This is a genomic window from Halopseudomonas sp. (assembly GCF_036961105.1).
Classification (GTDB): Bacteria; Pseudomonadota; Gammaproteobacteria; order Pseudomonadales; family Pseudomonadaceae; genus Halopseudomonas.
In genome coordinates, this window is the sequence record NZ_JBALWW010000005.1 from 1 (window position 1) to 57671 (window position 57671).

Below are 57671 nucleotides of genomic sequence, written 5' to 3' on the forward strand. Positions count from 1 at the left end.
GGGTGACGTCGTAGGCCATTCGGTGCATGGCGCTTGCGTAGGCCTGAGCGCTGGCCAGCGCGGCCTGCCGCACCACTTCTGCATCTGGGCCTGGGTACACGGTGAGCACGGCGGTGATGACGTATTCATTCACCGAGGCAGACAGCACGCTGACCTGGTCCGTCATGGGCCGTACGCTTTCGGCGTTGACCGAAGCGGTCACTACTTCGAGCAACTGCTCGGAGGCGGTGCCGTTGCCTTCTTGCGATAGCACAAACACTGACACCAGCCCGGGCGCTGGGCTGCTGGCATTGGCATCGCGCACAAGGCCGCTGGCACCGAGCGCGGCGAATATGTAGCTGCCCTGGCTACCGGCGGTGGTGAAGGCCTCAAAGCTGAGCTGTACGCGGCGGCGCAATGCTTCATTTGACTCATACACGGCAGGCACCGGCGGCACGGCCTGCGGGTTGCCGGGTGTGATGAGCAGCCGCTGCACGTTGAAGTTGGCGGCGAGCTGATCGAGGTCTGCGTCTTGCGCGTAAGCCAGCATGACCGCGCGGGCCGCTTCGTTGACGCGCTGGCGCAGCAGGAGTTCGTCGTATGCGGAAACCTGCAAGATCTTGTAGGCGGGGTCTGATTCGACCAGTGCATCGAACTGCGGATCCAGCTCGATGAGCTGCGCCAGCTTGCGCGCAAAAATGGTTTCGAAGTCGAGCGGTTCGACCACCTGGGGCGGTGGTAGTTGGCTTAGGTCTACGGCGGTGAAGCTGCTCATGTGGCGGCACCGAGTTGTAGGGGGACTTGCAGGCTGACCGCTTCACCCGATTCGATACGATCACCCTCCAGCGTGAGCACGCTCTGCCCTGCCCCCGTGCGCTGGATGCTGACGCGCGACAGGCGCAGCCGCGGCTCCCATTGCATGAGGGCGGTGGTGATGGCGCTGAACAGGCGCACCTCTGTGCCGGCGTTTTGGGGTTGGTCGATCAGCTCGGGCAGCAAGCTGCCGTACTCGCGGCGCATGACGCGGCTACCGATCGGCGTGGTGAGGATGTCTGCAATTGACTGACGCAGATGCTCGACGCCGTTGATGGCTTTGCCGGTGGTGCTCATGCCGTTCATTGGGGCTCACCCGTTGGGCCAGGGGCTGAGCTGCCGCCGTTGATGGGGTGTTGGTGGTGAACCTGACTGATGCCGGCGGCGATGACGTCTTCGGTGACAGTGACCAGGCCGGTGATATTCACAGGGCCGGTGATGTTGACCCCGCCGGGGGCGATGATGTGGATTTGGCCTTCTTCGGTCATGACTACCGTCATGTCACCCGCGCCCTGGTCATAGCCGAACCAGGTGCCATCGGCAAAGTGGCTGCTGTGCAGGTTTGGGTCTGCATTGGGGCTGGGGAATGCATCCGAGTTGAGGCCGACGAGTACAAAGCCGGCGCCCAGCTCGCCGCTGGGGCTGAACACCACGGCTTGCTCATTGTTGGTTGGGTGGTCTGAGTCGCGGCGGGAGCCGGCGCGGCGCACGAAGTACGGCAGCCAATCGGTGAGCAGCTGGCCGGATTTGACGCGGCAACGGACGTTGGCCGCATCCACGGCATAGACGGTACCGGGGCGGATCAGGTTATCGAGGCGGCGGCGTAGTTCGGCGATTGGGTCCATGCGGTGATGGTGTCGCGCCTGCGCGAGGAAGTTGAGCGGCTGACCTTGTACCGGGCGCGCTTACAGGGGCGGGGTGAGGTGCGCAAGCACACTGTCGCGGATGAGGTCGAGGTCTGCAGCGGAGAAGCCGAGCACTTCACGCCGTGCATACCTGACTTGCGGTGCATCTTTGCCGGGGCGATCACGCAGGCCGTACTGGTGCACGCGGGCCAGGCGGGCGGCGCGGCCGGTGAAGGCCAGGCCAATGCTGTTGGCATCGCTCTGGATCTTGAGGTGCTTGGCGGTTTTGAGTTTGGTGAACATTTTACGTTTGACGCGCCCCTGCTTGCCGCGCAGATTGCGGGTTCTGCGGGGGGCGTAGGCGGTGCCGTCTGGGTTGCGCTGGGCGGCGATGCGCTGCTGTTGGCTGCGGCGCAGATCCCGGGCGACGCTTTTGGTGAGTTTGCGCCGCTCTGCGGGCTTGAGCTTGGCGAGCAGGCCACCGGCCCAATCTTCCAGGGCGGTGAGGTCGTCGGTCATGGGGCGGGGTTGTCCCACTCGGCGAGCACTTCACCGTCTTTGCCGATCAGCTGCCAGCTGGTGGCTTCATAGGGCTCTTCAAGCGGCGGCTCTGGCGGGTGCGTGATGAGCAGCTGACCATCGCCCTGGGGCTTGACGATCACCCGCTCGGTGAGCGGCAGCGTGATGGACAGATCCACTTTGGAGTTGTCTAGCAGGTCGGCTTCGAACTGGACCGAATCTTTGGCTCTGTCGAGGTTGGCCATCAATTCGTTCTGGTTGACGAGCAGCCACGCGAACAGGGGCACGGCGATGGAATCCGGGTGGCCGGCAAAGTCGGTGAAAATCAGATTCAGCGTGTAGGCGTATTCGAAGCTGAGCCCGGGGGCTGCTGTGCTGCGCAGGGTGCCGTTGTCGATGAACACCAGGAGACGATCGGGATTCTTGCGCAGCTCCGGTATGGCTTGCTCGAGGTGGCGGCGTAGTGAGTCGGGTTTGTTCATCTTTGAGCTTCCGGGCTTGTTGGCAGTGGTAGACCATGTCGACCTGGGCGGCGCAGCTGGCCCAGTCGGCCTCGGTTACGTCGCTATCGTTCAGCAGCTGGCCGTTGTTCTGGGGCCCCGTGGCGCTCAGCGTGCACTGCGTTACTTCGGGACAGCCAATCGTAATAGGCTGCGGCTCCGGTGATGGCGGGGCGCTGCCGCAGCCGCTGAGCAGCAGCAGGCAGAGGCTGGCGAGCCCAGACGCGTAACTCTTCGTTCTCATGTTCCAGTTCCTTTATGGTGCGTTCACGTTGGCGCAGCTGCACTTGCAGCGCTGCCTGCTGTTGCCGCAGGCCGGCCTGTGCGGTGCGCTCCTGCTCTAGTGCGATGTTGAGCTGTGCGATGGTGCCGTCACGCCGGGCGATGATTTGCTGGGCGCTCTCTGCCTGCGCCAGGGCTTCTGCCCGGTCGGTTTGGGCTGACTCGATGCGCTGCTGCTGCAGCCAGATGAGGCCGGCAATACTGGCAATGAGGGCGAGGCCCAGGGCGATCTGGCGTAGGGTGCTCATTTGCGGTACCAGCCGGCGGCTTCCATCTGCGCTTGGCTGATGGTTTCGATGGGGCCGATGGCGACGGTTACGCCCAGTGGTGCTGGATCCAGCTCGCCCAGCACTTTGAGAAACGCCTGTACTGCCGCTGGGTCGACGCCGGCCGGCACAACCAGCACGTCACCGTCTTGAATCTGCAGCTTGCGCACGTCTCCCAGCTTCAGTTGGTTCATGCTGCCACCCCTTGGATCAGTTCCCGGTGCCGGGCGTATGCGCGGGCGAGCTTGACGTCATACAGGTTGCGGGCATAGGCCGGGCCGTTGTAGCCCTTGGCAAACGCTGCCCATTTGCGGGCTTTGAGGGCCTTGTGCAGGGCTGGGTCGGCTTCGATGAAGCGCACGAAGGCTTCCAGATGCTCGGCTTCGCTCTGCTGCATTGCGTCGGCCATGGCTTGCGCGCTGGCGTAGCCCAGGCGGGGGGCGTGATAGCCCATGATCTGGAAGGCACCCCAGCTGCAGGCGCCGGTGGCGGCCTCGGCATCGATCATGCGGGCGCGAGCCAGGCGGGGGTATTCGCTGACGCCGCCGGCGTAGCCACCCGGTGCGGTGCTGATCAGATTGGGGTGCAGGGCGGCGAGCTCGGCGACGTCTTGCGCGTCGTGACTGGCGCTCAGTAGGTCGTGCATGACGTGCCGCTCGTACAGAATCGCCGGCTTGCCGGGGGCAAAGAAGCCCTCTCCCCTGCTCTCTACCTCATTCACGGCTTTGATTGATGCCAGCCCTACGCCGAGCCGATCCGCCGCGGCAATCAGGTCTGCCTCTTTGAGCTGGCTGCTGCAATCTTTCCCGCCCAGGGCGGCGAGCGTCTTGGCGCCGGCGATGCCGTCGACCACAAGGCCTTTGCTGCGCTGCAGGGCGATGATGGCTGACTCTGTTGCAGGGCCAAAGTCGCCATCGAGTTTTACACGGTAGCCGGCGCGGGTGAGTGCGGCTTGCAGATCGCGCACGGCGTGGCCTTTGCTGCCAAGCTGTAGCAGTTGACTCATTCTGAGAACCTCATCATGGCGGCGACGTTGCCGCGGGAGCGGTAGACCAACACGCATACCAGGACGGCGATCATGGCTTGCCAGGGGCTGACCGGATGCTGATAGAGCAGCTGATCGAGGCCGGCACAGAGCAGCGCGCCGATCATGAGGCTAGCGAGCAGTGACATGCCGCGCCGCACGCGGTAGCCGCAGCGGTTGAATGACAGCAGCCGAGCCGCTGCGAGCAGGTAGGCGATGGTGACGACGATGGGGAGCAATGCGGTGAACAGGTGCATATCAGCCTCCGTTGCCGCGCTTGAAGAGCGTGGCGATTTCCAGTTTGCCCACCCACTCCATGAGCTTGAGCCCTAGCGGGACGATGACGATGGCGCCGATAAAGGCGCCGGGGCCGGTTTCGTTGATGGGCGTTTGCGCAACTACCTCGGTGCTCATGAGGTAACCGACCATGGCAGAGAAGATGAGCCCGCCCAGGCGCTGCCAGGCTTTGAGGTCTTTTTGCGCGTATGCCACGAGAGCAGCGCCGAGCACGGCGCCCATGAGCGCGTTGGCATCGACCCATGGCAACAAGGTGGCCAAGCCAATGCTGGTGCCGGCGGTAATGGCTACGGCGGTGCTGCTGGTTGGTTCCGGCATGCTGACCTCCTGTCAGTCCCAAAGATTTACTGCGGTTTGTTGCTCTGCCTGCTGGGTGATGGCAGGCAAATGCACGGTTTGGCCCATCGGCAGGATGGGGCCCAGATCGGCCAGCCCGGGGTTGGCCTCGAGCACGGCTTCAGTTACGCCGGCGGTGCGGCCGTAGTACCGCCAGCAAATGGCGTCTACGGTGTCGCCCTGGTTGGCGTGGATGGTTTCCATCAGATGAGTGCCACGCTGGTGCGGCGGGTGCCGAGCAGATCGCGCACGGCCCAGCGAGCATCGCGGCGCAGTTCGTCAATGTTGGGGGTGAGGGCTTCTGCGTTCTTGTTGCCTTCTGCGCTGGTGTCGAAGCTGCGATAGCGTTCGACCAGCTCGGCGCCGGCGGTGCAGATGACGGCGCGCTTGTAGAGGTGCACGAGGCGGCTTTCTTCGTTGATTTGGCTGCTGGGCATATCTCCCAGCGATGGATGCAGCATCACGACAGCGAGCGCTTTGAATCCGGCAAGATCTTGATTAACGCTGAGCATGGCATTGACCAGGGCAGCTTCGAGCCGGGCATCGGTGATGCTGCCATCCAGTCGCAGGGTTTCGCGGGCCAGGTTTGCGTCAATATCGGGAAACCAGCCGTCGTTGGTGAGCTCGAATGTGTCTGACGTGCCGATGGCTACAAATGCACTCATGGTGTTTTCCCAGGTCGCCGGTGGGCGGGTGTCTTGAGTGGGGAAAGGAGGTAACCCTGCTCAAGACCCCCGCGCCGGCGGGCGTCGGGGGACGCTCAGTTAGCGGGTTTCTCGTCGGGTTGAGGCTGGGCGGTATCGGCCCCCGGGGCGGGTGCTTCGGCGGCAGCGAGTGACGCTGCTGCGGCATCTTCCGCGGGGATTTCGATTGTGCCAGGCTCGGTACCGACTACCTCACCGGCTCCGGCAGCGGCGGCTGTGTCTGCCGTCTCTTCCAGAGTGGTGCTGGTACCCGGTTTGACGAGATCCGCATGTTTCTTCAGTAGGCGGTCGACCTTCTCGAGGTCTTTCTTGCCGCCGCATTTGTCGTGCAACTCAATAGCGCGCGTGAGGTGGGCTTTGGCCTTGGCCAGCCCGGTGACCGCCTGCTCGGTTGGGTTGTCTTCATCCAGCTCGCGGGCCAAGCCTCTGGCGATGGCGAGGTGGATCTTGGCGCGCGCCTGGTCGTGCATGTCGTAACTGCGGGTGATGCGCTCTGCGGTCTGGAGCACGTCGAGGCTGAACGGCTTGTCGGCTTTGATGGCGTTGAGGGCCGAGGTGGCGATCTCTTCGGCAACCATGGTTGCGGGTGGGCGCTCGAAGCGATCGGGCAGCTTCAGATCGTGCTCGAGCACGTAATCGGCCATGGCCAGTGCCAAGGGAAAGTCTTCTGCATCGATCGCCCAGAGCATGACGGTGGTGAAGACTTCATCCTGCACACCCGCCGCGCTATCGAGCACGCCGGCGATGTAGTCGTGGTACGTGGTGACGAGCTGCTTTTTCAGTTCGGCCTTGCCCTGCATGGAGCTGATGTTCTTCAGCCGCAGTCGGTCTTGGTGCAGCTGGGCGAGGTGCTGCTCGTAAACCGTGGCGTTGGCCATGTGGCCTTGCGCTTCAGCGGCGGCGGTCGCGGCTTGCTTACTGGCGACCCGGGCCATGTGGCGCGCTGCTGGGGTCAATTTACGGGCCATTGTGTTTATCTCCTTGGGATAAAAAGTGCTGCCGGGGTGAGCCGGCAGCAAAGGACCGGGCTGGGTAGCCTGGCCGATGGCTTACGGTGCTTCAAACGGTGCGATGTTCTCGATCAGGGCGCCGCAGCCGTAGTCTTCAACGACGTAGGCTTCGTTGACCGATTCGTAGTTCTCGATGCGGTCGCGCTTGGAGTTGTCCACCACGTTGCGGCGGCGGGTTTCTTCCTGCCAGTAGATGGACAGGTTGTCCAGGCGAGTGACCAGCACAGCGTTGGCCGGGAAGGAAGGCACCCGCACGGCCGGCAAGCCACCGATGCGCTTCTGGCTGATGATGATGTCGCGGGCCAGTTGCTCGGTGGGCGCCTGTTCGGAGTCCACAAGCGGGAAGTACTTGTCGTGCATGAGGCTGCGGCCGCAGATGGCGACGAGCTCGGTGTCTTCCTGGAACCAGGGTTCGATCAGGTTGTTGACGGCGTCGTAGATGATGGCGTCTAGGTTGGCGTAGTCGCCGCCGGCGCCGTATGTGACTGCATCGCTATCGACGACCACTTCACTGAGTACGCGCTGCGGTGCGTGCAGGCGGTACTTCTGCAGCCAGCCTATGTTCACGTCTTGCAGCATGGGGTTGGCGGCCTTGTCGGAGGTGGCCGCCCGGGCGATACCGTTGAAGCCGATCATGATGCGGTCGAGCGCTTGGCGCTGGATGATGGCGTTACGCACCCGTGCTTGAAAATCCTGGAACTTGCGCCAGGCGTCGAGCTTGGCGTAGCGCAGGTGGGTATCGAAGTTGGTCTGGGTGCAGAAATAGCCGTGGGCGTCGAGCACGGTGGGATCGGTGGTTTGGCGATCCTGTACGGTGGTGTCGGTGGTACCGGCGATGGGGCCGCCTACGCCCAGGCCGACCTTTTCACCCGACTGCTGGCTGACGCCCACCATGTTGATGCTCTGCAGGAAAGCGCTGGATTCCTGAATGCGGTTCTCCAGCGTTTGCTGCACGGTCGGGTCGACGTTGAACGCTTGGGTGGCCGATTCAACATTGTTGATCTGGGCCAGTTTGCTCAAGTAGGCGTTGAAAAGGCGCCGTGTATCGTTACGCATGTTTGTTACTCCGTGGCTAGTAGGGCCTTACCTGGTTTAAATCAGCAGTCGGTCTCGACCATTCCATCGCCACCGGTGGCGGGCGGGCGCTTGCGGAACTGGTTGCTGGGGGTTTTGTCCAGCTTCTCGAGCAGCTCGGCGAAGTCGGTGGACAGCTTTTCATGCGCTGTCTTGAGCTCTTTGAAGGCGGCGAGCTGCTCGCGGGTGGACGCGTGCTCTTGCTGCAACTGGGCGAACTTGTCGGCCTGCTCGGCACCGTGGGTGGCCAGGGCGGTTACGGCGTCACGGATGTCGGAAAATTGGTTGTCATCCTTGACGTCTTTGTCCTTGCTCTTGTTGAGCAGATCGGCGACCTGGGTGAACAGCTTTTTGATGCTGCCCTGCGATTCGTCGACCTCCTCGAATTCGATATCTACCTCGACGGCCTCTGAAAACAGGTTGTCGGGGTTCTCTTTCCGCGATTTGAAAGGGCTGGCGTCCGGATTTTTGGCGGAAAACTCCAGCACATCAGTGCCGAGGCTTGCAGGGGAATCAGTCACGCCCAGGCCCATCAGATACGCTTTGCCGGAATCTGCGAACTTCTCGCGCACCTCAATGCTGCTGTAGATCTTCTGTTTGGCCTTGTTCATGGCGATGAGATCGGCGGTGGGCTCGATCTGCGCGAACAGGGCGAGCTTTTTCTTGCCGTCGATTTCGACCTCTTCCGCTTTCAGCGCCAGTACGTCGCCGTATGCCTTGAAGGGGCCATCAGCAAACATGCCGCGCATGTGTTCCATCCAGATCCGCGCGCCGTAGGTGGTGCGGTTGTAGGTGCTGGCCATCTCCTGGATCCAGGAGCGCTCAATCTTGCGGCCGTCGGTGGTCATCCCTTCCACTGCTACGCGGAAAAACTTTGACTTGAATTTCATGCTGGTCCCTCGGATCTGGTTGCGGCTGCTGAATCGCTTGTGATGGAGGCATGGTCGGCAGTGGGCGCGTGAGCGGCAATCAGGGGCTCTTGTAGGGGTGAACGCTACAAGGTGAGGGGCGAGTTATAGGGTGTGGCGGGCTGCAACATTGCGGGCATGAACGCAGCCCTGAAAGTTACCGACATGGACAGCCGCCGCCTGGGGAAATTTCTCTATTGGCAGGGTTGGCGCGTCACTGAAATTGCTGAATACATTGGCGAAAAAGAGCCCACGGTGCACAGCTGGAAAAAGCGTGACGAGTGGGACCGCGCCGATACCGTGGAACGGGTTGGCGGGGCTCTTGAGGCCAGACTTGTACAGCTGATTTTGAAAGATGGCAAGACGGGTGGCGACTTCAAAGAGATCGATTTGCTGCACCGCCAGCTTGAGCGCCAGGCCCGGATTCAGCGGTACAGCGACGGCGGTACCGAGACCGACCTGAACCCAAAATTGGCCAACCGCAACACCGCTGAACGCAAGCAGCGCAAGGCGCGCAACGAATACAGCGAAGAGCAGGCCGAGCAGCTGCTCGAGGCGTTCCGTGATTCGCTGTTTGGCTATCAGCAGGACTGGTACCGCGCCGGTGGCCAGCGCACTCGGGCGATTCTGAAAAGCCGGCAGATCGGCGCGACCTTCTACTTTGCCCGGGAGGCGCTGATTGATGCGATCGAGACCGGCCGCAATCAGATTTTCTTGTCGGCATCGAAGAGCCAGGCGCATTTGTTCAAGCAGTACATTGTGACTTTTGCGCGCGAGGCGGCAGGGCTAGAGCTGAGCGGTGACCCGATCGTGCTGCCCAACGGGGCGCATATCTACTTCCTCGGTACCAATGCCCGCACCGCCCAGGGCTACCACGGTAACTTCTACTTCGATGAGTTCTTCTGGACGCACCGCTTCCAGGAGCTGAACAAGGTGGCCAGCGGCATGGCCATGCAGAAACAATACCGTAAAACCTACTTCAGCACGCCGAGCTCGATGGCGCACGAGGCCTATACGTTCTGGACTGGCGAGCGCTTTAACAAGCGGCGCGCGCGAAAGGATCGCATCCAGTTGGACGTGAGCCACCAGGCGCTGCAGCAGGGCCGGCTGTGCGAGGACAAGATCTGGCGCCAGATTGTGACGATTCTGGATGCCGAGGCCCGCGGCTGCGATCTGTTCGACATCGATGAGCTGCGCGATGAGTACAGCGCTGACGCCTTTGAAAACCTGCTGATGTGCCAGTTTGTGGACGACGGGGCGAGCATCTTCCCGCTTGCGATGCTGCAGCCGTGCATGGTCGACAGCTGGGAAGCCTGGGCGGATGACTACCGGCCGCATGCGGCAAGGCCACTCGGTGACAAGCAGGTGTGGGTGGGCTATGACCCTGCAGAAACAGGCGACAGCGCCGGCCTGATAGTTGTGGCTCCGCCGGCGGTGCCGGGCGGCAAATTCCGTATCTTGGAGCGCCATCAGTTCCGCGGGATGGACTTCGACGCGCAGGCCGAGGCGATCCGCGGCGTTACCAAGCGCTATTGGGTGACGTACATCGGCATTGATATGACTGGCATGGGCAGCGGCGTTGCTCAGCTGGTTAAGCAATTCTTCCCAGGTGTAACCACCTTCAGCTACTCGCCGGAAGTTAAAACCAAGCTGGTGCTGAAAGCCTATGACGTGATCAACAAAGGCCGGCTGGAGTTTGATGCCGGCTGGACCGATATCGCCCAGGCGTTGATGGCAATTCGCAAGACCATCACCCAGAGCGGGCGGCAATTCACCTACACCGCCGGCCGCAATGACGAAACCGGCCACGCTGATCTTGCCTGGGCGCTATTCCACGCAATACACAACGAACCCCTGGAAGGGCAAACCGGCCGTAATACCGGCCGCATTGTCCTGCCTGATTAACGGAGATCCACAATGAGCAAACGCAGTCACCGCAGCCGCCAGCACTCGAACACGCCACCCGCCACTACTGCGCCGGCGGCTCAACCGGATCAGGCGCAGGGCGCCCAGGGGGTTTCCTTCTCATTCGGGGATCCGGTACCGGTACTCGAAGGCCGCGACATCCTCGATCACACTGAGTGCTGGCTGAACGGCAAGTGGTATGAGCCACCCATCAGCATGAACGGGCTGGCCAAGGCGTTCAGGGCTGGGCCGCATCACAGCTCGGCGCTGTTCTTCAAGCGCAACATGCTGGCCAGCACTTTCATTCCGAATCGCCTGCTGAGCCGGGAGGCGTTCGGCCGATGGGCGCTAGATGAGCTGATCTTTGGCAATGGCTACCTGGAGCGCAAAAACTCGATGCTGCGCAACGCGATCGGATTAACGCCGCCGTTGGCCAAGTACATGCGCAGGGGAGAGGATCCCGACCAGTTCTTCATGCTGCATGGCTGGAAGCAAGAGCACGAGTTTGAGCCGGGAACGATATTTCAGCTGCAGGAGCCAGACATCAACCAGGAGATCTACGGTGTGCCGGAGTACTTGAGCAGCTTGCAGAGCGCCTGGCTGAATGAGTCGGCGACCCTCTTCCGCCGCAAGTACTACAACAACGGCAGCCACGCGGGGTTCATCATGTACATGACCGACCCCGGGCAGAACGAAGACGACATCGAAGCCCTGCAGGAGGCGATGAAGAACGCCAAGGGCCCGGGCAACTTCCGCAACCTGTTCGTTTACGCACCCAACGGTAAAAAAGACGGCCTGCAACTGATACCAGTAGGTGAGGTTGCCGCCAAGGATGAGTTCTTCAACATCAAGAACGTGTCGCGCGATGACATCCTTGCCAGCCACCGGATCCCGCCGCAGCTGATCGGTGTTGTGCCCAGCAACGCCGGCGGCTTTGGCAGCATGACACAGGCTGCACAGGTGTATGCCGAGAACGAGCTTAAGCCGCTGCAGCGACGATTCGAGCAGTTGAACGACTGGATGGGGGAAGAGGTGGTGCGGTTTGAGAAATATGAGCTGGCAGTCGCTGGAAGCTAAGCAAAAACGCACCACCCGAGGCCGCCATTACGCGGCCTTTTTTATGCATCCGAGCATGAAAAAAGAAGCCGCTACCAACCTGAAAAGCCCCATCACAACATACCATTTTCCATGTTCAAGGGCCAGCCAGAATCAGCGGAAACCCTTATGATTCGTGGCCTCCAGACGAACGGGGCGACCTATCATCGAGCGCAGCTATCCGATCTTCTATCAGCTGCAGAACCAACCCCAGGGACAGATCGCAAGCGTCTTGATTTTCCTCCGCGGGCAGCATTACGCCGCTCTCGCGGATGTGGTTCGCGATCAACCGAAGCTCGCTGATAGCATCGCCGCCTACCTCTGACGCTTCCGCTTCGGCCATCAGCCGATCCAGCACAATAGTGCTATGGGCCCCAGGCATCAGGTGATGCGCGAAATAATAATTTGCCAGTCTGAGACCAGACAAGTCTGCCCGCATGGCTTTGGGTTTGGTGTCCATTATCCCGCTCCGCTTAGTTGCTACCACCAGTATGACTGCCCGCGCCCGATATCGCTCAATCGCCCGCGTGCACCAGGCGGCCCGGCCAGTCGACCCCACCCACCCCCTAGCCGCACCCGGCGCGCGCCGTCATCCCCCCTCCCCTCCTGCGGTCTAAATGCGTGGGTTTTGTTGCACTCAGGCGACCTGCTGCGGCCCAGTCAGGCCGCGCGGTGCACGCAGGCAGGGGACGACTTCATTTCATGCGTAATCATGCGCAGACGGCGTTATAGAGCCTTCGGTCGATCAGAAGCGTGCCTAGAAACTGGAGGGCTATCGGAAAGAGGTAATGTGGTAATGCGGCAGCGAAAAGGAAACGCAACCTATTGTTTTAATTGAAATTAACGCATTACCAAACAACGGTAATTCAAGGTAATTTAAAAGGTAATATGAACGTAACCTATTGATTTTAAAGGCCATCAATGGACCGCGGCATTACCAGTCATAAAGGTAAGGAAATTACCATTTATAACCGTAATATTACCTTTCTTGAAATATACATAACCTTATGTATCTTATAAGAAAAATGGAGTAGTTGGCTTTGATATTACCTTTATTACCGCTTTCCGATGGCCGGGAATAAAATCGCCGCTCTGTGTGGCGCGAGCGAGCTCCGAAATATCCCGTGCACTATCTAGCACGCACAAAAAAAGCCGCATTCGCGGCTTCTCTCGTACTCACAGGGATCTATTTCAGGCGGATGGATAACGAACAAAGCGGGCCCCCGCAACCAGGTTCAAAACCGTTGAATGATTAACCTCATTCAGCGGTTTTTTTTCGCCTGCGATTTGCCGCCATGCCTGCAGTCTAGCAGGCAGCTCAACTACCGGTTGAGCTTCTCTCGGTCTGCGCCTTCAGCCGTAGTTCGCGCTAATTTATACTCCGACTCACTGAGCCCAGACTGAGCCTGGTAAGCTGCGCCCTGACCTGTCAGTGCGCGGCTGGCTTGCAGCCTGCTTGCGCACTCTCGTCAACTGCAGGCGCGCGAACCCACGCCACCTGCCGACCCGTTATGCTGTGATACAGCCTGACGCTGTTTTGGAGTTTTCATGAACACTGGTACCGCCCCGGTAATAGCAGAAGTTCGCGGCCATATTGGCCATCTGACCCTCAACCGTCCTGCCGGACTCAATGCGCTGACGTTGGAGATGGTGCGTTTGCTACGCAGTCAGCTGGAGCAGTGGGCAACGAACACGGCAATTCAGGCAGTCGTTTTGCGCGGCGCCGGTGAACGCGCCTTTTGCGCCGGAGGCGACATTCGCGGCATCTACGACAAGCACCTGGCAGGTGAGCCGGGCATTGAGGAATTTTTCAGCGAGGAGTACGCGCTGGATGGCTATATTCACGCCTACCCCAAACCCGTGCTGGCATTGATGGACGGCTTTGTACTGGGCGGTGGCATGGGCCTTGCCCAGGGCGCCAGCATCCGTCTGGTTACCGAGCGCGCACGCCTCGGCATGCCGGAAACCGGCATCGGCTACTTTCCCGACGTGGGCGGCAGTTATTTTCTGCCCCGCCTGCCTGGTGAGATTGGCATTTATCTGGGCATTACCGGCAATCACATCGACGCCGCCGATGCCTTGCACAGCGGCCTGGCCGATCTTTGCCTGCACAGCAATCAGTTAGGCCGGCTGGATCAGCTACTGGATACCTTTGACGCCAGCAGCAACCTGCAGGCGCATCTTGCCGAACTGGGCCCCTGCACCCTGCCCTCTTCGCGGTTGGCACAACTGCAACCGGCAATCGACTTGCATTTTTCCCAGCCTGATATCGCCAGCATCCGGCATTCTCTGACCACAGAAACCCGCTCTGCCTATGCCGACTGGGCCACTACCACCGTCAAGGTCATCGACAACCGCTCGCCCATTGCCATGGCGGTCACCCTCGAGCTGTTGCGCCGCGGTCGCCATCTGTCTCTGGAACAGTGCTTCGCCATGGAGCTGCACCTGGACCGGCAGTGGTTCGAGGGCGGCGACATTGTCGAGGGCGTACGGGCGCTGCTGGTCGACAAGGATAAGCAGCCAAGATGGAATCCGGCACACATCGACCAGGTGGATGCCGGCCGGGTCGCGGCTTTCTTTGCTGATCTTTAAGCAGAGAAGGTTGCGGCCGGTTGCACAAAGACCGGCGGGTGGTTTCCACTGGCTGGTCGGTGGCTTCTCAGTGAAAGTCTCGGCTACGCACCTTCATGCCCGTCAACAGTTCGCCGAGATCCTCTAGCCGCCGGGCAATCACATGGCGCACGCCTTCGCGTGCTTCAAACTGCCCGTGCACCATCAACAACTCGGAACCGACCAGCACCTTGCGCTGGCGGTCCGCGAGATCCCGCCAGACCACCACATTGATCATGCCGAACTCATCTTCCAGCGTGACGAAGGTGACGCCACTGGCAGTGCCGGGGCGCTGCCGCCCGACCACCAACCCCGCTACCCGAACCGGACGGTCCGGCTCGTGCTGCAACAGATCGCGCGAGCTGCGGCAGCGCCGGCTGCTCAGCTCGGCCCGTAACAAGCGCAGCGGATGCGGGCCCAGGGTTGTACCCAGCGTGGCGTAATCGGCCTGCATGTCTTCGGCAACGCTGGGCGTTGGAATCGACGCGGCGGCTTCCTGCGGCGCCCGCTGCCCGCCAAACAGAGCCAATTGCGGCTCGACGCCAGCCACCGCCCAGCGGGCGCGAAAACGACCGCCTGCCAGACCGCGCAAGGCTCCGGAATCGGCCAATTGGGCGCGCGCCCGATTACCCAATGCCGCACGCTGCACCAGATCAGCCACATCAAGGAAGGCCTGTTGCTTGCGGGCGGCGACCAGCCGCAGGGCATCTTCTTCACAAAAGCCCTTTATCTGTCGCAAGCCCAGACGAATCGCCGGTTGCTCGGTCTGCGCCGGCTCCAGGGTGCAATCCCAATCACTGTGCTGTACATCCACCGGACGCGTCTCGATATTGTGCCGCCGCGCATCCTGCAGCAGCTGATCGGGACTGTAAAAGCCCATCGGCCAACTATTGACCAACGCGCAGGTAAAGGCCGCTGGCTCATGGCACTTCAGCCAGCAACTGGCGTAGGTCAGCAGAGCAAAGCTGGCGGCATGCGACTCAGGGAAACCGTAACTGCCAAAACCTTTGATCTGCTCGAAAATGCGCGCGGCAAACTCGGCGCTGTAACCACGCTCCAGCATGCCTTCGGCCAGGCGCTGGCGGTGTGGCTCCAGCCCACCGGTACGCTTCCAGGCCGCCATGGAGCGACGCAACTGGTCAGCCTCGCCAGGGCTGTAACCGGCAGCCACAATGGCCAGCTCCATCACCTGCTCCTGAAACAGCGGCACGCCCAGAGTGCGGGCGAACACCTTCTTGAGCTCTTCGGAAGGATAAACCACCGGCTCTTCTCCATTACGCCGGCGCAGGTAGGGATGCACCATGTCGCCCTGAATCGGGCCGGGGCGCACTATCGCCACTTCGATAACCAGATCATAAAAGGTGCGCGGACGCAGACGGGGTAACATGGCCATCTGCGCGCGCGACTCGATCTGGAACACGCCTATGGTGTCGGCGCGGCTGATCATCTCGTAGGTGGGGCGGTCTTCGGCAGGAATACTGGCCAGCGTCAGGTCCAGATTGCGGTAATGCCGCAGCAGATCAAAACAGCGGCGCAGGGCGCTGAGCATACCCAGGGCCAATATATCGACCTTGAGCAGCCCCACGGCGTCCAGGTCATCCTTGTCCCATTGCACCACGGTGCGCTCGGCCATGCTGGCGTTCTCTACCGGCACCAGAGTATGCAGCGGCGCCTCGGAAATAACGAAACCACCCGGATGCTGCGACAAGTGCCGCGGGAAACCCACCAACTCGCCGGCCAGCGTCAGCACTCTGTGCAGCAGCGGATTGTTGGCATCAAAGCCCGCTTCAGCCAGGCGCGCGGCATCGGGTATCTTGCTGGTCCAGCGTCCGCAGCAGCGCGCCAGCTGGTCTATCTGATCCCCCGGCAGCCCCAGCACCCGCGCCACATCGCGCACGGCGCCAGCGGCGTGGTAGGTATTGGCCACGGCCGTCAGCGCGGCACGCTCGCGCCCGTAACGGCGGAACACATACTGGATGACTTCTTCACGGCGCTCGTGTTCGAAATCCACATCGATGTCCGGCGGCTCGTCGCGTTCGCGGGAAATGAAACGCTCAAACAGCAGATTGCTGTGTACCGGATTGATCTCGGTAATCCCCAGCGCGTAACACACCGCCGAGTTGGCCGCCGAGCCGCGGCCCTGGCAGAGAATCTTCTGGCGGCGGGCGTAATCGACTATATCGTGCACGGTGAGAAAGTAGCTGTCATAGCCCTTCTCGGCGATCAGCTGCAGCTCCTTGTCGATCTGCGCTGCCACCTTATCGGTAACCCCATCGGGCCAACGCCAATGCATGCCGCGCTGCGTCAGCTCGCGCAACCAACTGGCAGCGGTATGCCCATCAGGCACTACCTCGTGCGGGTACTGATAGCGCAACTGGCGAAGGTCAAAATGGCAACGATCGGCTATGCGCAGACTTTCCGCCAACAATGCTGGCGGATAGATTGCCTGTAGCACTGCCAGGCTGCGCAGATGCCGCTCGCCATTGGCGAACAGGCGATGGCCAGCTTCCATGACAGTACAGCGATGACGAATGGCGGTCATGCTGTCCTGCAACGCGCGGCGACCACGGGCATGCATGTGTACATCCCCGCTGGCGACACAGGGCAATCCCAGACGGGCGCCAAGCCCCTGCAACTGATCCAGCCGGCGCGCGTCATCCTGGCTACGGTGCAGTTCTACCGCCAGCCAGAGACGCTCGGCAAAGTGCTCGGCAAGCCAGCGGCCCTCGGCTTCATTCGGCTCATCAGCAGGCAACCAGAGCGCCAGAAGGCCTTGCACATCATGGGCAAAATCCTCCGCCAGCAGGCGGTACTCGCCTTTATCTGCACGCCGACGCGCCAGGGTCAGCAGACGGCATAGATTCTGATAACCGCCCAGGTTCTGCACCAGCAACACCAGCCTGGGGCCGTTCTCTATCTGCACTTCGCTGCCTACGATCAGCTTGAGCTCGCTTGCCTGCGCGGCCTGCCAGGCGCGCACAATGCCGGCAAGACTTCCCTCATCGGTAATCGCCAGGGCGCGATAGCCGTGCAGCTTGGCGCGCTCGAACAACTCCTGCGCACTGGAGGCGCCGCGCTGGAAACTGAAGTTGGAGAGGCAATGCAGCTCGGCATACTCAACTGTCATGCGAACCACCCGTGCACCCAGAGCGGGCCTGTCTGACCGGCGCCATGGAAGGCCCAGGCACGTCGCCCATCGCGGGTTTCGATCAGATAATAATCGCGGCGGGTATCACCACCATCCCACCAACCCGATTCTATCCGCTCGGGGCCGCAGAGAATGCGCGGAAACAGATCATCCAGCAGCTGAGGCTCGTGCAACAGCCAGCCCGGCCGCGACACCTGACTGGTGGCTGGCTGCCTGCCATGGTTCGGCACGCCACTCCAGGCGTGCTCCGGCCGATGGTCGGCACAGAGCGCTACGCCTTGCACTGCATCATCCCCCAGGCGCGCGCGCAGACGTTCGCGTAGCTGCTCCCAGGGCAGAGACTGCTGAGGCCGCTCGACAAACAGCTCGGCGGCGGCCGGAACAAAATGCGGCAACTCCTCAGCCCACAAAGCAAAGGCCTGCACCGGAGCGCGCAACTGCACCGCCTCCAGTCGACCGCGCGCCAGCTCGAACAGCATGCCTGCTTGACGTTCAGCGCTGAGCAGGCCCACCGGCACTTGAGTAGGTTCTCCCTCACGGTGCTCCAGCCACATGACAAAGCGCTGCACCCCGCAATCGCGCCCGGCCAGAAAGGCCGAGAGATCGGCCGTCAGCCGGCGCAGCGGAAACAGCAGCGAGGCAATGGACTCCACGTCAAAATTGAACTCTACCCGGCCAGCAAAATGATCCGGCGGCAGGTAGCAACCCAGCGCCAAGGGGTGCAGCCCCTGCAAGATATCCAGATGATCCAGCAGGCTGGGTGGGAATCGTCTGGCCAGACTGGCCCGCGGCAAAGCCAGGACCTGGCGCAGCTGTCGCAAGCCCATACGCGCCAGCGCAGCGGCCAGCTCAGGGGCAAAACCGCTGCGACTGACCGGCAGATCGGGCAGATACTGCGCCCATTGCGCCTCATCCAGCGCCAAACCGTCAGCCACGTTGACCAGCACGCGCGCCGCCAGGGCATTAGGCGCCAGCGCAATACGATGGCTAAAACCCAGCTCGTGCAGGTCCTCGCGCAAGCGAGCTTCAAACCGCGACCAGGGACCAAACAGCGCCATGCTCGACTCCACCTCCAGCAAGAGCGCACGCGGATAATCGAGGCTGACATGCGCGCTGAACTGATAGGCCCAACTGGCGAGAAAACGCTGCCAGTAATCAATCTGCTCGGCGTCATGTTCGGCACAGGCAAAATCGTCACTCAGCGCGCGAGCTGCGGTGAGGGTCTGCCCGGCGCGCAAGCCCAGCTCGCGCGCTGCCGGGCTGACCGCCTGCAGCACTCGCCGTTGCGGCGGCCCGCTCAACAGCACCAGCGGCTGCAGGGGATCCTCACGGGTGCGCAATTGCGCATCCAGTGCCAGCTGTGGGAACAGAATACAGGCCCAGCGCATACCTGGCTCAGTGCCCCAGCAGCAAGGGGGCGGCAGGCGGCAAGCCGCCACGGCATTTGAGTACGCGCAGCTGGGGTGGTTGCAGCTCCAGCAACAAGCGCAAGGCCGCCGGCGAGGCGTTGACCGCTTCGCGCTGCGATCGCAGGACGAAAGCCAGAGTGTCGCCCGCCTCTGCCGCTACCTGCAGGCGACGCAGCGCGCGGTCATCTGCTCGCTCCGGCCAGCACAGCACAGCCCCACAGCTGCCGGAGCGCAGACACTGCTCGGCGGCCCAGAGAGCATCACGACCGCTGGTTTGAATAATCGACAGACGCGCCAAGGTCACGCCGGCCTGTACCCAGGCTGGCGCAAAGGGGATGGCAGGCGGCGCCACCAATACCAGGCGTTCGCCCTGCTCAGACAAGCGGGCCAGGGTAGGCCAGAGCAGCTGCAACTCACCACTGCCCAGGGTCGGCAGCAGGATTTCATTGAGTGCTGCCGACTGCCAACCACCACTGGGCAGCCCAGCATCCAGTGCGGCATGACCCGTTGGTTGCGTTCTGGTTGGCGGCACCTCCTGTCGGCCACGCCAGACGCGCCGCTGCTGCAACAGACTATCGAGCGCAACAACCGAGCCCATCGCTCATCCTCCTGACAGGAAATCAAAATAAACTGTATATGCATACAGCATATTTTACTCCCTTGCGGGGGGTCAACCGCTAAACGGCAGGCGCGACGAATGGGCGCCCAGCGATGCGCCAAAGGCTACAGACAGTACAAGGAATTCAGATCAGACCGAACGCTGAGCCAGCCACTCAAGATCCTCGGGACGAGTGATCTTGATATTGTCCGCACGGCCTTCCACCAGCAGCGGTGCCTGGCCGGCCCACTCCATGGCGGAGGCTTCATCGGTGATATTGGCACCGGCGGCCAATGCATCGGACAAAGCCTGCTGCAATGCCCCCAGGCGGAACATCTGCGGTGTGTAGGCCTGCCAGAACAGCGTGCGATCCGGCGTAGCCGTCACGCGACCATCGCTACCCACCTGCTTGAGGGTGTCGCGCACCGGCACTGCCAGCAGCCCGCCCACCGGGTCCTTCGCCAGCCGTTGCAGCAGGCGCTGCAGATCCGACTCGGCCAGGTTGGGACGCGCGGCATCGTGCACCAGCACCCAGTCGCTATCCGCCGCGCCCAGTTCACGCAGCGTCGCCAACCCGCTGAGCACCGAATCGGCGCGTTCGCGGCCACCGGCAGCGCGGGTGATACGGCTATCGTTCGCACAGGACAACGCCGGCCACCAGCTGTCAGTGGGCGACAATGAAACCACCAGACCACGCAAGCCGGGCTGGTCGAGAAAACAATCGAGAGTGTGTTCAATCAGGGTGCGCTCACCCCAGAGAAGGTACTGCTTGGGACGGTCGGCCTGCATCCGCGAGCCTACGCCGGCCGCTGGCACCACCACCCAGAAAGGAAGCGTCACGGCACTATTCGCCGCTCAACTGAAACAGGGTTTCACCCTGCTTGACCATGCCCAGCTCATGCCGGGCACGCTCTTCAACCGTTTCTACTCCCTGCTTGAGTTCGATCACTTCAGCCGCCAGCACGCGATTGCGCTCCAGCAGCTCTTCGTTCTCGCTCTCCTGGCTGGCAATCTGCTGCTTGAGCTGTGCTACATGGGCCAGACTGCCCTCGCCTACCCACAGACGATATTGCAGACCCGCCAGCAACACCAGAACACTCAGCCACAGCCATTTCACGATATCGATACTCCTGCAGGGCAGGCAGAGCGCCTGCCAGGCGGTGAAAAACAGCTTTTCAACAGCCTGGCACAGCCATTCTGCCTACTATCAACCGCGGAATTCAGCGCGGCCCTTGTAAGGCGCCTGGCCAGCCAGTTGCTCTTCAATGCGCAGCAGCTGATTGTACTTGGAGACGCGGTCGGAACGGCACAGCGAGCCAGTCTTGATCTGACCGGCGGCAGTTCCTACTGCCAGATCGGCAATGGTGCTGTCTTCGGTCTCACCGGAGCGGTGCGAGATAACCGCAGTAAATCCGGCGGCCTTGGCCATCTGAATGGCTTCCAGGGTTTCGGTCAACGAACCGATCTGGTTGAACTTGATCAGGATGGAGTTACCGATCTGCTCGTCGATGCCGCGCTTGAGAATCTTGGTGTTGGTCACAAACAGATCGTCACCGACCAGCTGTACCTTGTCGCCGATCTTGTCGGTCAGGACTTTCCAGCCAGCCCAGTCGGACTCATCCATGCCGTCTTCAATGGAGATGATCGGATAGCGCTGCGACAGGCCTGCCAGATAATCGGCAAAACCGGCGGCGTCGAACACCTGACCTTCGCCGGCCAGATCGTACTTGCCGTCCTTGTAGAACTCGCTGGAGGCGCAATCCAATGCCAGGGTAACGTCATCGCCCAGGGTATAACCGGCGTTGGCAACCGCTTCGGCGATAGCGGCCAGAGCGTCTTCATTGGACGCCAGGTTGGGCGCAAAACCGCCTTCGTCACCGACTGCGGTGCTCAGACCACGCGCCTTGAGTACAGCCTTGAGGTGATGGAATATCTCCGCACCCATACGCAGGGCCTCGGCAAAGTTCTTGGCGCCAACCGGCTGCACCATGAACTCCTGAATATCAACATTGTTGTCGGCGTGCTCGCCACCGTTGATGATGTTCATCATCGGAACCGGCATGGAGTAGACGCCGGGGGTGCCGTTCAGATCAGCGATGTGCGCGTACAACGGCACGCCCTTGGCCTGCGCAGCGGCCTTGGCAGCCGCCAGCGAGACAGCGAGGATGGCGTTGGCGCCCAATGTGGCTTTGTTCTCGGTACCGTCCAGCTCGATCATGGCGCGATCCAGCTCAACCTGCGCCGTGGCATCACGGCCAACCAGCAATTCGCGGATGGGGCCATTGATATTGGCAACCGCCTTGAGCACGCCCTTGCCCAGGTAACGGCTCTTGTCGCCGTCACGCAGCTCCAGCGCTTCACGCGAACCGGTCGAGGCACCAGAAGGAGCGCAGGCACTCCCAACAATGCCGCCTTCCAGAATCACGTCCGCCTCAACGGTGGGGTTACCGCGCGAGTCGAGGACTTCGCGGCCTTTGATATCAATGATTTTTGCCATCTTTACTTGCTAGCTCCATGTAATGGGGTAATCGGATAAAGGCGCAGTTCAAGCGGTTTCCAGTTCCGGGAAGCCCTTGATCAGGTCATCAAGCTGTTTCAGCTGGGTCAGGAAAGGCTCCAGCTTGTCCAGACGCAAGGCACAGGGGCCATCGCATTTGGCATTGTCGGGGTCGGGGTGCGCTTCGAGAAACAGCCCGGCCAGGCCCTGGCTCATGCCGGCCTTGGCCAGATCGGTCACCTGGGCGCGACGGCCGCCGGCGGAATCACTGCGCCCACCGGGCTGCTGCAGGGCGTGGGTCACGTCAAAGAATACCGGGTATTCAAATTGCTTCATGATGCCGAAGCCCAGCATGTCGACCACCAGATTGTTGTAGCCGAAACTGGAGCCGCGCTCGCAGAGCACCAGATTGCTGTTACCCGCCTCTTCGCACTTGGTCAGGATGTGTTTCATTTCCTGGGGTGCCAGAAACTGGGCTTTCTTGATATTGATCACCGCGTTGGTCTTGGCCATAGCCACTACCAGATCGGTCTGGCGGGACAGGAAAGCGGGCAATTGAATGATGTCGCAAACTTCGGCTACCGGCGCTGCCTGATGCGGCTCGTGCACATCGGTAATCACCGGCACATTGAAGGTACGCTTGATCTCTTCGAAGATCTTCAGCCCCTCTTCCATGCCAGGGCCGCGATAGGAGTTGATCGAGGAACGGTTGGCCTTGTCGAAGCTAGCCTTGAACACGTAAGGGATGCCGAGCTTCTCCGTCACCTTCACGTACTCTTCGCAGATCTGCATGGCCAGATCGCGGGACTCCAGCACATTCATGCCGCCAAACAGCACGAAGGGTTTGTCGTTCGCCATCTCGATGTTGCCAACCCGCACGATTTTCTGTGCCATAGCCTTATCGCTTCCTCAGGATTTACTTGCGTGCTGCTTCAGTGCCGCACCGACGAAGCCACTGAACAGCGGGTGACCATAGCGCGGCGTGGAGGTAAATTCAGGGTGGAACTGGCAAGCCACGAACCAGGGATGGTCCGCCACCTCGACCACTTCGACCAGCGCGCCATCGACCGAGCGACCGGAAATGTTCAAGCCGCCGGCCTGAAGATCGGGCAACAGGTTGTTGTTGACCTCATAACGGTGACGGTGACGCTCGACGATCACATCCTTGCCGTAGCAGTCATGCGCCTTGGAACCCACCTCCAGAGCACATTCCTGGCCGCCCAGACGCATGGTGCCGCCCAGGTCGGAGGCTTCGGTGCGAGTCTGCATTTCGCCGGTAGCGGTCTGCCATTCGGTAATCAGACCCACGACCGGGTGCTTGGACGTCTTGTCGAACTCGGTGGAGTTGGCGTCATCCCAGCCCAGCACGTTGCGCGCATATTCGATCACGGCCACTTGCATGCCCAGGCAGATGCCCAGGTAAGGAATCTTGTTTTCACGGGCGTAACGTACGGCGGCAATCTTGCCTTCCACGCCGCGCGAGCCGAAGCCGCCGGGGACCAGGATGGCATCAACGTCTTCCAGCAGCGCGGTGCCCTGCTGCTCGATGTTCTCGGAGTCGATATAACGCAGGTTGACCTTGGTACGGCTCTGGATACCGGCATGGCTCAGCGCTTCGATCAGCGACTTGTAGGCATCCAGTAACTCCATGTACTTGCCGACCATGGCGATGGTGACTTCATGCTCGGGATTGAGCTTGGCATCAACCACGCGCTCCCACTCGGACAGATCGGCACCGCCGCATTCCAGGCCAAAGCGCTCGACCACGAAGTCATCCAGGCCCTGGGCGTGCAGAACGGACGGAATCTTGAAGATGGTATCCACGTCTTCCAGGCCGATGACAGCACGCTCTTCCACGTTGGTGAACAGCGCGATCTTGCGGCGCGATGACAGGTCGATCGGGTGGTCGGAGCGGCAGATCAGCACATCGGGCTGCAGGCCGATGGAGCGCAGCTCCTTTACCGAGTGCTGGGTAGGTTTGGTCTTGGTTTCGCCGGCAGTGGCAATGTAGGGCACCAGCGTCAGGTGCATCAGCATGGCGCGTTTGGCGCCCACTTCTACGCGCAATTGACGAATCGCCTCCAGAAACGGCTGCGACTCGATATCACCCACAGTACCGCCGATTTCAACCAGGGCTACGTCGGCATCGCCGGCACCCTTGATGATACGGCTCTTGATTTCATCGGTGATGTGCGGAATGACCTGAATGGTCGCGCCCAGATAATCACCGCGCCGCTCCTTGCGCAGTACATCCTCATAGACCCGGCCGGTAGTAAAGTTATTGGCTCGGCTCATGGTCGCGTTGACGAAACGCTCGTAATGGCCCAGGTCAAGATCGGTCTCGGCACCATCGTGGGTAACAAAGACTTCACCGTGCTGGAACGGACTCATGGTACCGGGATCCACGTTGATGTAAGGATCCAGCTTGAGCATGGTGATCTTGAGGCCACGAGCCTCCAGAATCGCCGCCAGGGAGGCCGAGGCGATACCCTTACCCAAAGAAGATACAACACCACCCGTGACGAAGATGTAGCGCGTCATGAAAAACCCATAGATTGAACTGTTAAGCGGCCAATGTGCCGCGGGGAATCGAAGGGAGTCCGCAGAAGCAGGAGGCGCTTCCAAAGTCTCGTCAAGATGGGAAGTCAGGATACCAGACAGCCCCGACTTGCTCAATCCGAAACAGGCTCCCAACTCACCGTAAAACCGCTTTGCCACGCATCCGTCGGAGCCGTATCAGCGTTCCAGCGGCCGCCCACCGAGACCAGCTCGTCGCCGCAGTATAGCAAGGGTACGCACGGACGCAGCCAGACGGGTATCTGCGCCTGTTGAAACAGCTCTTTCAGCGACTTGTTACCCAGCACCGGCAAGCGAATCTGCTCACCGCCTTGGCGATAGGCGATATGCCAGGGGCCGCCCGCAGCCGGCAAAGCGCCACAGCGCAGGCAACCATTGCCCGCTGCCAATACTTGCAAGTGAGGGGAGCTCAACGGCTCTGGCGTGCCGGCCTGCGGCCAAGCAGCAGGCACATACCACAATCGACCTGACGAACGGTAAAGTCGATAGCTACCCAGATCGAGCTGCGGCTGGCCATCGGCGGCGGCAGTCAGCTGGCTCAGCCAGGCATCCAGCCGCCGCGAGCCCGGCAGCTGTACGCCCTGCTCTGCCAGCCAGTAACGCAGCAAATTGCGTTGCCGCGCGAGAGACAGACTGCAGAACCTATCTACGTTCAGACTGGACCAGCACGCCAGCCAAGGCTCGGCAAGCGGCGTTGCCACTGCAGCCAGATCTTCGGCGGCACGCTCATCCAGCAGCTCATTGGCCTCGCTCGCATGCGCCGTCAGACGCAGCAGATTCTGCTCGGCCTGCGGCCAACCCCGGCGCAGCATGGGCAGCAGCTCATGGCGTAGTGCGGTGCGGGCAAAGCGCGCATCCTGATTGGCCGGGTCTTCAATCCAGCGCAGCCCCTGCGCCTGCGCCCATGGCTGCAGCGCCGCTCGCGGCCAACTCAACAGGGGACGGAACAATGCACCAGTAGCCAGCGAGCGCCGCTGCGGCATGCCCGCCAGGCCGCGCAGGCCGGTGCCGCGCAACATGCGAAACAGCAGGGTTTCCAGCTGATCATCGGCGTGATGGGCCAGCAGCAAGATGGCGCCAGGCGCTAGCGCAGCGGCAAAGGCCTGATAACGCGCCTGGCGCGCGGCGTCTTCGATACTGGGCCCAGGGGGTAGTTGCACCCGCACGACCTGCAGGAATACACCGCGGGCGGCACACTCATCCGCGCAGAACTGCGCCCAGGCGTCGGCCTCGGCGCTCAAGCCGTGATGCACATGAATGGCGGAAAAAGGAGGAATGCTCTGCTGCTCGCGTAGCTGCACCAGCGCCTCGAGCAACACCATGGAATCGAGCCCGCCCGACAAACCCAGTAGCCAGGCCGGTGCATCCATGCAGGAGCCGAGCTGCTGCTGCAGCCCCTGCAGGGTCAGCATCTTACTTGATACCGAAAGCCATCAGACGCTCGTAGCGGCTTTCCAGCAGGTCGTCATCCGACAGCGCCTGCAGCTTGTCGAGCTGCTTCAGCAATTGCGCCTTGATGCGGTCTGCGGTTTCCTGCACAGCGCGATGCGCGCCGCCCAATGGCTCGGCAATCAAGGTATCGACCAGCCCCAGTTCCTTCAGGCGAGCCGCAGTGATGCCCATGGCTTCGGCTGCATCGGAGGCACGTTCGGCGCTCTTCCACAGAATCGAAGCGCAGCCTTCAGGCGAGATCACCGCGTAGGTGGAATACTGCAACATCATCAGATGGTCACAGACACCAATGGCAAGCGCGCCACCCGAGCCGCCTTCGCCGATGACAGTGGCAATGATTGGTGTCTTCAGCCGCGCCATTACCTGCAGATTCCAGGCGATGGCTTCGCTCTGGCCGCGCTCCTCGGCATCAATACCGGGGTAGGCGCCGGGCGTGTCGATAAAGGTGACGATGGGCATCTTGAAGCGTTCGGCCATTTCCATCAGACGGCAGGCCTTGCGGTAGCCTTCGGGCTTGGGCATGCCGAAGTTGCGGCGTACCTTTTCCTTCACGTCACGGCCTTTCTGGTGGCCGATGACCATCACCGGGCGGCCATCCAGACGGGCAATACCACCCACAATGGCGGCATCATCGGAAAAGTGCCGATCGCCATGCAGCTCTTCAAAGTCGGTGAAGATCGCCTTGATGTAATCCAGCGTATAGGGCCGCTGCGGATGGCGTGCCATCTGCGCAATCTGCCAGCTGCTCAGGTTGCCGAAAATGCTCTCGGTCAGCGATCTGCTCTTATCCTGCAGCTTGGTGATTTCTTCGGTGATATTCAGCGAATTGTCACTACCGACCAGACGCAACTCTTCGATCTTGGCCTGCAGATCAGCGATTGGCTGTTCAAACTCCAGGTATTTCTGGCTGTTGCTCATAGGCATCCATCATCCGCTTTCGCCCGGCTCGGGCATCCAAATTTTGTTTTTTACCTTACGGGATTGGCGGGCGCCCGTCGAGCACCCCCATTCCTGTCATCTGTAGTGCAGGGAGACGCTGTCTTTGCCCAACTGGTCACGCAAACTCTGCACCAGATCGTCCGCAGGTTCCACCCGCCACTGCTCACCCAGGCGCAGCAGCGCCGAGGCATCCGGACGTTGCAGCTCGACGGTGACGGCACAGCCGCCACGATACTGCTGCAGCAGCCCGGCCATCTTGCACAAGGCATCGTCGCCGTGTCGTGCGGTGTCCAGGCGCACACGCACGCTGTCGAGCAGACTGGTGCGCGCGTCCTCCAGGCTCATAACCCGCTTGGCACGCAGGCGCAATCCGCCGGAAAAATCATCCTGCGCCACCTCGCCCTCGACCACCAGCAAAGCATCCTTCTGCAGCAATGCCTGCGCATTCTGATAAGCCTCGGCAAACAATGAGACCTCGATTCGCGCCGAACGATCATCCAGGGTGACAAAACCCACCTTGTCGCCGCGCTTGCTCTTCATCACCCGCAGATCGAATACCAGACCGGCAATGGTCTGGCTTTCACGCGACGGCTTGAGATCAAGAATGCGCTGACGGGCAAAACGACGGATTTCACGCTCGTACTCGTCAATCGGGTGACCGGTCAGATACAGGCCCAGCGTATCCTTCTCGCCGCGCAGGCGTTCCTTGAAGGTCCACTCCCGCGCCTTGCGATAGGGCTCGTAGACATCCCGCGCGGTGGAAGGGCCAAGCAACTCGCCAAAGAGATCATCGTGACCACTGTCGGCGCTCTTGGCAGTCTGCTCGGCCGAGGCCATGGCCTCTTCCATTGCCGCCATCAGCGCGGCGCGGTTGCGATCGACCTGTTTCAGGTAGACCACCTCATCGGCGTCATAAAAAGGCCCCAGCGTATCCAGCGCCCCGGAGCGAATCAGCGCTTCCATCACCCGCTTGTTGATGCGCTTGTGATCGACCTTGGCGCAGAAATCAAACAGATCGACGAAGGGCTCTCCCTGCGCACGGGTCTGCACTATGGTTTCTACCGGGCCTTCACCCACGCCCTTGATCGCGCCAAGACCGTAGACCACATCACCGGCCTCATCGACGGTGAACTTGTATTCCGACACGTTCACGTTCGGCGGCTGGATGCGCAGCTTCATGCTGCGGCACTCTTCGATCAGCGTCACTACCTTGTCGGTATTGTGCATATCCGCCGAGAGTACGGCCGCCATGAAGGGCGCCGGGTAATGCGCCTTCAGCCAGGCGGTCTGATAGGACACCAGGCCGTAGGCTGCGGAGTGCGACTTGTTGAAGCCGTAGCCGGCGAACTTTTCTACCAGGTCGAAGATGTTGCCGGCCAGGTCAGCATCAATGTTGTTGCTGGCGCAGCCGTCGATGAAACCGCCGCGCTGCTTGGCCATTTCCTCGGGCTTTTTCTTACCCATGGCGCGACGCAGCATGTCCGCCTCGCCCAGAGTGTAGCGCGCCATCACCTGGGCAATCTGCATTACCTGTTCCTGATACAGGATGATGCCGTAGGTAGGCTTGAGCACGGGCTCCAGCCCGGCGTACTGATAATTGGGGTGCGGGTAGGAGACCTCTTCGCGGCCGTGCTTGCGGTTGATGAAGTCGTCCACCATGCCCGACTGCAGCGGGCCGGGGCGGAACAACGCCACCAGTGCGATCATGTCTTCCAGGCAGTCCGGCTTGAGCTTTTTGATCAGCTCCTTCATGCCGCGTGATTCAAGCTGGAAAACCGCTGTAGTCTCGGCTTTTTGCAGCATGTGATAGGTGGGCGCGTCATCCAGCGGGATGAAGTCGATATTGACCGGCTCCAGTCCGTTCTTGGCCTGCTCGCGGTTGATGGTTTCCATCGCCCACTTGATGATGGTCAGGGTACGCAGACCCAGGAAGTCGAACTTCACCAGACCGGCGGCTTCAACATCGTCCTTGTCGAACTGGGTCACCAGACCGCCACCGGCCTCGTCGCAATAGAGCGGCGAAAAGTCGGTCAGCTTGGTGGGCGCAATCACCACGCCCCCCGCGTGCTTGCCAACGTTGCGGGTAATGCCCTCCAGCTTGAGCGCCATATCCCAGATTTCCTGGGCCTCTTCATCACCGCTCAGAAAATCGCGCAGGATCTCTTCCTGCTCATAGGCCTTGGCCAGCGTCATGCCCACTTCGAAGGGAATCATCTTCGACAGCTTATCGGCCAGACCGTAGGACTTGCCCTGCACCCGCGCCACATCGCGCACTACGGCCTTGGCGGCCATGGTGCCGAAGGTGATGATCTGCGATACCGCGTTACGGCCGTACATGTCGGCTACATACTCGATGACCCGGTCGCGACCTTCCATACAGAAGTCGACATCAAAGTCGGGCATGGATACCCGCTCCGGGTTGAGGAAGCGCTCGAACAGCAGGTCGTAGGCCAGGGGATCCAAGTCGGTAATCAACAGACAGTAAGCGACCAGCGAGCCCGCCCCGGAGCCACGCCCCGGCCCTACGGGTACGCCATTGCCCTTGGCCCACTTGATGAAATCCATCACGATCAGAAAGTAGCCGGGAAAGCCCATCTGATTAATGATATCCAGCTCGAAGTTCAGCCGGTCGACATAGACCTGGCGCTTGGCTTCATAGTCCGGCGTATCCGCCGGCAGGACCACCTTTAGGCGCTCTTCCAGTCCTTCGAACGAGACCTTTTTGAAGAACTCTTCGATGGTGAGACCATCAGGGATCGGAAAATCCGGGAGAAAGTGTTTACCCAGCTGCACATCAATGTTGCAGCGTTTGGCAATCTCGACCGTGTTCTCCAGCGCCTCGGGAATGTCGGCGAACAGCTCGGCCATTTCCTCTGGCGTTTTCAGGTACTGCTCTTCACTGTATTGCCGGGTGCGCCGCGGGTCACCCAACACCCGACCTTCGCCGATGCAGACGCGCGTCTCATGCGCCTCGAAATCCTCCCGGCGGATGAAGCGCACATCATTGGTAGCCACCACCGGGCAGCCCTTGCGGGCCCCGAGCGCGACGGCAGCGTGCAGATGCTCCTCGTCGTTGACGCGACTGGTGCGCTGCAACTCCAGATAGAAGCGATCAGGGAAAACGCCCATCCAGTAATCCAGCAGCTCGTCCGCCGCCTCCGGCGAGTTGGACAACAGCGCCAGACCTATCTCGCCCTCCTTCGCACCAGACAGGGCAATGACCCCTTCACTGGCTTCGGCGACCCATTCACGCCTGATGGTTACCAGGCCATTGCGCTGACCTTCGGTGTAGCCACGCGAAATCAACTCGGTCAGATTGCGGTAGCCTTCCTTGTTCATCGACAGCAGTGTCAGCCGGGTAAGCTGGCTGTCGTCCTCACCGCCCAGCACCCAGAGATCGACACCGGAAATCGGTTTGACCCCTGAGCCCATGGCCGCGCGGTAGAACTTCACCAGGCTGCACATGTTGTTCTGGTCGGTCACCGCCACGGCCGGCATGCCGGCGTCCACCACGGACTTGATCAGCGGTTTGACCTTGACCAGACCATCGACCAGGGAGTACTCGCTGTGGACACGCAGGTGAACGAAGGAAAAGCTCATATGAATCCTGTTTCAGAGGGCAAACGGCAAGACCGGTGATTGTAACTAGGGGGCAGGTTCGGGGCCAGTCGCGGTTGGCAGAAGTGCGACCTCTGGTCAGTCCACTACGACCCGCTCAGCAGACTCGCCCCCCACCACGCGCGCCAGCCAGGCTAAATGGCTAGAGCAGAACTGCGCGTACCGGAGCAAAGGAGCGGCGGTGAATCGGAGTGGCACCCAGCTCACCCAGCGCTTGCAGATGCACCGGCGTCGGATAGCCCTTGTGCTGGGCTATGCCGTAGCCGGGGTACTGCAGGTCCAGGCTGAGCATCTCGCGGTCACGCGCCACCTTCGCCAGAATGGACGCGGCGGCAATGGCGGGTACCCGGCCATCACCCTTGATCACTGGCTCGCTGCGCATGGGCAACACCGGGCAGCGGTTGCCGTCCACCAGCACCAGATCCGGCTGAATAGCCAGACCGGCAACGGCGCGCTGCATCGCCAGCATGGTCGCCTGCAAAATATTCAGCGCATCTATCTCTTCCACCTCGGCGCGCGCAATGCACCAGGCGACCGCCTGCTGCTGAATCAGCGGAAACAGTGCTTCACGCCGCGCCGCTGTCAACTTCTTGGAATCGTTCAAGCCGTCTATCGGTCGGCAGGGATCGAGAATAACCGCCGCAGTAACCACCGCGCCGCAAAGCGGACCCCGGCCCACCTCATCCACGCCGGCAATCAGCTCGCCATCAAAGCTGGCGGTCCAGTCCATGATCATCTGCGTCATGGCAAACGCCCCTTTTGCTGCAACAACTCAGCCACCGCTTGTGCCGCGGCCTGATCGGCGTCGCGGCGAAGCTCCAGATGCAGCTGCTCGAATACCGCCTGCGTCGCCTCCCGCTCCGGCGTCGGCAGCAGTCTTTCCAGCAGGGCCTCGCCCATCGCCTGAGGTGTTGCCGCGTCCTGCAGAAACTCCGGTGCGACCTCCCGGCCGGCCAGCAGATTAGGCAGCGACACATGGCCGACCTTGACCAGCCGCTTGAGAATTCTGAAGGTCAGCCCGGCCATCCGATAGGCCACCACCATGGGCCGCTTGAACAGCATGGCTTCCAGCGTAGCGGTGCCCGAAGCGATCAACACCGCATCACTGGCAGCCAGCACCTCGTGCGCCTGTCCATCGAACAAGGTCAAGGGCAGCTCTAAACCACTCTCGGCTAGAATGGCGTCCATCTGTTGACGCCGCTCGGGATTGGCGCAGGGCATGATGAACAGCAGCTTAGGTTCGCGCTGCAGACACCAGGCAGCAGTGTCGAGAAACAGGCGGCCGAGTTTACGCAGCTCGCCATTTCGGCTGCCGGGCAGCAAGGCCACTATGCGTTTATCCGGCGGCAGACCCAGCGCAGCCCGTGCGGCTTCCCGGTCGGGTTCCAGCGGAATCTGATCGGCCAGGGTGTGACCCACGCAACGCACGCTGACGCCGTGGCGCTGATAGACCTCTTCCTCGAAGGGGAAAAGCGTGAGCATCAGATCGGTGGATTGGCGAATGCCCAGTACGCGCTTCTCGCGCCAAGCCCAGACCGAGGGGCTGACATAGTGCACTGTGGCGATGCCGGCGTCGCGCAACTGCTGCTCGACATTGAGGGTGAAATCCGGCGCGTCAATGCCGATAAACACATCCGGTTGCTGACCTTTCAGATAACTGACCAGCTCACGACGCACGCGCAGCAGCTCACGCAAACGACCCAGGACTTCGACCAGGCCCATCACTGAGAGGCGCTCCATGGGCACCTGGCTCTGCATGCCCTCTGCCAGCATGCGCGGCCCACCAATGCCAATGAAGCGCGCCTGCGGAAAGCGTTGCTTGAGTGCCTTGATCAGACCCGCGCCCAGGGTATCGCCGGAAGCCTCACCGGCCACCAGCGCAATGCACAGAGGTTTGTCTGATTGCAACATCGAGGGACCCGTTCAGGTTATCGGGTGATGCCCCGAGTGGAGGCAAGGATGGAGTCGCGATAGAGCGCCACTTCCGCGAAGGTCGCAGCGGCGTCTTCCAACTCAACCAATGCATCCTTGAGCGTCAGACCCTGGCGATAGACCACCTTGTAGGCACGCCGCAATGCGGTTACCAGCTCGGCAGAGTATCCACGGCGGCGCATGCCTTCGAAGTTCATGCCATGGGCACTGGCCGGGTTGCCACCGACCATGACAAAAGCCGGAATATCCTTGAACACTGCGCTGTTGGCCGCGCTCATCGACCAGGCGCCAAGGTGGCAGAATTGGTGGACCGTGGTATAGCCACCCAGAATGGCGCCATCACCCACATGTACATGCCCGGCAATGGTCGCATTATTGGCCATGATGATGTTGTCGCCCACCACGCAGTCATGCGCCACATGCACATATGCCATCAACAGGTTGTTGCTGCCGATGCGCGTCACACCCTGATCCTGCACGGTACCGCGGTGCAGCGTACAACCCTCGCGAATGATGTTGTTGTCGCCGATTACCAGACGCGTTGGTTCACCATTGTACTTCTTGTCCTGGCACTCCTCACCGACCGAAGCAAACTGGAATATACGGTTGCCCTTGCCGATGCTGGTAGGCCCCTTGATCACCACATGGGAGCCCACCACCGTGCCGGCAGCTATCTCGACACCGGGACCAATGTAGCTCCAGGGTCCAACCTCAACGTCATCGGCCAGGCGCGCGGCCGGGTCAATAATCGCCTGAGGATGAATCCGACTCATATCTTGCGTTCCGCACAAATGATTTCTGCCGAGCAGGCTTCCTTGCCATCCACCACAGCACGGCAGGCAAATTTCCAGATGCCGCGCTTGTGGCTCAGGTAACGCGCCTCCAGTTGCAGCTGGTCACCGGGTACCACCGGCTGACGAAAGCGCAGCTTGTCGGAGCCGACGAAGTAGTAAAGCGTGCCGTCGGAAGGCTTCACACCCATCATTTTGAAACCAAGCAAACCAGCTGCCTGCGCCATGGCCTCAATGATCAATACACCCGGCATGATCGGATGTTGCGGGAAGTGGCCGTTGAAAAACGGCTCATTCACCGAGACGTTCTTGTAGGCGCGAATACTCTTGCCTTCGAGGTCCAGCTCCAATACCCGATCTACCAGCAGGAACGGGTAACGGTGGGGCAGGTATTCTTTTATTTCGTTGATATCCATGTATTCGCAGGCCTTGCTGAAAAAATATAGGCACCCCAAAGGTGCAGATCAGGATTTGGATGAGTCCTGCGGTCCCTGAGTCACCACCTCGAGCTGTTTCTCCAGCTGCTGAACCCGTCTGGCCAGGGTATCGAGTTGACGAATGCGCGCCGCACTCTTCTTCCATTCCGCCGCCGGCTGCATCGCTGTTCCCGAGGAATAGGCGCCGGGCTCGGTAATGGAGCGCGTCACCATGGTCATGCCGCTGACGAACACATTATCACAGACCTCAATATGCCCGACCATCCCCACGCCGCCGGCGATCATGCAGTGCTTGCCAATGCGGGTACTACCGGAAATCCCGACACAGGCCGCCATTGCCGTGTGGTCGCCAATCTGCACGTTATGCGCAATCTGGATCTGATTATCCAGCTTGACGCCATTACCAATCAGAGTATCGGCCAGCGCGCCGCGATCAATCGTGGTATTGGCACCAATTTCCACATCATCACCGACGCGAACACCGCCGATCTGGGCAATCTTCTGCCATTGCCCACCGGCATTGGCGAAACCGAAACCCTCGGAACCTATGACCGCACCAGACTGCACCACTACCCGCTCGCCGATGACCACATCGTGATACAGGGTCACCCGCGGTGCCAGCCAACCACCAGCGCCGATCTGTGAACGCGCGCCAACAAAGCACTGCGCGCCAATAGTCACATCGGCGCCGACGCGCGCGCCGGACTCGATTACTGCACCCGGCCCAATGCTGGCGGTCGGATCAATCTCTGCGTCCTCTGCCACCACTGCAGAGGCATGAACCCCGGCAACAGGGATGGGCTTGCGATCAAACTGGTGGGAAATCCGGGCGTAGCTCAGATAGGGATCTTTCACTACCAGCGCATTACCCGCGAAACCTTCGGCATCCGCCTCGGTAAGCAGCACCGCGCCAGCGCGGGTGTCGGCGAGAAATTTGCGGTATTGGCTATTGGCGAGAAAGGCCAGTTGCTGCGGCTCGGCGTCCTGCAACGTGGCCAGACCAGTGATCAACTGGTCGGGATTACCAACCAGACGCGCGCCGAGCTTTTCAGCCAGGCGCGCGAGTGTGAAGCTGAGATTGCCGGTCATGGCAATATGTCAGCGACTGCTGTTCAGGCGTTCAATAACCTGACGGGTAATGTCGAACTGCGGCTTGACCTCAACCACGCCACCACGATCGAGCACCAGGTCGTAGTTTCCGCTTTTGAGAATGCCTTCTACCGCCGCGTCCAGCTTGGGCTTGAGTGCCTCCAGCATCTCACGATCGGACAACGCCTTGGCTTCGTTCAGTTCCTTGGACTGCACCTGGAACTCCCGCGCCTTCTGGCGGAATTCAAGCTCCAGCTTCTCGCGTTCGCTCTGGTTCAGCTGAGTACCGTCACGCTGCAGGCGCTCCTGCAAACGCTTGGCTTCGGCTTCCAGGTTTTTCAGGCGCTGCAGCTGAGCACCAAACTTCTTTTCGGCATCAACGGAGTATTTCTTGGCTGCATCCGACTCAAGCAGCGCCATCTGATAGTCCAGAACTGCAATCTTCATTTCGGCAGCGGCCTCGAAACTGACCAGCGCCAGCAGCGACAATACTGTCACGCGAATAAACTTACCCACTCTAATACTCCCGATTGCACATCGTTGATTGTCTGGAATCAGAACGTCTGACCCAGAGTGAACTGGAACACCTGTGTATCATCTTCAGACTGGCTGTTCAAAGGCATGCCCAGGCTGAAGCCCAGCGGACCCAATGCTGTCAGCCAAGACAGGCCAACACCCACACTGTAACGCAGGTCAGCCAGCTCGACATCACCACAGCCGGGGTTGTCCTCGCCGTTGTTGAGCGTGGTATTGGAACAGTAGGTATCGTAAACGTTGCCCACATCCAGGAACAGTACCGTGCGCAGCGAGCGCTGATCTTTTACGAAGGGCGCGGGGAAAATTATCTCGGCGCCACCAGTCATCTTGATGTTACCGCCAAAAGGCAATTGATCCTGATCCGGGTCAGTGGTGGCCGGCGTGCTCTTGGGACCCAGGGTGCTGTCCTCATAGCCACGCACCGAACCTATGCCGCCAGCATAGTAATGCTCGTAGAAGGGCATTTGATCGGTTGAGCCAAACGCCTTGCCGAAGCCCAGATCGGTATGCAAACGCAGTGTCAGATCGTCGCTCAGGGCGAAGAAGCGCTGCGCGCGGTAGTCCAGCGTGTAGAAGCTCAGATCGCTACCCGGGATGGATATATCGAATCCCAGGTTCTGCGAATAACCTCGATCCGGAAACACACCGCGATTAAGCGTGGTCTGCGACCAGGAGCTGTTGAAGAAGAAGTTGGTAAAGCTGTCGCCCTCGTTATCAATGAAGTTGACAATCTCCTGCACGGTGTAGGTGCCGGTCTTGAGCTCATCGCGCTGCGCGCTCAGGCCAAAGGAAACGCGCGAATTGTCGCTGATCGGGTAGCCCAGATTGAAGCCGCCACCGAAGGAGTCGACCGCGTAGCTGGAAATATCAACGTTCAGTTCGTCATAGTCGGTCGTGCGATAAAAAGCATTGTAGCCCAGGCTGATGCCGTCCACGGTGAAGTAGGGATCCATGAACCCATAGGACAACGAGGTCTGGTAGTCGGAACGGTTGGCGCCGATGCTCACGCGATTACCGGTACCGAAGAAGTTGTTCTGGCTGATGGAGCCGCCAAGGATAATACCCGAGCTCTGCGAGAAACCCAGGCTGGCGGTAACCGAACCCGATGGCTGTTCTTCGACCGAATAATTGACGTCAACCATGTCTTCAGCGCCCGGCACAGGTACAGTCTCGACGTTGACTTCCTTGAAATAACCGAGGCGTTCGAGCCGGGTTTTGGATTCGTCGATCAGATAGGTGGACGCCCAGCCGGCTTCCATCTGACGCATTTCGCGGCGCAGCACCTGATCATCGGTCTTGGTGTTGCCGCGGAAGTTGATGCGATTGACGTAGGCGCGCTTGCCTGGATCCACGTAGAAGGTCACCGATACGGTTTTGTCATCTTCGTGAATTTCAGGAATACCGTTGACGTTGGCAAAGGTATAACCCTCGTTACCCAGGCGGCGACTGATCAGATCCGAGGTTGAGGTCATCACCTGGCGCGAAAATACCTGCTGCGGCTCAATCAGCATCAGCCGCTTGATTTCGGCCTCACCTACCACCAGATCACCCGACAGACGCACGTCGCGGATGGTATAGCGGTCGCCTTCATTGATGTTGACTGTAATGTAGACGTGCTTCTTGTCCGGCGTGATGGATACCTGAGTAGAGGCTACATCCATGTTGATGTAGCCACGATCAAGGTAGTAGGAACGCAGACGCTCCAGGTCCCCGGCCAGTTTTTCGCGCGAATACTTGTCGTCACTACGCAGGAAAGAGAGCCAGCCGGACGTCTTGAGCTCAAACAGATCTACCAGGTCCTGGGTCTCATAAACGGTGTTGCCTACCACGTTGATATGGGCAATGGAGGCAATTGAGCCTTCATCCACGACAATTTTCAGCGCCACGCGGTTGCGCGGCTCCGGGATGACTTCGGCTTCGATATCGGCCGAATAACGGCCTTGGGACACATACTGGCGCAGCAACTCGTTACGCACACCCTCCAGCGTGGCACGCTGGAAAATCTCGCCTTCGGAGAGGCCCGCAGCGCTTAGCCCCTTGAGCAGATCTTCGCTCTTGATTGCCTTGTTGCCTTCAAGTTCGATGGAAGAAATCGACGGCCGCTCGACTACGTTGATCACCAGTACATCACCATCGCGACCAAGCTGGATGTCCTGAAAGAAGCCGGTGCGAAACAGCGCCCGAGTGGCTTCGACCAGTTCCTGATCATCCACCTGATCGCCAATATTCAGCGGCAAGGCGCCAAACACACTGCCGGCGGAGACCCGTTGCAACCCATTGACGCGGATATCGGAGATCTGGAAGGCGTCGGCAAAAGCGCCCGGCGCCAGAAGTATCAGAAGAAGCGCAGGCAATAGGTAACGTTTCATGAAGTCCGTTCTGAATAGCTGGTTAAAATCGTACTGCCGATACAGGCAGCTCGTGTTCAGGCAGTCTTGCTGTCAATCAACCGCCAAGGCGGCTTATATCGTTATAAATGGCAAACAGCATAACCCCGACGATCAGGCTAAGACCAATTTGCAGCCCCCAGGTTTGAATACGCTCGGAAAGCGGCTTACCCCGAACCCATTCGGCCAGGTAGTACACCAGATGGCCACCATCAAGCACCGGCACCGGCAGCAGATTCAATACGCCCAGACTGATACTCAGATAGGCGATGAAGCTGAGAAAGCTCTCCAGGCCAGACTTGGCTGAAGCGCCCGCCACTTTAGCAATGGTTATCGGGCCGCTCAAGTTTTTTGCCGAGACCAGCCCGGTCACCATCTTTTTCAACGAATCCAGGGTCAGCGCCGTCATGCTCCAGGTTTTCTGTAGCGCAACCGGCACGGCCATCAGTGGATTGTGGTGAATTTCCCGCACCATGTCCGCAGGCCATTCGAAGGCATCCACGCCGGCACCAACGTAACCGACAACCACATCGTTCTGCGCTTTGGCCGCAGGCGTCAGCGTTAGTTCCAACTCGCGCTCATCGCGTTCGACAAGCAGCTGCAAAGGCTTCTGCGCGCTGGCCTGAATCGCCGGCACCACTTCACTTACCCAATCCGTCACTGGCCGACCATCAACCGCCAGAATCAGATCACCTGCCTGCAACCCGGCCCGGGCAGCCGCACCTTCGGGCTCCACCTGGCGAATGTGCGGCGCCACCTGCGGCTGCCAACTGGTTATCCCCAGTGCGCCCATGGGATCGGGCTCTTCGGCGCCCTTGAGCCAGCTATCGAGTTGCACGGAATAGGTCTGGGTGCTGCCGCCTGCGCGCTCGCGCGCCTGAACTTGCAGCACGCCGGTCTCACCCAGGCGGCGTATCAGTTGCAGATTGACATCGTGCCAACTTGGCGTTGACTCGCCATCAATCGCGATCAGTTCGAGGTTCTGGTGCAGTCCAGCGCGCGCTGCCGGAGTATCCGCAGCAACCGGACCCAGCACCGGCACAACGGTGGTAACACCCAGCACGGCGATCAGCCAGAACGCGGCAATCGCCAGCAGAAAATTGGCAATCGGGCCGGCTGCCACTATGGCTATGCGCTGCCCTACCGGCTTGCGATTGAATGCCTGGTCCAGCTCCGCAGGCGGCACCGGCGCCTCACGCTCGTCAAGCATCTTGACGTAGCCGCCAAGGGGGATGGCGGCAATGGCATATTCGGTTCCCCTCCGGTCATGCCAGGTGTAAAGAGCAGGACCAAAGCCAATCGAGAATCGCAGCACCTTGACGCCGCAACGCCTGGCCACCCAAAAATGGCCGTATTCGTGAATGGTGACCAGCAGGCCAAGGGCAACTACCGTGGCCAACAGGGTAAACAGCAGTTCCATTCAGCGGGACCTCATTTGATTTCGGAACGAAAAACGACGAACGCGCATCAGCTGCGCCGAGCCAGCCACTTTTCAGCCTGCGTGCGCGCACGTTGGTCGGCCAGCAAGATGTGGTCCAGATCCTGGACCTGCTCACTGGTTATCGTACTGAGCGTGTGCTCGATCATAACAGGGATATCGGTGAAGCTCATACGTCCAGCGAGAAAGGCCGCTACCGCCACTTCATTGGCGGCGTTCAGAATGGCACAGGCAGTGCCGCCGGCCGAGGCCGCCTGGCGCGCCAGTTGCAGGCAGGGGAAGCGCAGATTGTCGGGGGCGTGAAAATCCAGGCGCCCCACAGCCAGCAAATCCAGCGCAGCAACACCGGAATTAATGCGACGCGGCCACGCCAGGGCGTGGGCGATCGGCGTACGCATGTCCGGGTTGCCTAACTGCGCCAACACCGAACCATCCACGTAATCCACCAGCGAGTGCACTACGCTCTGCGGATGTATCACCACCTCAACCTGATCGGGCCGCGCGTCGAACAGCCAACAGGCCTCGATCAACTCGAGGCCCTTGTTCATCATGCTGGCGGAATCGACGGAAATTTTCTGCCCCATCGACCAGTTGGGATGAGCGCAGGCCTGGGACGGGGTAACACTTGCCAATTGCTCAACGCTGAATTCACGAAAAGGACCGCCGGAAGCCGTCAACAGAATACGGCGCACGCCCACGCGCGCCAGCCCATCGGCATAGTTCCCGGGCATACACTGGAATATCGCGTTGTGTTCGCTGTCAATGGGGAGCAACTGCGCGCCTGAGTCACGCACCGCCTGCATGAACAGGGCCCCGGACATGACCAGCGCTTCCTTGTTGGCCAGCAACACGCGCTTGCCAGCGCGGACAGCTGCCAGCGTCGGCCGTAGCCCAGCCGCGCCGACTATGGCGGCCATCACGACATCAACCTCGGCATCTGCTGCCACTTGCTCCAGCGCCGCAGCGCCATGAAGAACCTGGGTCTGCAGCTTCTGCTCGTGCAAACGGGCCTGCAAGGCGACGGCCTGCCCGGCGTTGGCGACAACGGCAAAAGCGGGTTTATGCAGCAGGCACTGCTCAGCCAGCACGTCCATCCGGCTATGTCCGGTCAGCGCATGGATCTGATACTGGTCGGCGTGCCGGGCAATAACGTCAAGCGTACTGACTCCGATAGAACCCGTCGCGCCTAGTACGCTAACCCGCGAAAGCGTCACTCCAGATAGCTCCCGATCAGCAGCCAGCAAGCCACGAATACCGGAATGGCCGCTGTCAGACTGTCGATGCGATCCAGCACGCCGCCGTGGCCGGGCAGCAGATTGCTGCTGTCCTTGAGCCCCTCCTCTCGCTTGAACAGACTCTCGGTCAGATCACCCACCACGGAGAACAGCACCACCAAGGCCGCGCCAAGCGCGCCCAGCAGCATAGCCACAGGCCCCCAACCCAGATAGAGCATGGTGGCAAAGGCCAGCAACTCACTGACCAGCAAACCGCCGAGCAGACCTTCACGGGTCTTGCCTGGGCTCACATTGGGCATGAGCTTGGTGCGCCCAAACTGCTTGCCGGCAAAATAGGCGCCGATATCTGCCGCCCAGACCAGAATGAGCAAGGCAAAGATCAGCCAGAGACCCTCTGCCTGCGCCCGCAACCAGACCAGCCCGGCCCAAGCGGGCAGGAGGATCAGCAGGCCAAATACCTGGCGCAGAAAGCTGCCTTTCCAGATACCACTGCCAGCGGGATAGCGCACTACCATGAGCGCAGCAAACAACCACCACACCAGAGCGGGTATGAGGTAATAGATCACCGGCCATTGATCGCGGTACAGACCCACCATGAACAGGCCCAGCGTCAGGGCATAGACCACCCGCCCGCTCTGCCGGGTTTCACCGCACAGCCGAGCCCACTCCCAGGCGCCCACGGCCACCACCGCGCCAATAAAGAACGCAAACCAGGCACCCTGTAGCAGCACGAAGCCGGCAATCGCCAGGGGAGCCAGAATCACCGCTGTAATAACCCGCTGTTTAAGCATCAGGACTCCGCCGCAATCTGTTCGCTGGTTTTGCCGAAACGGCGCTGTCGGCAGGCGAAATCGGCCAGCGCAGCGCGCAGGGCCTCCTGCTTGAAATCAGGCCAGAACAGGTCGGAAAAATAGAATTCGGAATAGGCGAACTGCCACAGCAGGAAGTTGCTGACGCGCTTTTCACCACCGGTTCGAATGCACAGATCAGGCAAAGGCAGATTGGCAGTAGACAGCCGCGCCTCGATCGCCTGCTCGTTGATACTGGCGGCGGCGCGCGCACCGCTCGCCACTTCTGCAGCCAACTGGCGTGCAGCCTGGGCGATATCCCACTGCCCGCCATAGTTCGCCGCCACCACCAGCGTCAGCCGCCCACCGCCCGCTGTATGCTCTTCAGCCTGCAGCATGGCCTGCTGCAGCTCAGGCGCAAAGCGGCTGCGATCGCCGATGATCTGCAAGCGCACCCCATTCTCCTGCAGCTTGCGCACTTCACGCCGCAGCGCACCTAGAAACAGCTCCATCAACGCCCCGACTTCGTCCTCCGGGCGCCGCCAATTCTCACTGGAGAAGGCAAACAGGGTGAGCACTTCGACACCCTCTTCGATGCATACCTCGATCATCGCCTTGACGGCATCGACGCCGGCCTTGTGGCCAGCGACGCCAGGCAAGAAGCGCTTGCGCGCCCAGCGATTGTTGCCATCCATGATGATGGCAAGGTGACGGGGAACTACGGCTTGAGCGCCGGTGATGCTTTTATTGTTCATGCCAGGCTCGCGCAACGGTTGGCCATTAGATGGCCATCAGGTCAGTTTCCTTGGCTTCCAGAGCCTTGTCGACTTCGGCGATGAACTTGTCGGTCAGCTTCTGTACGTCATCGGCTGCACGGCGTTCTTCGTCTTCACTGATTGCCTTTTCCTTCTGCAGATCCTTCAATTGGCTCAAGGCATCACGGCGGATGTTACGTACCGCTACCCGGGCGTTTTCCGCTTCGGAGCGCGCCTGCTTGGTGTAGCCCTTGCGGGTCTCTTCGGTCAGCGCGGGCATGGGTACACGGATGGTGGTGCCGGCAGTGGCTGGATTGAGCCCCAGATCCGAAGTCATGATCGCCTTCTCGACCGCCTGAATCAGGCTCCGGTCAAAGACGCTCAGCGCCAGGGTACGAGAATCTTCGACGTTCACGTTCGCCACCTGACGCAGTGGTGTATCAGCGCCATAGCAATTCACCATCACACTATCCAGAATGCTCGGGTGGGCACGGCCGGTGCGGATCTTGGCAAAAGCATGACCCAGCGACTCTACCGACTTGCCCATGCGCTCCTGCGCATCCTTCTTGATTTCGTTGATCATTTCTCAACCCTCGATCAATGTTCCTTCGGCGCTGCCCACTACCGCATTCAGCAACGCCCCTGGCTTGTTCATGTTAAACACCCGCAAAGGCATCTTGTGGTCGCGAATCAGACAGATCGCGGTGAGGTCCATCACTTCCAGCTTCAGATCCAGCACCTGATCATAGCTCAGGCTGTCGAAACGCTCGGCGTTGGGATCCTTCATCGGGTCGGCGTTATAGACGCCATCTACCTTGGTGGCCTTGAGAACCAGATCTGCATCTACCTCGATGCCACGCAAACAGGCAGCGGTATCAGTAGTGAAGAACGGGTTGCCGGTCCCGGCGGAGAATATTACCACGTCACCTCCGGCGAGGTAGCGCATCGCCTTGCGGCGGTCGTAATGCTCGGTCACGCCTTCCATGGTAATGGCCGACATGACGCGAGTCTGAATATTGGAGCGCTCAAGCGAGTCGCGCATGGCCAGGCCGTTCATCACGGTGGCCAGCATACCCATGTGGTCACCAGTCACACGATCCATGCCGGCACTATGCAGCGCGGCGCCGCGAAACAGGTTACCGCCACCAATAACCAGACCAATCTGCACCCCAATGCCGATCAACTGGCCTATTTCCAACGACATGCGATCGAGCACTTTGGGATCGATGCCGAAGCCCTCGGTTCCCATCAGGGCTTCGCCGCTGAGCTTGAGAAGAATGCGTTTGTACTTGGGTTGGCGGCTGCTGGGCACCTGGGCCATGCTTGACTCTCCTGCGCTGGAATGGAGAAACACTCAACAAGTCCCACCTGACAACGGCGGCGGCCACTTGTTCAGTATTTCTTGAAAAAGAGGCTTCACGCCTGCGCGGGAAGCCTCTTCGGTCAACCTGTTCGCAGCAACCCTGGGACTAATCCTAAGCCTAGCCCTGGGGCTGCTGCGGTGCACTGGTCAGGGTGCACTATATCCTACTTACTGCTTGGAAGCGGCCAGCTGTGCAGCCACCTCGGCAGCGAAGTCGACTTCGGCACGCTCGATGCCCTCGCCCACTTCAAAACGAACGAAGGACAGCACTTCTGCGCCGGCCTTCTTGGCCAGATCGCCGACCTTGACTTCAGGGTCCTTGATGAAGGCCTGCTCAACCAGACTGCCTTCGGCCAGGAACTTGTTGATGCGACCCTTGACCATGTTCTCGACGATGTTGTCCGGCTTGCCGGCAATCTTGTCGGCGTTCAGTGCCAGGAAAATTTCCTTTTCCTTGGCAATGGCGTCTTCGGATACCTGAGAGGGATCGAGGAATTGCGGGTTGCTGGCGGCAACGTGCATGGCGATATCGCGAGCCAGCTCTTCACTGCCACCCTTGAGGGTAACCACAACACCGATGCGGTGACCGTGCAGGTAGGCGCCCACAACATCACCTTCAACGCGGGTCAGGCGACGGATGTTGACGTTCTCGCCGGTTTTGGCAACCAGAGCTTCGCGGGCAGATTCCTGCTCGGCAATCAGCGGCGCAGCGTCGGTATAACCAGCAGCGAAAGCCTTGTCCAGGCTGGCAGCAACAAAACCCTTGAAGTCTTCCTGCAGAGCCAGGAAGTCGGTCTGGGAGTTGACTTCGATAATGACGGCTGACTTCTTGTCATCGGCGACCTTGGCCGCGATGGCGCCTTCAGCAGCGATGTTGCCGGCTTTCTTGGCAGCCTTGATGGCGCCGGAAGCGCGCATGTCGTCAATCGCCTTTTCAATGTCGCCTTCAGCGGCAACCAGTGCTTTCTTGCACTCCATCATGCCCTGGCCAGTGCGCTCGCGCAGTTCTTTGACCATGGCTGCAGAAATCTGTGACATGAAATAATCCTCTAGATTACTTTGACTGTGGGTGGCCCGCAGGAATAAACAGGGCCGCCATATCATGTTGCTTTCAGGATATTGCAAAAAGGGGGCATAGCCCCCTTTTTTACGGCATGAAAATCGCCGCCTGCACCTTAGCCTTCGGAGGCTTCCGGCGCAGCTTCTTCAACAAACTCGTCAGCACCGCCGGCGTTGTTCTTGCCGCGCAGAACTGCATCGGCAACGGCAGCTGCGTACAGCTTGATGGCGCGGATGGCGTCGTCGTTACCGGGAATAACGTAATCGATGCCATCAGGGCTGCTGTTGGTGTCAACGATGCCGATGACCGGGATACCCAGCTTGTTGGCTTCAGTGATGGCAATGCGCTCGTGCTCAACATCGATCACGAACAGGGCGTCAGGCAGGCCGCCCATGTCCTTGATACCACCCAGACCACGATCCAGCTTCTCCAGATCGCGTGTGCGCATCAGCGCTTCTTTCTTGGTCAGCTTGGCAAAAGTACCGTCCTGAGCCTGAACTTCCAGGTCACGCAGACGCTTGATCGACTGGCGGATGGTCTTGTAGTTGGTGAGCATGCCACCCAACCAGCGATGATCAACATAGGGCTGACCGGCGCGAGCGGCTTCATCAGCAATGATCTTGCTGGCAGCGCGCTTGGTGCCGACAAACAGAACCTTGTTCTTGCCAGCGGCCAGTTTCTCCACGAAGCTCAGGGCGTCGTGGAACATCGGCATGGTTTTTTCAAGGTTGATGATGTGGATCTTGTTACGAGCGCCGAAAATGAACTTGCCCATTTTCGGGTTCCAGTAACGGGTCTGGTGGCCGAAGTGCGCACCGGCCTTCAGCATGTCACGCATAGAAACTTGGGTCATGATAACTCCAGTATGTCGGGTTTGGCCTCCACGCATCCCAATGTCCAACCCCGAAGGGCACCCAGGACACCGTGACGATACGTGTGCGGATTTAAGGTTCACCTGAGCCAGCAGAAAACACCCCGGAAAACCGGTCTTTGCTCAGGCGCGGCGCTTTATACCATATATGGAGTTGCGAATAAAGTTCTGCCGACCATAGACTGCTCTGCACAGCGGCTCAACAGCCGCGCCGAGGTCTGATAGAATCCTCTGTTTGTCACTTTCGCCTGCTGGCGTTCAATCAAGAGAATCCTGTCATGACCGTATCCATCAAGACCCCGGAAGACATTGCCGGCATGCGCGTAGCCGGACGCCTGGCGGCTGAGGTGCTGGAGATGATCGGCGAACACGTCAAGCCTGGCGTCACCACCGACGAGCTGGACCGCATTTGCCACAACCATATAGTCAATGTTCAACAGGCCATTCCGGCGCCTCTGAACTACGGCGGCGCGCCGGGCCGGATGCCTTTTCCCAAGTCGATCTGCACTTCGATCAATCATGTGGTCTGTCACGGCATACCCAATGACAAGCCGCTGAAGAATGGCGATGCGCTGAATATCGACGTGACTGTTATCAAGGACGGTTACCACGGCGACACCAGCAAGATGTTCATTGTCGGCGAAGCGCCGGAATGGGTGGAGCGCCTGGCGCGCATCACCCAGGAATGTCTGTATAAAGGTATCTCGGTGGTTCGCCCCGGCGCACGCCTGGGCGATATTGGCCAGATCATTCAGGACCACGCCCACGCCAACCATTACAGCGTGGTGCGCGAGTATTGCGGACACGGCATCGGCAAGGTATTCCACGAAGAGCCTCAGGTATTGCACTATGGCCGCGCCGGCACTGGCATGGAGCTGAAGGAAGGCATGACCTTCACGATCGAGCCGATGATCAACCAGGGCCGGGCCGAAACCCGCCTGCTGGGGGACAACTGGACGGCCATCACCAAGGACCGCAAGCTGTCAGCGCAGTGGGAGCACACCATTCTGGTCACCGCAGACGGCTATGAAGTACTCACCCGCCGCAGCGAAGAATCCTTTCAATAGCAGTAGCAGGCAGTCACTGCCCCAGGATGTAGACGATGGATAACGCGCTTTTCGATCCCGGTCAGTTTCAGGCGGAGCTGGCCATCAAGAGCAGTCCGATCGGCGCCTTCAAGAAGGCTATCAGGCACGCCGACGGCGTGCTGCAAAGCCGTTTTGAAGGCGGGCACGATATCCGTCAGCTGATCCACGAGCGCGCCTGGTTCACCGATCAGATATTGCAGCAGGCCTGGGCTCGCCTCGATTGCGCGCAGGATCCGGGCATCGCGCTGCTGGCGGTAGGCGGCTATGGCCGCGGCGAACTGCATCCGCATTCGGATATCGACCTGCTGATTCTCGTACGCGATGAGGCCGAGCACTTTCGCGCCTCGATCGAAGCCTTCCTGATGCTGCTCTGGGACATTGGCCTGGAAGTGGGCCAGAGCGTGCGCTCGGTGCTGGAATGCCAACAGGAAGCCCGCGCCGATCTGACCGTGATCACCAACCTCATGGAATCCCGCACCCTGGCTGGCGACGAAGCGCTGCGTCAGGCCATGCTGGGCGCTATCGGCACCGAGCACATGTGGAGCGACGCCGAGTTCTTTCGCGCCAAGCGTGCCGAGCAGCAGGCGCGCCATGCCAAGTTCAACGATACCGAGTACAACCTTGAACCCAATGTGAAAAGCTCCCCCGGTGGCCTGCGTGACATTCAGACCATTGCCTGGGTAGCGTTGCGCCATTTCGGCACCAATGACTTGCGCAAGCTGGTGGATCAGGGCTTTTTGAACGAGCCCGAGTACGGCATCCTCACCGCCGGCCGCGATTTTCTCTGGAAGGTGCGCTTCGCCCTGCACAACCTCTCCGGCCGCGCCGAAGACCGCCTGTTGTTTGATCACCAACGCGCCCTGGCGAAGATGCTGGGCTACGAAGGTAACGACAGCAAGCTGGCGGTCGAGCGCTTCATGCAGAAGTACTACCGGGTAGTGATGTCGCTCTCCGAGCTGAATGACCTGCTGATGCAGCACTTTGAAGAAATACTGCTGCGTGATGCCGAAGCGGCGGATATCCGTCCGCTGAACAGTCGCTTTCAGATCCGCAATCATTACATCGAAGTTACCAACCCCAACGTCTTCAAGCGCACGCCCTTCGCCATTCTGGAGATCTTCGTACTGATGGCGCAGCACCCCGAGATCCGGGGCGTACGCGCCGACAGCATTCGCCTGCTGCGCGATCACCGGCGCCTGATCGACGAAGAGTTTCGCAGCGACATTCGCAATACCAGCCTGTTTATCGAGCTGTTTCGCTGCAAGGAAGGCATACATCGCAATCTGCGGCGCATGAACCGCTACGGCATTCTTGGCCGCTATCTGCCCGAATTCGGCAAGATCGTCGGCCAGATGCAGCATGACCTCTTCCACATCTACACCGTGGATGCGCACACGCTGAATCTGATCAAGCACCTGCGCAAGCTGAGCTGGCCCGAATACCAGGACCGCTATCCGCTCGCCTGGCGCATCTTCTGCCGCCTGCCCAAACCCGACCTGCTGTATATCGCCGGGCTGTACCACGACATCGCCAAGGGCCGCGGCGGCGACCATTCCGAGCTCGGCGCAGTAGACGCCGAGCTGTTCTGCAGCCGTCACCATCTACCGGCCTGGGATACTCACCTGATCGCCTGGCTGGTCGAGAACCACCTGGTGATGTCGACCACCGCCCAGCGCAAGGACATTTCCGACCCGCTGGTGATTCACGACTTCGCCGTACAAATGGGCAATCAGGTACGTCTCGACTACCTCTACGTGCTGACCATCGCCGACATCAACGCCACCAACCCGACGCTGTGGAACTCCTGGCGCGCCTCGCTGCTGCGCCAGCTGTATACCGAAACCAAGCGGGCGCTGCGCCGTGGCCTGGATAACCCGCCGGACCGCGATGAGCATATTCGTCAGACGCAGCAGGCCGCGCTGGACATTCTGGTACGCAACGGCATCGAGGAAGAGGACGCCGAAGCGCTCTGGTCCGAGCTGGGGGACGACTATTTCCTGCGTCATACCGCCAGCGACGTAGCCTGGCACACCGAAGCCATAGTGCAGCACAGCAGCCGCCAGGGCCCGCTGGTGCTGATCAAGGAAACCGCGCAGCGCGAATTCGAGGGTGCGACCCAGATCTTCATCTATACACCCGAGCAGAACGACCTGTTTGCGGCAACGGTATCGGCGATGGATCAACTCAACCTGAGTATTCAGGATGCGCGCATCATCACCTCGACCAGCCAGTTCAGCCTCGACACCTACATCGTGCTCGACTCCGACGGCGGCTCCATCGGTGACAACCCCGAGCGTATCCGCCAGATCAAGGACGAGCTGATCGAGGCGCTGTCCGATCCCGACGCCTTCCCGACCATCATTCAGCGCCGGGTGCCGCGCCAGCTCAAGCACTTTGCCTTTGCTCCCGAGGTCACCATTTTCAACGACCCCAACGGCCAGCACACGATTCTGGAACTGAGCGCGCCCGACCGTCCGGGACTGCTGGCGCGCATGGGCCGCATCCTGCTGGACTTCGACATCAGCGTGCAGAACGCCAAGATCGTTACCCTGGGCGAGCGCGTGGACGACGTGTTCGTGCTGACTGACGCCGACAACCAGGCGCTCTCCGACCCGGCCCTGTGCGAACGCCTGCAGCAGACCATCATCGACACTTTGAGCAGTACCCAGCCAACCGAGCAGGCGTACAGCAGCCCGATTGCCATTGGCCCCTGAGGATTGTGAATGAATAGCGACCTGCAACGCCTGCAGCCCTACCCCTTTGAGAAGCTGCGCGCGCTGATAGCGGAGGTAACACCCAACCCGTCCCTGCGGCCGATTTCACTGTCGATCGGCGAGCCCAAGCACCCGTCCCCGCCTTTCGTGCTGGAGGCCTTGGCGGGCAACCTGGATCAGGCAGCGGTCTACCCCACGACTCAGGGCAAGCCCGAGCTGCGCCAAGGTATTGCCGACTGGCTGACCCGGCGCTTCGATCTCAAACCCGGCAGCCTGGACATCGGCGGCAACATCATCCCGGTCAACGGCACTCGCGAGGCGCTGTTTTCCTTCACCCAGGCACTGGTGCAGCGCGATCCGCAGGGTCTGGTAGTCAGCCCCAATCCCTTCTATCAGATCTATGAAGGCGCTGCGTTCCTCGCCGGCGTTGAACCGCATTACCTGGCCTGTGATGCCAGCAATGGCTTTATTCCGGACTTCGGCGCGGTGCCGGCCGATATCTGGCAGCGCTGCCAGTTGCTGTTCATCTGCACGCCGGGTAACCCGACGGGCTCGGTGATCCCGCTGAACACCCTGCAGCAGCTTATCAAGCTGGCCGACGAGCATGACTTCGTGATCGCCTCGGACGAGTGCTACAGCGAAATCTATGCCCCCGCAGGCCCCGCCCCGGTCGGCTTGCTGCAGGCCTGCGCTGCCTTGGGTCGCGACGACTACGCGCGCTGCGTGGTATTCCACAGCCTGTCCAAGCGCTCCAACTTGCCTGGCCTGCGCTCGGGCTTTGTCGCCGGTGATGCGAGCCTGCTTGCACCGTACCTGCAATACCGCACCTACCACGGTTGCGCGATGCCCGTGCAGAGCCAGCTGGCCAGCCTCGCCGCCTGGCAGGACGAGTCCCACGTGGCCGACAACCGCGAGCAGTACCAGGCCAAGTTCGATGCCGTGCTGGCGATTCTCGAACCGGTGATGGACGTGCAACGTCCCGATGCCGGCTTCTATTTATGGCCGGTTACACCCATTGCCGATGACCTGTTCACCCAGCGCCTGTTGGCCGAACAGAACGTCGCCGTGGTGCCTGGACGTTACCTCTCGCGGGAGATTGATGGTTATAATCCCGGCGCCGGACGGGTTCGCATGGCTTTGGTCGCTCCGCTGAACGACTGCATCGAAGCCGCCGAGCGCATCCGCGACTTCATCAAGGGCCTGTAAAACGTGATCACCCTTTATGGCATAAAAGCCTGCGACACCATGAAAAAGGCCCGCACCTGGCTGGATGAACATGGCGTGGATTACGCCTTTCACGACTACAAGAAGGAAAGTATCGACGCCGTGCACTTGCGCGCCTGGTGCACAGAGCATGGCTGGGAAACCCTGCTCAACCGCAAGGGCACGACCTTTCGCAAGCTGGACGACGCAGACAAGAAAGACATCGACACCGACAAGGCCATTGCCCTGATGCAGGCCAACCCTTCGATGATCAAAAGACCGGTACTGGATACCGGCTCACAGCGCCTGGTCGGCTTCAAGCCGGAGTGGTATGCCAGCGCGTTCGACACCAATGCATAGCATCAAAGGAACAACCCCATGAGCGAATGTTTCAGCCTGGCCTTTGGCATCGGCACCCAGAACAGCGCCGGCAACTGGCTTGAGGTTTTCTACCCCCAGCCGCTGCTGAATCCCGATAGCGCCCTGATCAAGGTAGTCAGCGAGCAGCTTGGCTATAACGAAGGCAATCAGGCCATCAACTTTGCCGCCAGCCAGTGCGCCACCCTTGCCGATGCACTCAGTGCTGCCGGTTTCGCCGAAGCGGGCGCCCTGGTCGCGCAAATGGCCAACAGCACCCGACCACTGGTCGCCACCGTGCTGGCCACCGACGAAGCACCTGCCTCGACGCCTGAGGCTTACCTCAAGCTGCACCTGCTCTCGCACCGCCTGGTCAAGCCGCACGGCGTGGTACTGGCCGGCATCTTCCCGCTGCTGCCGAACGTTGCCTGGACGACCCAGGGCGCCATCGACATCAACGAACTGCCGCAGCGCCAGATGGCCGCCCGCATGCAGGGTGAGTCACTGGTGGTGCACAGCATCGACAAATTCCCGTCGATGACCGATTACGTCGTCCCTGCCGGTATCCGCATCGCTGATACCGCCCGTGTTCGCCTGGGCGCCTACGTCGGCGAAGGCACAACCGTCATGCATGAAGGTTTCATCAACTTCAACGCCGGTACCGCGGGCACCAGCATGGTCGAAGGTCGCATCTCTGCCGGTGTCTTCGTCGGCAAGGGTTCCGACCTGGGCGGCGGCTGCTCTACCATGGGCACCCTGTCCGGTGGCGGCAACATCGTGATTTCGGTCGGCGAAGGCTGCCTGATCGGCGCCAACGCCGGTATCGGCATTCCGCTGGGCGACCGCTGCACGGTGGAAGCCGGTCTGTACATCACCGCCGGCATCAAGGTCACTCTGCTGGATGACGCCGACAACCTGGTAGAGATCGTCAAGGCACGCGATCTGGCCAACCAGTCCGACCTGCTGTTCCGCCGCAACTCGCAGACCGGTGCCATCGAGTGCAAGACCAACAAGAGCGCGATTCAGCTCAATGATATGTTGCATGCACATAACTGAGCTTCGCTCGGTTATGTGAGCTGCAAGCGGCAAGCTTCAAGCGGCAAGCAGTGATGTGAGAGGCCCGTTCCGGTTATCGGTTCGGGCCTTTTTCGTAGCTGCAAGCTGCATGCTTCAAGCTTCAAGCTTCAAGCTGATTGTGCACGCGGAAACCGATACGCTCGCCCGAGAGCTGGTTTTGTCTCCGGAGCGTCACGCGTCCGTGGTTTTGCTTTTGCTTTTGCTTTTGCTTGTAGCTTGTAGCTTGTAGCTTGTAGCTTGTAGCTTGTAGCTTGTAGCTTGAAGCTTGTAGCTTGCGGCTTGCGGCTTGCGGCTTGCGGCTTGCGGCTTGCGGCTTGCGGCTTGCGGCTTGCGGCTCGCCTGCTGCGCTAGCGCAGCAGGCGCTGCACCGCCTGTGCGGCGGCGACCATCCCGAAGGTAGCGGTGACCATGGTGACGGCGCCGAAGCCGCCGGCGCAGTCCAGGCGTACGCCTTCGCCGACGAAGGTTTTCTGCTGACACACCGAGCCATCGGGCATGGGATAACGCAGCTGTTCCTTTGAATACACGCAAGGCACGCCGAAGCTGCGCTTGCTGTCGGCCTTGGGAAAGTTGTGATCGCGGCGCAGCTGCGAGCGCGCCTTGGCGGCCAGCGGGTCGTTGACGGTTTTCGACAGGTCGGACACCGTCACCTGGGTGGGGTCGATCTGTCCACCAGCGCCGCCGGTGGTGATAATCGCAATCTTGCGGCGGCGGCACCAGGCAATCAGGGCGACCTTGGCCTTGATACTGTCGATGCAATCAATCACACAATCCACATCCTCGGTCACATATTCAGCCAGATTCGCCGGGCCGATGAAGTCCAGCACCGGATTGACGCTGCACTGAGGATTGATAGCGCGCAAGCGCTCGGCCATCACCTCGACCTTAGGTTTGCCGATATTGCCATCCATGGCCGGCACCTGCCGGTTGATGTTGCTGACGCAAACTTCATCCAGATCGACCAGACTGATGCGGCCCACGCCAGTCCGCCCCAGGGCTTCAACCACCCAGCTACCTACCCCGCCAACGCCCACTACCATCACGTGGCTGGCCTGCAGGCGCGCCAGCGCCTCAACGCCATACAGGCGCGCTATGCCACCAAAACGCGGATCATCAACTGTTGTCATCGGTCCCCCTGCCATCAAGCTGGCAAGTATATCAGTGAGTAGCCTGTTCGCATTGCGGCGCTGCTGCTCAATAAACACCCACTTGCGGCCAGCACAGGGCAGCTATGCGCTGGCGACAGCTATCCTTGGGTTATCCACAGATTAATCCACGGGTTCTGTGCACAAGCCACAAAGGCGCTTGGCGTGGATTGTGGCTTGCTACCTGTGGGAGAATCGGCGCCCATTACCAGGGAATATCCCATGCCGCGCAAAACCAGCCCCAAGGCGTCGACCAAATCCGGTCTGCATCCACGCAACCGCCACCAGGGTCACTATGATTTTACCGCCCTGAGTAGCGCCAACCCCGCGCTACGCGCCTATCTCGTGGACTCGCCCGCCGGTGGCAAAACCCTCGACTTTGCCAATCCGGATGCGGTCAAGGCGCTGAACGGCGCTCTGCTGAAACTGCAATACCGCGTACGTGAATGGGACATCCCGCCAGGCTATCTCTGCCCGCCCGTGCCAGGCCGCGCCGATTACCTGCATACCCTGGCAGACCTGCTGGGCGAGAGCCATGACGGCAAGATACCCACAGGCAGGAAAATACTGGGCCTGGACCTGGGTACAGGCGCCAACCTGATCTATCCGTTGATTGGCGGCCACGAATACGGCTGGAGTTTTGTCGGCAGCGACATTGACCAGACTGCCCTGGACAATGCCGAGCGTCTGCTCGATGCCAACCCCGACTGCGCCCAACGCATCAGCCTGCGTCTGCAACCGCGCAGCGATCAGATATTCCACCAAATCATCAAAGCCGGCGAACAATACGATTTCACCCTCTGCAATCCGCCTTTCCACGCCAGCGCCGAAGCTGCCAGGGCCGCCAATCAGCGCAAGTGGCAGCAATTGGACAAGCAAGCCGAAAGCAGGGCCGGCACGCTGAATTTTGGCGGCCAGGCCAATGAGCTGCATTGTGCAGGAGGCGAGGCAGGCTTTCTGTCGCGCATGGCCGGCGAAAGTGCCGATTTTGGCCAGCAGGTATTCTGGTTCAGCAGCCTGGTTTCCAATGCTGATAGCCTCAAGCAGCTACCGCAACAGCTGCGCGAGCTGGGCGCGACCGATGTGCGGGTGCTCGACATGGCGCAGGGACAGAAGCGCAGCCGCCTGCTGGCCTGGACCTTCCTAGACAAGAAGCAGCGTCGTGCCTGGCGCAAGGCGCGTTGGCCCGCAGCCAGCAAACCGGCCTGAATTTTCGTCATCCACCACAGACAACTGCTGGACAGCGCTCTGGCCCGGCAGCCCACTCTGATATCATGTGCGCCAGACACACCACCAACGAAGCGAGCCATGACCGAGCTATCCCCCACCCTCACCCTTGCCTGCGATTTGATCTCGCGCAACTCCACCACGCCGGAAGATGCTGACTGCCAGCAATTGATGGGCGAGCGCCTGGCTGCGGTCGGGTTCAAGCTGGAGCAGCTCAATTTTGGTGAGGTGGACAATCTCTGGGCACGCCGCGGTGAGCAGAGCCCGGTGCTCTGTTTTGCCGGCCATACCGACGTAGTGCCCACCGGCCCGCTGGAAAACTGGGACCAGCCACCGTTCGAGCCCATCGTACGCGACGGCATGCTGCTGGGGCGTGGCGCGGCCGACATGAAAGGCAGCTTGGCGGCCATGGTGGTAGCGGCTGAACGCTTTGTCAGCAAGCACCCGAACCATCGCGGCTCCATTGCCTTTCTGATTACCAGTGACGAAGAGGGGCCCGCAACCGAGGGCACCGTCAAGGTCGTGGAGACGCTGGTCGAGCGCGGCGAGAAGGTTGACTGGTGCATCGTCGGCGAACCCTCGAGCACCGAGCTGGTGGGCGATGTGGTGAAGAACGGCCGCCGCGGCTCACTGAACGCCCGGCTGGTGGTCAAGGGCAAACAGGGCCACGTGGCCTACCCGCACCTGGCGCGCAACCCGATTCACCTGGCGGCACCGGCATTGGCTGCGCTGGCGGCGGAAGTGTGGGATGCGGGCAACGACTTCTTCCCGCCGACCAGTTTCCAGATTTCCAACATCCACTCCGGCACAGGCGCGACCAATGTGGTGCCCGGCGAGTTGGAGGCGCTGATCAATTTCCGCTTCTCTACCGAGTCTACCGTCGAGGGCTTGCAGGCGCGCGTGCGCCATCTGCTGGACCAGCACGGACTGGAGTACGAACTGCACTGGACCGTCTCCGGTCTGCCCTTCCTGACCGAACCCGGCGCTCTGCTGGATGGCGTGGCGGCGGCTATTCGTCAGGTAACCGGACGGGAAACCCAGCCGTCAACCTCAGGCGGCACCTCGGATGGTCGTTTCATCGCCACCATGGGGACTCAGGTGGTGGAACTGGGGCCGGTCAACGCGACCATTCACCAGATCAACGAATGCATCAAGGCCGCCGACCTGGATATTCTCACGGATATCTACGAAGCCACACTGGTGCGGTTGCTGGCCTGATGATCGAGCTTATCTGTCCGCATTGCCGCGCTGCACTGGAACCCAATGACCGCAGTTGGAGCTGCGCCAACGGCCACAGCTACGATCAGGCGCGTCAGGGCTATCTCAATCTGCTGCTGGTGCAGCACAAGAACAGCAAACAGCCGGGTGATACGCCACAGATGCTGGCGCACCGTCAGGCGTTCCTTGATGCCGGGCATTATCAGCCGGTGAGCGATGCTATCAATGTGCTGCTGACGGAACCGGCGCCACAGAAGGTGCTCGATATGGGCTGCGGCGAAGGCTACTACAGCGCCCGCCTGGCCGCTGCCTTGCCGCAGGCCGACCTTGCCGGGCTCGACATCAGCAAGGACGCCATTCTCAAGGCCTGCCGTCGCAGCAAGACAATACAGTGGCTGGTCGCCTCCAGCGCGCGCTTGCCGGTGGCCGACCAGAGCCTGGACGCGGCGCTGTGCGTGTTCAGCCCCTGGTCGCCGGAAGAATGTGTGCGCACGCTGCGCACAGGCGGCCGTGTGCTCATCGTCGGCCCGCACGGCGATCACCTGCTGGCTTTGCGCCAGAAGCTCTACGACGAGGTACATCCAACTCCGGAGTTGATCAAGTCGCTGCCGGAGCAATTGCGCATCGTCTCGCAAACTACCCTGCGCTATGCTCTGCAGGTGCCCGCCGACGAACTGGGCAACCTGATCGGCATGACGCCCCACGGCTTTCGCAGCCAGCCGGAGCGCCAGCAGGCCATTTGCGCCAGCGGCGTCGAAGGGCTGGAAGTCGCTATGCAGATGGTGTTGCTGGAACGCCTATGACCAACGGATCAACCGCCCCACGAGGACGCATCGTGCGCCAACCCGATATCGAGATTTACCTGCGCGAAGACCATGTAAAGGACCTGCTCGCCTGGCTACCCGAGGCCATGGGCCCGGTGGTGCTCGACGAACCCAAGGGCAATAGCCGGCAGGGACTGATCCAGAGCCAGCCCCCGGTACCGCTGATGGTAGTGCGCAAGGCGGCGGGCAAGTGGACCAGCATCTGGTTCGACAGCGAGTCTACGCCCTGGGCAACCGACGCCGACTGCGCACGCGCCGTGCACGCCGCACTGGGGCATGAGGTACGCTGCTCGGTGGGTAGCTGGAATGAAACCGACGGCGAAGCCGATGCCGACCGATGGCTGAAAGTGAACGCTGAAGGTGAAAGCGAATTCGTCTGGGCTCTGTAGGCTCTACAGCTCCCATGATGATCGACCAATACCACTGGATAACCGTAGGCGGCAGCGTGCTGCTGGTTATCTGCGCCGTGGTGCTGCACTACGAAGTGCTGTCGCGCCTGCAAGCCTTCCTCGGCCGCACTCGTCTGTCAGAACGCCCGCGGATTCTCACCCTGATCTTTGTCCTGCTACTGGCCCACATCTGCGAGATATGGCTGTTCGGCGCAGGCGCGCTGCTGATGCTGGAGATACCCGAACTGGGCGGTATCGCCGGGCTGCCAAACCCAACCCTGTTTGAGACCGTATACCTTTCGGCGACTACCTACAGCACTCTGGGCTACGGCGATATCACTCCGGTCGGCAACATCCGTTTTTTGTACGGTACCGAGGCGCTGACGGGGCTGGTATTGATCACCTGGTCAGCCTCGCTGACCTTTCTGGAACTACAACGCCATTGGCGCGATCGCAGTGGAGACAGCGGCCAGACTTGAAAGTCTGCCCTCTGCCCCCACCCATGCCTTACTGCCCGCCCCCCTGAGAGCGCACCCGGAATGCTGATAACTTGCCCACATTGTCATCGAAAAAATCGCCTGGAGGCCGCACGCCTGAACGCCGCCCCCAACTGCGGTGCCTGTAAGCAAGCGCTGTTCACCGGCCTGCCATTGGCCCTGGATAATGGCAACTTTGCCAGGCACGCCGATAGCGACCTACCCCTGGTGGTGGATTTCTGGGCCGCCTGGTGTGGTCCTTGCCGTCAATTTGCTCCCGTCTTCGAGCAGGCTGCGAGCAAACTGGAACCACGCACGCGACTGGCCAAAGTAGATACCGAGGCGGCGCCGGAGCTCGCGGCGCGTTTCGCAATCCGCAGCATCCCGACCCTGCTGATAGTGCATCAGGGCAAGGAAATCGCCCGCCTCAATGGCGCTTTACCGGCGGCAGAATTCATGCGTTGGTTGCAGACAAACCTGCCCGCCGTGCCGGCCTAGCGTATCGCTGAAGGGGCGCCCAGCAGCGCCCATTCCTGCTCACTCCCCCGCAGCAACTCCAGCCCGCACCTGGACGGGCGAGCGCATTCAACGGCGCCGCGCGAGCGTGCCCAGCGCGCGAGGGCCGGTGAGCAGTAGAGCAATACCTGGCAATGCAGCGCGCAAAAGCGCCTGCGCAGAAACAACGCGTGGGCGGTATCGGCTTTCGGCAACTGCTCAAGCAGTTCAGCGAGCCTTGGCTCGGCCAGCATGCCGTCGCCCAGATCGAAACAACTCCAGCCAGAGGTCATCGCTGCTTCCCGCCACTGCCGCGCGACGCCCCGGCGCCGCAGTGGCCCGCTGCCGTACTATCAGTTGCTCGCCGGGC

At 60.7% G+C, this 57671-nt stretch carries 57 protein-coding genes and 2 pseudogenes; 14 read left to right on the forward strand and 45 right to left on the reverse strand.

Annotated features, from left to right (window positions below; translation table 11 throughout):
- The 16 genes and pseudogenes from V7756_RS07255 to V7756_RS07330 form a co-directional block, all read right to left on the reverse strand.
- The coding region (locus tag V7756_RS07255; RefSeq protein ID WP_335609486.1) for a baseplate assembly protein at positions 1–754 on the reverse strand (754 nt) is incomplete at its 3' end.
- The gene (locus tag V7756_RS07260; protein ID WP_335609487.1) at positions 751–1098 is read right to left on the reverse strand and encodes a GPW/gp25 family protein; all 348 of its coding nucleotides are present in this window, start codon (positions 1096–1098) and stop codon (positions 751–753) included. The genes V7756_RS07255 and V7756_RS07260, both read right to left, overlap by 4 nt.
- The gene (locus V7756_RS07265) at positions 1095–1637 is read right to left on the reverse strand and encodes a phage baseplate assembly protein V (protein WP_335609488.1); all 543 of its coding nucleotides are present in this window, start codon (positions 1635–1637) and stop codon (positions 1095–1097) included. Before V7756_RS07265 ends, V7756_RS07260 begins: the two co-directional genes overlap by 4 nt.
- 60 nt (positions 1638–1697) lie before the next feature.
- On the reverse strand, positions 1698–2156 hold the full coding sequence (locus tag V7756_RS07270; protein ID WP_335609489.1) for a phage virion morphogenesis protein: 459 nt from the start codon (positions 2154–2156) through the stop codon (positions 1698–1700).
- Complete coding sequence (locus V7756_RS07275) at positions 2153–2638, reverse strand: phage tail protein (protein ID WP_335609490.1); 486 nt, start codon at positions 2636–2638, stop codon at positions 2153–2155. Before V7756_RS07275 ends, V7756_RS07270 begins: the two co-directional genes overlap by 4 nt.
- A 67-nt stretch (positions 2639–2705) precedes the next feature.
- A pseudogene (gene lysC, locus V7756_RS07280) lies at positions 2706–2900 on the reverse strand (Rz1-like lysis system protein LysC); the annotation flags it as partial.
- A pseudogene (locus V7756_RS07285) lies at positions 2827–3186 on the reverse strand (Rz-like lysis system protein LysB); the annotation flags it as partial. The pseudogenes V7756_RS07285 and lysC, both read right to left, overlap by 74 nt.
- Positions 3183–3398, reverse strand: a complete 216-nt coding sequence (locus tag V7756_RS07290; RefSeq protein WP_335609492.1) for a hypothetical protein — start codon at positions 3396–3398, stop codon at positions 3183–3185. The gene V7756_RS07290 and the pseudogene V7756_RS07285, both read right to left, overlap by 4 nt.
- A complete protein-coding gene (locus V7756_RS07295; protein WP_335609493.1) occupies positions 3395–4210 on the reverse strand; it encodes an N-acetylmuramidase family protein in 816 nt (271 codons plus the stop codon). The genes V7756_RS07290 and V7756_RS07295 overlap by 4 nt, the downstream gene beginning before the upstream one ends.
- Positions 4207–4485 carry a phage holin family protein gene (locus V7756_RS07300; RefSeq protein ID WP_335609494.1) on the reverse strand — a complete coding sequence of 93 codons (279 nt, stop codon included), beginning with the start codon at positions 4483–4485 and terminating at the stop codon, positions 4207–4209. The genes V7756_RS07295 and V7756_RS07300 overlap by 4 nt, the downstream gene beginning before the upstream one ends.
- A gap of 1 nt (position 4486) precedes the next feature.
- Entirely contained in the window at positions 4487–4843 is a 357-nt protein-coding gene (locus V7756_RS07305) for a putative holin (RefSeq protein WP_335609495.1), read from the reverse strand.
- Positions 4844–4855: 12 nt separating this feature from the next.
- Positions 4856–5065 carry a tail protein X gene (locus V7756_RS07310; protein ID WP_335609496.1) on the reverse strand — a complete coding sequence of 70 codons (210 nt, stop codon included), beginning with the start codon at positions 5063–5065 and terminating at the stop codon, positions 4856–4858.
- A complete protein-coding gene (locus V7756_RS07315; protein WP_335609497.1) occupies positions 5065–5526 on the reverse strand; it encodes a head completion/stabilization protein in 462 nt (153 codons plus the stop codon). Before V7756_RS07315 ends, V7756_RS07310 begins: the two co-directional genes overlap by 1 nt.
- Before the next feature lie 95 nt (positions 5527–5621).
- Positions 5622–6533, reverse strand: coding sequence for a phage terminase small subunit (gpM, locus tag V7756_RS07320; RefSeq protein ID WP_335609498.1), 912 nt, complete (start codon positions 6531–6533; stop codon positions 5622–5624).
- 81 nt (positions 6534–6614) lie between these two features.
- Positions 6615–7631 (reverse strand): phage major capsid protein, P2 family, encoded by a 1017-nt coding sequence (locus V7756_RS07325; protein ID WP_335609499.1) that lies wholly within the window; start codon positions 7629–7631, stop codon positions 6615–6617.
- 41 nt (positions 7632–7672) lie between these two features.
- Positions 7673–8539, reverse strand: coding sequence for a GPO family capsid scaffolding protein (locus V7756_RS07330; protein WP_335609500.1), 867 nt, complete (start codon positions 8537–8539; stop codon positions 7673–7675).
- 156 nt (positions 8540–8695) lie between these two features.
- On the opposite strand from V7756_RS07330, the gene V7756_RS07335 reads away from it, so the two are divergent.
- On the forward strand, positions 8696–10462 hold the full coding sequence (locus V7756_RS07335; RefSeq protein ID WP_335609501.1) for a terminase ATPase subunit family protein: 1767 nt from the start codon (positions 8696–8698) through the stop codon (positions 10460–10462).
- Positions 10463–10474: 12 nt separating this feature from the next.
- Positions 10475–11539, forward strand: a complete 1065-nt coding sequence (locus V7756_RS07340; RefSeq protein ID WP_335609502.1) for a phage portal protein — start codon at positions 10475–10477, stop codon at positions 11537–11539.
- A 145-nt stretch (positions 11540–11684) separates the two neighbouring features.
- Here the strand turns inward: V7756_RS07340 and V7756_RS07345 are convergent, their stop codons facing one another.
- A complete protein-coding gene (locus tag V7756_RS07345) occupies positions 11685–12017 on the reverse strand; it encodes a hypothetical protein (RefSeq protein ID WP_335609503.1) in 333 nt (110 codons plus the stop codon).
- A gap of 1088 nt (positions 12018–13105) precedes the next feature.
- Between V7756_RS07345 and V7756_RS07350 the strand changes: the two genes are divergently transcribed.
- Positions 13106–14149, forward strand: coding sequence for an enoyl-CoA hydratase/isomerase family protein (locus V7756_RS07350; RefSeq protein WP_335609504.1), 1044 nt, complete (start codon positions 13106–13108; stop codon positions 14147–14149).
- 67 nt (positions 14150–14216) lie between these two features.
- On the opposite strand, the gene V7756_RS07355 is transcribed toward V7756_RS07350, so the two are convergent.
- From V7756_RS07355 to rpsB, 26 genes are all read right to left on the reverse strand, one after another.
- Positions 14217–17315 carry an error-prone DNA polymerase gene (locus tag V7756_RS07355; RefSeq protein WP_335609667.1) on the reverse strand — a complete coding sequence of 1033 codons (3099 nt, stop codon included), beginning with the start codon at positions 17313–17315 and terminating at the stop codon, positions 14217–14219.
- Positions 17291–18703, reverse strand: coding sequence for a Y-family DNA polymerase (locus V7756_RS07360; protein WP_335609505.1), 1413 nt, complete (start codon positions 18701–18703; stop codon positions 17291–17293). Before V7756_RS07360 ends, V7756_RS07355 begins: the two co-directional genes overlap by 25 nt.
- 7 nt (positions 18704–18710) lie before the next feature.
- Positions 18711–19322 carry a translesion DNA synthesis-associated protein ImuA gene (gene imuA / locus V7756_RS07365; protein ID WP_335609506.1) on the reverse strand — a complete coding sequence of 204 codons (612 nt, stop codon included), beginning with the start codon at positions 19320–19322 and terminating at the stop codon, positions 18711–18713.
- Between the two features lie 150 nt (positions 19323–19472).
- Positions 19473–20162 carry a 2-C-methyl-D-erythritol 4-phosphate cytidylyltransferase gene (gene ispD / locus V7756_RS07370; protein ID WP_335609507.1) on the reverse strand — a complete coding sequence of 230 codons (690 nt, stop codon included), beginning with the start codon at positions 20160–20162 and terminating at the stop codon, positions 19473–19475.
- A 4-nt stretch (positions 20163–20166) separates the two neighbouring features.
- Positions 20167–20439, reverse strand: a complete 273-nt coding sequence (gene ftsB, locus V7756_RS07375) for a cell division protein FtsB (protein ID WP_442908972.1) — start codon at positions 20437–20439, stop codon at positions 20167–20169.
- 90 nt (positions 20440–20529) lie between these two features.
- Positions 20530–21819, reverse strand: coding sequence for a phosphopyruvate hydratase (gene eno / locus V7756_RS07380; protein ID WP_335609508.1), 1290 nt, complete (start codon positions 21817–21819; stop codon positions 20530–20532).
- 48 nt (positions 21820–21867) lie between these two features.
- Positions 21868–22713 (reverse strand): 3-deoxy-8-phosphooctulonate synthase, encoded by an 846-nt coding sequence (gene kdsA, locus V7756_RS07385; RefSeq protein WP_335609509.1) that lies wholly within the window; start codon positions 22711–22713, stop codon positions 21868–21870.
- Between the two features lie 15 nt (positions 22714–22728).
- Entirely contained in the window at positions 22729–24360 is a 1632-nt protein-coding gene (locus V7756_RS07390) for a CTP synthase (protein WP_335609510.1), read from the reverse strand.
- Between the two features lie 131 nt (positions 24361–24491).
- Positions 24492–25808, reverse strand: coding sequence for a tRNA lysidine(34) synthetase TilS (gene tilS / locus V7756_RS07395; protein WP_335609511.1), 1317 nt, complete (start codon positions 25806–25808; stop codon positions 24492–24494).
- Position 25809: 1 nt separating this feature from the next.
- Entirely contained in the window at positions 25810–26766 is a 957-nt protein-coding gene (accA, locus tag V7756_RS07400; RefSeq protein WP_335609512.1) for an acetyl-CoA carboxylase carboxyl transferase subunit alpha, read from the reverse strand.
- Between the two features lie 96 nt (positions 26767–26862).
- Positions 26863–30387, reverse strand: coding sequence for a DNA polymerase III subunit alpha (gene dnaE / locus V7756_RS07405; protein ID WP_335609513.1), 3525 nt, complete (start codon positions 30385–30387; stop codon positions 26863–26865).
- A 160-nt stretch (positions 30388–30547) separates the two neighbouring features.
- Positions 30548–31141, reverse strand: a complete 594-nt coding sequence (gene rnhB, locus V7756_RS07410) for a ribonuclease HII (protein WP_442908975.1) — start codon at positions 31139–31141, stop codon at positions 30548–30550.
- A 5-nt stretch (positions 31142–31146) separates the two neighbouring features.
- A complete protein-coding gene (lpxB, locus tag V7756_RS07415) occupies positions 31147–32316 on the reverse strand; it encodes a lipid-A-disaccharide synthase (RefSeq protein WP_335609515.1) in 1170 nt (389 codons plus the stop codon).
- 17 nt (positions 32317–32333) lie between these two features.
- Positions 32334–33110: an acyl-ACP--UDP-N-acetylglucosamine O-acyltransferase gene (gene lpxA / locus V7756_RS07420; protein WP_335609516.1), complete on the reverse strand. Its 777-nt coding sequence runs from the start codon at positions 33108–33110 to the stop codon at positions 32334–32336.
- Positions 33107–33544 (reverse strand): 3-hydroxyacyl-ACP dehydratase FabZ, encoded by a 438-nt coding sequence (fabZ, locus tag V7756_RS07425; protein ID WP_335609517.1) that lies wholly within the window; start codon positions 33542–33544, stop codon positions 33107–33109. Before fabZ ends, lpxA begins: the two co-directional genes overlap by 4 nt.
- Before the next feature lie 48 nt (positions 33545–33592).
- Positions 33593–34654 carry a UDP-3-O-(3-hydroxymyristoyl)glucosamine N-acyltransferase gene (gene lpxD / locus V7756_RS07430; RefSeq protein ID WP_335609518.1) on the reverse strand — a complete coding sequence of 354 codons (1062 nt, stop codon included), beginning with the start codon at positions 34652–34654 and terminating at the stop codon, positions 33593–33595.
- Positions 34655–34663: 9 nt separating this feature from the next.
- A complete protein-coding gene (locus V7756_RS07435) occupies positions 34664–35101 on the reverse strand; it encodes an OmpH family outer membrane protein (RefSeq protein ID WP_442908976.1) in 438 nt (145 codons plus the stop codon).
- 107 nt (positions 35102–35208) lie between these two features.
- Positions 35209–37560: an outer membrane protein assembly factor BamA gene (gene bamA / locus V7756_RS07440; RefSeq protein WP_335609520.1), complete on the reverse strand. Its 2352-nt coding sequence runs from the start codon at positions 37558–37560 to the stop codon at positions 35209–35211.
- Positions 37561–37636: 76 nt separating this feature from the next.
- A complete protein-coding gene (gene rseP / locus V7756_RS07445; protein WP_335609521.1) occupies positions 37637–38998 on the reverse strand; it encodes an RIP metalloprotease RseP in 1362 nt (453 codons plus the stop codon).
- Positions 38999–39045: 47 nt separating this feature from the next.
- On the reverse strand, positions 39046–40230 hold the full coding sequence (gene ispC / locus V7756_RS07450) for a 1-deoxy-D-xylulose-5-phosphate reductoisomerase (protein ID WP_335609522.1): 1185 nt from the start codon (positions 40228–40230) through the stop codon (positions 39046–39048).
- On the reverse strand, positions 40227–41042 hold the full coding sequence (locus V7756_RS07455) for a phosphatidate cytidylyltransferase (RefSeq protein ID WP_335609523.1): 816 nt from the start codon (positions 41040–41042) through the stop codon (positions 40227–40229). Before V7756_RS07455 ends, ispC begins: the two co-directional genes overlap by 4 nt.
- Positions 41042–41794, reverse strand: a complete 753-nt coding sequence (gene uppS / locus V7756_RS07460; protein WP_335609524.1) for a polyprenyl diphosphate synthase — start codon at positions 41792–41794, stop codon at positions 41042–41044. The genes V7756_RS07455 and uppS overlap by 1 nt, the downstream gene beginning before the upstream one ends.
- 25 nt (positions 41795–41819) lie before the next feature.
- Entirely contained in the window at positions 41820–42377 is a 558-nt protein-coding gene (frr, locus tag V7756_RS07465) for a ribosome recycling factor (RefSeq protein WP_335609525.1), read from the reverse strand.
- Positions 42378–42380: 3 nt separating this feature from the next.
- A complete protein-coding gene (gene pyrH / locus V7756_RS07470) occupies positions 42381–43115 on the reverse strand; it encodes a UMP kinase (RefSeq protein WP_123888647.1) in 735 nt (244 codons plus the stop codon).
- Positions 43116–43325: 210 nt separating this feature from the next.
- Positions 43326–44195 (reverse strand): translation elongation factor Ts, encoded by an 870-nt coding sequence (gene tsf / locus V7756_RS07475; RefSeq protein ID WP_335609526.1) that lies wholly within the window; start codon positions 44193–44195, stop codon positions 43326–43328.
- Between the two features lie 137 nt (positions 44196–44332).
- Entirely contained in the window at positions 44333–45070 is a 738-nt protein-coding gene (rpsB, locus tag V7756_RS07480) for a 30S ribosomal protein S2 (protein WP_335609527.1), read from the reverse strand.
- A gap of 296 nt (positions 45071–45366) precedes the next feature.
- Between rpsB and map the strand changes: the two genes are divergently transcribed.
- Genes map through dapD form a run of 5 tightly spaced genes read left to right on the forward strand, consistent with a single transcriptional unit; the run spans position 45367 to position 51506 of the window.
- Entirely contained in the window at positions 45367–46155 is a 789-nt protein-coding gene (gene map, locus V7756_RS07485; RefSeq protein WP_335609528.1) for a type I methionyl aminopeptidase, read from the forward strand.
- A 35-nt stretch (positions 46156–46190) separates the two neighbouring features.
- Positions 46191–48890, forward strand: a complete 2700-nt coding sequence (locus V7756_RS07490; protein WP_335609529.1) for a [protein-PII] uridylyltransferase — start codon at positions 46191–46193, stop codon at positions 48888–48890.
- Positions 48891–48899: 9 nt separating this feature from the next.
- Positions 48900–50096, forward strand: a complete 1197-nt coding sequence (gene dapC / locus V7756_RS07495; RefSeq protein WP_335609530.1) for a succinyldiaminopimelate transaminase — start codon at positions 48900–48902, stop codon at positions 50094–50096.
- Between the two features lie 3 nt (positions 50097–50099).
- Positions 50100–50453: an ArsC family reductase gene (locus tag V7756_RS07500; protein WP_335609531.1), complete on the forward strand. Its 354-nt coding sequence runs from the start codon at positions 50100–50102 to the stop codon at positions 50451–50453.
- An 18-nt stretch (positions 50454–50471) separates the two neighbouring features.
- On the forward strand, positions 50472–51506 hold the full coding sequence (gene dapD, locus V7756_RS07505; RefSeq protein ID WP_335609532.1) for a 2,3,4,5-tetrahydropyridine-2,6-dicarboxylate N-succinyltransferase: 1035 nt from the start codon (positions 50472–50474) through the stop codon (positions 51504–51506).
- Between the two features lie 368 nt (positions 51507–51874).
- Here dapD and tcdA read toward each other — a convergent pair whose 3' ends face one another.
- Positions 51875–52654: a tRNA cyclic N6-threonylcarbamoyladenosine(37) synthase TcdA gene (tcdA, locus tag V7756_RS07510; protein WP_335609533.1), complete on the reverse strand. Its 780-nt coding sequence runs from the start codon at positions 52652–52654 to the stop codon at positions 51875–51877.
- A 240-nt stretch (positions 52655–52894) separates the two neighbouring features.
- Here tcdA and rlmF point away from each other — a divergent pair, with 240 nt between their 5' ends.
- From rlmF to trxC, 6 genes are all read left to right on the forward strand, one after another.
- Positions 52895–53881, forward strand: coding sequence for a 23S rRNA (adenine(1618)-N(6))-methyltransferase RlmF (rlmF, locus tag V7756_RS07515; RefSeq protein WP_335609534.1), 987 nt, complete (start codon positions 52895–52897; stop codon positions 53879–53881).
- 99 nt (positions 53882–53980) lie between these two features.
- A complete protein-coding gene (dapE, locus tag V7756_RS07520) occupies positions 53981–55117 on the forward strand; it encodes a succinyl-diaminopimelate desuccinylase (RefSeq protein ID WP_335609535.1) in 1137 nt (378 codons plus the stop codon).
- Positions 55117–55920 (forward strand): putative RNA methyltransferase, encoded by an 804-nt coding sequence (locus V7756_RS07525; protein ID WP_335609536.1) that lies wholly within the window; start codon positions 55117–55119, stop codon positions 55918–55920. The genes dapE and V7756_RS07525 overlap by 1 nt, the downstream gene beginning before the upstream one ends.
- A 32-nt stretch (positions 55921–55952) precedes the next feature.
- Entirely contained in the window at positions 55953–56330 is a 378-nt protein-coding gene (locus V7756_RS07530) for a hypothetical protein (RefSeq protein ID WP_335609669.1), read from the forward strand.
- Between the two features lie 14 nt (positions 56331–56344).
- Entirely contained in the window at positions 56345–56809 is a 465-nt protein-coding gene (locus tag V7756_RS07535; protein ID WP_335609537.1) for a potassium channel family protein, read from the forward strand.
- A 60-nt stretch (positions 56810–56869) separates the two neighbouring features.
- On the forward strand, positions 56870–57304 hold the full coding sequence (trxC, locus tag V7756_RS07540) for a thioredoxin TrxC (RefSeq protein WP_335609538.1): 435 nt from the start codon (positions 56870–56872) through the stop codon (positions 57302–57304).
- Here the strand turns inward: trxC and V7756_RS07545 are convergent.
- Positions 57301–57594 (reverse strand): hypothetical protein, encoded by a 294-nt coding sequence (locus tag V7756_RS07545; protein WP_335609539.1) that lies wholly within the window; start codon positions 57592–57594, stop codon positions 57301–57303. The genes trxC and V7756_RS07545 overlap by 4 nt on opposite strands.
- Positions 57595–57671: the final 77 nt, after the last annotated feature.

Bases quoted from the DNA above. Each gene is read 5' to 3' on its own strand.
- V7756_RS07260 (WP_335609487.1), bottom strand. From the start codon at position 1,098: ATGAACGGCATGAGCACCACCGGCAAAGCCATCAACGGCGTCGAGCAT.
- V7756_RS07265 (WP_335609488.1), bottom strand. From the start codon at position 1,637: ATGGACCCAATCGCCGAACTACGCCGCCGCCTCGATAACCTGATCCGC.
- V7756_RS07270 (WP_335609489.1), bottom strand. From the start codon at position 2,156: ATGACCGACGACCTCACCGCCCTGGAAGATTGGGCCGGTGGCCTGCTC.
- V7756_RS07275 (WP_335609490.1), bottom strand. From the start codon at position 2,638: ATGAACAAACCCGACTCACTACGCCGCCACCTCGAGCAAGCCATACCG.
- V7756_RS07290 (WP_335609492.1), bottom strand. From the start codon at position 3,398: ATGAACCAACTGAAGCTGGGAGACGTGCGCAAGCTGCAGATTCAAGAC.
- V7756_RS07295 (WP_335609493.1), bottom strand. From the start codon at position 4,210: ATGAGTCAACTGCTACAGCTTGGCAGCAAAGGCCACGCCGTGCGCGAT.
- V7756_RS07300 (WP_335609494.1), bottom strand. From the start codon at position 4,485: ATGCACCTGTTCACCGCATTGCTCCCCATCGTCGTCACCATCGCCTAC.
- V7756_RS07305 (WP_335609495.1), bottom strand. From the start codon at position 4,843: ATGCCGGAACCAACCAGCAGCACCGCCGTAGCCATTACCGCCGGCACC.
- V7756_RS07310 (WP_335609496.1), bottom strand. From the start codon at position 5,065: ATGGAAACCATCCACGCCAACCAGGGCGACACCGTAGACGCCATTTGC.
- V7756_RS07315 (WP_335609497.1), bottom strand. From the start codon at position 5,526: ATGAGTGCATTTGTAGCCATCGGCACGTCAGACACATTCGAGCTCACC.
- gpM (WP_335609498.1), bottom strand. From the start codon at position 6,533: ATGGCCCGTAAATTGACCCCAGCAGCGCGCCACATGGCCCGGGTCGCC.
- V7756_RS07325 (WP_335609499.1), bottom strand. From the start codon at position 7,631: ATGCGTAACGATACACGGCGCCTTTTCAACGCCTACTTGAGCAAACTG.
- V7756_RS07330 (WP_335609500.1), bottom strand. From the start codon at position 8,539: ATGAAATTCAAGTCAAAGTTTTTCCGCGTAGCAGTGGAAGGGATGACC.
- V7756_RS07335 (WP_335609501.1), top strand. From the start codon at position 8,696: ATGAACGCAGCCCTGAAAGTTACCGACATGGACAGCCGCCGCCTGGGG.
- V7756_RS07340 (WP_335609502.1), top strand. From the start codon at position 10,475: ATGAGCAAACGCAGTCACCGCAGCCGCCAGCACTCGAACACGCCACCC.
- V7756_RS07345 (WP_335609503.1), bottom strand. From the start codon at position 12,017: ATGGACACCAAACCCAAAGCCATGCGGGCAGACTTGTCTGGTCTCAGA.
- V7756_RS07350 (WP_335609504.1), top strand. From the start codon at position 13,106: ATGAACACTGGTACCGCCCCGGTAATAGCAGAAGTTCGCGGCCATATT.
- V7756_RS07360 (WP_335609505.1), bottom strand. From the start codon at position 18,703: ATGCGCTGGGCCTGTATTCTGTTCCCACAGCTGGCACTGGATGCGCAA.
- imuA (WP_335609506.1), bottom strand. From the start codon at position 19,322: ATGGGCTCGGTTGTTGCGCTCGATAGTCTGTTGCAGCAGCGGCGCGTC.
- eno (WP_335609508.1), bottom strand. From the start codon at position 21,819: ATGGCAAAAATCATTGATATCAAAGGCCGCGAAGTCCTCGACTCGCGC.
- kdsA (WP_335609509.1), bottom strand. From the start codon at position 22,713: ATGGCACAGAAAATCGTGCGGGTTGGCAACATCGAGATGGCGAACGAC.
- V7756_RS07390 (WP_335609510.1), bottom strand. From the start codon at position 24,360: ATGACGCGCTACATCTTCGTCACGGGTGGTGTTGTATCTTCTTTGGGT.
- tilS (WP_335609511.1), bottom strand. From the start codon at position 25,808: ATGCTGACCCTGCAGGGGCTGCAGCAGCAGCTCGGCTCCTGCATGGAT.
- accA (WP_335609512.1), bottom strand. From the start codon at position 26,766: ATGAGCAACAGCCAGAAATACCTGGAGTTTGAACAGCCAATCGCTGAT.
- dnaE (WP_335609513.1), bottom strand. From the start codon at position 30,387: ATGAGCTTTTCCTTCGTTCACCTGCGTGTCCACAGCGAGTACTCCCTG.
- rnhB (WP_442908975.1), bottom strand. From the start codon at position 31,141: ATGATCATGGACTGGACCGCCAGCTTTGATGGCGAGCTGATTGCCGGC.
- lpxB (WP_335609515.1), bottom strand. From the start codon at position 32,316: ATGTTGCAATCAGACAAACCTCTGTGCATTGCGCTGGTGGCCGGTGAG.
- lpxA (WP_335609516.1), bottom strand. From the start codon at position 33,110: ATGAGTCGGATTCATCCTCAGGCGATTATTGACCCGGCCGCGCGCCTG.
- fabZ (WP_335609517.1), bottom strand. From the start codon at position 33,544: ATGGATATCAACGAAATAAAAGAATACCTGCCCCACCGTTACCCGTTC.
- lpxD (WP_335609518.1), bottom strand. From the start codon at position 34,654: ATGACCGGCAATCTCAGCTTCACACTCGCGCGCCTGGCTGAAAAGCTC.
- V7756_RS07435 (WP_442908976.1), bottom strand. From the start codon at position 35,101: ATGAAGATTGCAGTTCTGGACTATCAGATGGCGCTGCTTGAGTCGGAT.
- bamA (WP_335609520.1), bottom strand. From the start codon at position 37,560: ATGAAACGTTACCTATTGCCTGCGCTTCTTCTGATACTTCTGGCGCCG.
- rseP (WP_335609521.1), bottom strand. From the start codon at position 38,998: ATGGAACTGCTGTTTACCCTGTTGGCCACGGTAGTTGCCCTTGGCCTG.
- V7756_RS07455 (WP_335609523.1), bottom strand. From the start codon at position 41,042: ATGCTTAAACAGCGGGTTATTACAGCGGTGATTCTGGCTCCCCTGGCG.
- uppS (WP_335609524.1), bottom strand. From the start codon at position 41,794: ATGAACAATAAAAGCATCACCGGCGCTCAAGCCGTAGTTCCCCGTCAC.
- frr (WP_335609525.1), bottom strand. From the start codon at position 42,377: ATGATCAACGAAATCAAGAAGGATGCGCAGGAGCGCATGGGCAAGTCG.
- pyrH (WP_123888647.1), bottom strand. From the start codon at position 43,115: ATGGCCCAGGTGCCCAGCAGCCGCCAACCCAAGTACAAACGCATTCTT.
- tsf (WP_335609526.1), bottom strand. From the start codon at position 44,195: ATGTCACAGATTTCTGCAGCCATGGTCAAAGAACTGCGCGAGCGCACT.
- rpsB (WP_335609527.1), bottom strand. From the start codon at position 45,070: ATGACCCAAGTTTCTATGCGTGACATGCTGAAGGCCGGTGCGCACTTC.
- map (WP_335609528.1), top strand. From the start codon at position 45,367: ATGACCGTATCCATCAAGACCCCGGAAGACATTGCCGGCATGCGCGTA.
- V7756_RS07490 (WP_335609529.1), top strand. From the start codon at position 46,191: ATGGATAACGCGCTTTTCGATCCCGGTCAGTTTCAGGCGGAGCTGGCC.
- dapC (WP_335609530.1), top strand. From the start codon at position 48,900: ATGAATAGCGACCTGCAACGCCTGCAGCCCTACCCCTTTGAGAAGCTG.
- dapD (WP_335609532.1), top strand. From the start codon at position 50,472: ATGAGCGAATGTTTCAGCCTGGCCTTTGGCATCGGCACCCAGAACAGC.
- tcdA (WP_335609533.1), bottom strand. From the start codon at position 52,654: ATGACAACAGTTGATGATCCGCGTTTTGGTGGCATAGCGCGCCTGTAT.
- rlmF (WP_335609534.1), top strand. From the start codon at position 52,895: ATGCCGCGCAAAACCAGCCCCAAGGCGTCGACCAAATCCGGTCTGCAT.
- dapE (WP_335609535.1), top strand. From the start codon at position 53,981: ATGACCGAGCTATCCCCCACCCTCACCCTTGCCTGCGATTTGATCTCG.
- V7756_RS07525 (WP_335609536.1), top strand. From the start codon at position 55,117: ATGATCGAGCTTATCTGTCCGCATTGCCGCGCTGCACTGGAACCCAAT.
- V7756_RS07535 (WP_335609537.1), top strand. From the start codon at position 56,345: ATGATGATCGACCAATACCACTGGATAACCGTAGGCGGCAGCGTGCTG.
- trxC (WP_335609538.1), top strand. From the start codon at position 56,870: ATGCTGATAACTTGCCCACATTGTCATCGAAAAAATCGCCTGGAGGCC.
- V7756_RS07545 (WP_335609539.1), bottom strand. From the start codon at position 57,594: ATGACCTCTGGCTGGAGTTGTTTCGATCTGGGCGACGGCATGCTGGCC.